The sequence below is a fragment of the Streptococcus sp. Marseille-Q6504 genome, assembly GCF_965111625.1.
The window spans coordinates 1-57,671 of record NZ_CBCOON010000008.1 but is presented as its reverse complement, the minus strand read 5'-3'; the positions used below and the strand labels follow the sequence as shown (position 1 = coordinate 57,671).

At 40.8% G+C, this 57,671-nt stretch carries 53 protein-coding genes and 2 pseudogenes; 15 read left to right on the top strand and 40 right to left on the bottom strand.

Annotated features, from left to right (window positions below; all coding sequences use genetic code 11):
* Positions 1-85 precede the first annotated feature (85 nt).
* Both ACWPUA_RS07655 and ACWPUA_RS07650 read right to left on the bottom strand, forming a co-directional pair.
* Positions 86-359 (bottom strand): annotated as a pseudogene (locus tag ACWPUA_RS07655) (diacylglycerol/lipid kinase family protein); the annotation flags it as partial.
* 3 nt (positions 360-362) lie between these two features.
* Positions 363-506 (bottom strand): annotated as a pseudogene (locus tag ACWPUA_RS07650) (IS982 family transposase); the annotation flags it as partial.
* A 351-nt stretch (positions 507-857) separates the two neighbouring features.
* Between ACWPUA_RS07650 and ACWPUA_RS07645 the strand changes: the two are divergent.
* The gene (locus ACWPUA_RS07645; RefSeq protein WP_320693602.1) at positions 858-1,466 is read left to right on the top strand and encodes a DUF1269 domain-containing protein; all 609 of its coding nucleotides are present in this window, start codon (positions 858-860) and stop codon (positions 1,464-1,466) included.
* A gap of 244 nt (positions 1,467-1,710) precedes the next feature.
* Positions 1,711-1,932, top strand: a complete 222-nt coding sequence (locus tag ACWPUA_RS07640) for a tyrosine-type recombinase/integrase (protein ID WP_002893762.1) — start codon at positions 1,711-1,713, stop codon at positions 1,930-1,932.
* A gap of 109 nt (positions 1,933-2,041) precedes the next feature.
* Here the strand turns inward: ACWPUA_RS07640 and rpsI are convergent, their stop codons facing one another.
* The 8 genes from rpsI to pbp2b form a co-directional block, all read right to left on the bottom strand.
* Positions 2,042-2,434 (bottom strand): 30S ribosomal protein S9, encoded by a 393-nt coding sequence (rpsI, locus tag ACWPUA_RS07635; RefSeq protein WP_002893764.1) that lies wholly within the window; start codon positions 2,432-2,434, stop codon positions 2,042-2,044.
* 18 nt (positions 2,435-2,452) lie between these two features.
* A complete protein-coding gene (rplM, locus tag ACWPUA_RS07630; RefSeq protein ID WP_002876943.1) occupies positions 2,453-2,899 on the bottom strand; it encodes a 50S ribosomal protein L13 in 447 nt (148 codons plus the stop codon).
* A gap of 159 nt (positions 2,900-3,058) precedes the next feature.
* Positions 3,059-3,766 carry a YwaF family protein gene (locus ACWPUA_RS07625; protein ID WP_368910762.1) on the bottom strand — a complete coding sequence of 236 codons (708 nt, stop codon included), beginning with the start codon at positions 3,764-3,766 and terminating at the stop codon, positions 3,059-3,061.
* A gap of 120 nt (positions 3,767-3,886) precedes the next feature.
* A complete protein-coding gene (locus ACWPUA_RS07620) occupies positions 3,887-4,498 on the bottom strand; it encodes an NUDIX hydrolase (protein WP_368910763.1) in 612 nt (203 codons plus the stop codon).
* Entirely contained in the window at positions 4,485-5,858 is a 1,374-nt protein-coding gene (locus ACWPUA_RS07615) for a UDP-N-acetylmuramoyl-tripeptide--D-alanyl-D-alanine ligase (RefSeq protein ID WP_414277254.1), read from the bottom strand. Before ACWPUA_RS07615 ends, ACWPUA_RS07620 begins: the two co-directional genes overlap by 14 nt.
* A gap of 53 nt (positions 5,859-5,911) precedes the next feature.
* Positions 5,912-6,955, bottom strand: coding sequence for a D-alanine--D-alanine ligase (locus ACWPUA_RS07610; protein WP_006152830.1), 1,044 nt, complete (start codon positions 6,953-6,955; stop codon positions 5,912-5,914).
* A gap of 165 nt (positions 6,956-7,120) precedes the next feature.
* Positions 7,121-7,717 (bottom strand): recombination mediator RecR, encoded by a 597-nt coding sequence (gene recR / locus ACWPUA_RS07605; RefSeq protein WP_006152788.1) that lies wholly within the window; start codon positions 7,715-7,717, stop codon positions 7,121-7,123.
* A 10-nt stretch (positions 7,718-7,727) separates the two neighbouring features.
* Positions 7,728-9,770 carry a penicillin-binding protein PBP2B gene (gene pbp2b, locus ACWPUA_RS07600; RefSeq protein WP_454380134.1) on the bottom strand — a complete coding sequence of 681 codons (2,043 nt, stop codon included), beginning with the start codon at positions 9,768-9,770 and terminating at the stop codon, positions 7,728-7,730.
* Between the two features lie 192 nt (positions 9,771-9,962).
* Here pbp2b and ACWPUA_RS07595 point away from each other — a divergent pair, with 192 nt between their 5' ends.
* Positions 9,963-10,814 carry a MurR/RpiR family transcriptional regulator gene (locus ACWPUA_RS07595; protein ID WP_314944969.1) on the top strand — a complete coding sequence of 284 codons (852 nt, stop codon included), beginning with the start codon at positions 9,963-9,965 and terminating at the stop codon, positions 10,812-10,814.
* A gap of 113 nt (positions 10,815-10,927) precedes the next feature.
* Here ACWPUA_RS07595 and ACWPUA_RS07590 read toward each other — a convergent pair whose 3' ends face one another.
* The 24 genes from ACWPUA_RS07590 to nrdR form a co-directional block, all read right to left on the bottom strand.
* On the bottom strand, positions 10,928-17,596 hold the full coding sequence (locus tag ACWPUA_RS07590) for an alpha-L-fucosidase (RefSeq protein ID WP_454380132.1): 6,669 nt from the start codon (positions 17,594-17,596) through the stop codon (positions 10,928-10,930).
* Positions 17,597-17,907: 311 nt separating this feature from the next.
* A complete protein-coding gene (locus ACWPUA_RS07585; RefSeq protein WP_454380130.1) occupies positions 17,908-18,792 on the bottom strand; it encodes an ROK family protein in 885 nt (294 codons plus the stop codon).
* Between the two features lie 15 nt (positions 18,793-18,807).
* Entirely contained in the window at positions 18,808-19,725 is a 918-nt protein-coding gene (locus tag ACWPUA_RS07580) for a dihydrodipicolinate synthase family protein (protein ID WP_414277257.1), read from the bottom strand.
* 163 nt (positions 19,726-19,888) lie between these two features.
* Positions 19,889-20,539 (bottom strand): YesL family protein, encoded by a 651-nt coding sequence (locus tag ACWPUA_RS07575; RefSeq protein WP_254724827.1) that lies wholly within the window; start codon positions 20,537-20,539, stop codon positions 19,889-19,891.
* 19 nt (positions 20,540-20,558) lie between these two features.
* Positions 20,559-21,011, bottom strand: a complete 453-nt coding sequence (locus ACWPUA_RS07570; protein WP_454380127.1) for a YhcH/YjgK/YiaL family protein — start codon at positions 21,009-21,011, stop codon at positions 20,559-20,561.
* 200 nt (positions 21,012-21,211) lie between these two features.
* Positions 21,212-22,051, bottom strand: a complete 840-nt coding sequence (locus tag ACWPUA_RS07565; RefSeq protein ID WP_006153157.1) for a carbohydrate ABC transporter permease — start codon at positions 22,049-22,051, stop codon at positions 21,212-21,214.
* Positions 22,052-22,067: 16 nt separating this feature from the next.
* Positions 22,068-22,934: a carbohydrate ABC transporter permease gene (locus ACWPUA_RS07560; RefSeq protein ID WP_053092415.1), complete on the bottom strand. Its 867-nt coding sequence runs from the start codon at positions 22,932-22,934 to the stop codon at positions 22,068-22,070.
* 234 nt (positions 22,935-23,168) lie between these two features.
* Complete coding sequence (locus tag ACWPUA_RS07555) at positions 23,169-24,488, bottom strand: ABC transporter substrate-binding protein (RefSeq protein WP_006149425.1); 1,320 nt, start codon at positions 24,486-24,488, stop codon at positions 23,169-23,171.
* Between the two features lie 116 nt (positions 24,489-24,604).
* Positions 24,605-25,303, bottom strand: a complete 699-nt coding sequence (locus ACWPUA_RS07550) for an N-acetylmannosamine-6-phosphate 2-epimerase (RefSeq protein WP_006152943.1) — start codon at positions 25,301-25,303, stop codon at positions 24,605-24,607.
* Between the two features lie 291 nt (positions 25,304-25,594).
* Positions 25,595-29,191, bottom strand: a complete 3,597-nt coding sequence (locus ACWPUA_RS07545) for an SIALI-17 repeat-containing surface protein (protein WP_454380124.1) — start codon at positions 29,189-29,191, stop codon at positions 25,595-25,597.
* 345 nt (positions 29,192-29,536) lie between these two features.
* The gene (locus tag ACWPUA_RS07540) at positions 29,537-30,520 is read right to left on the bottom strand and encodes an acetylxylan esterase (RefSeq protein ID WP_454380122.1); all 984 of its coding nucleotides are present in this window, start codon (positions 30,518-30,520) and stop codon (positions 29,537-29,539) included.
* A 308-nt stretch (positions 30,521-30,828) separates the two neighbouring features.
* Positions 30,829-32,844 (bottom strand): ATP-dependent DNA helicase RecG, encoded by a 2,016-nt coding sequence (recG, locus tag ACWPUA_RS07535; RefSeq protein WP_454380120.1) that lies wholly within the window; start codon positions 32,842-32,844, stop codon positions 30,829-30,831.
* Positions 32,845-32,868: 24 nt separating this feature from the next.
* Positions 32,869-33,972, bottom strand: a complete 1,104-nt coding sequence (alr, locus tag ACWPUA_RS07530; protein WP_454380118.1) for an alanine racemase — start codon at positions 33,970-33,972, stop codon at positions 32,869-32,871.
* Complete coding sequence (gene acpS / locus ACWPUA_RS07525) at positions 33,962-34,324, bottom strand: holo-ACP synthase (RefSeq protein WP_036759080.1); 363 nt, start codon at positions 34,322-34,324, stop codon at positions 33,962-33,964. The genes alr and acpS overlap by 11 nt, the downstream gene beginning before the upstream one ends.
* 45 nt (positions 34,325-34,369) lie before the next feature.
* Complete coding sequence (locus ACWPUA_RS07520; protein ID WP_454380116.1) at positions 34,370-35,401, bottom strand: 3-deoxy-7-phosphoheptulonate synthase; 1,032 nt, start codon at positions 35,399-35,401, stop codon at positions 34,370-34,372.
* A gap of 1 nt (position 35,402) precedes the next feature.
* Positions 35,403-36,434, bottom strand: a complete 1,032-nt coding sequence (locus tag ACWPUA_RS07515; protein WP_454380114.1) for a 3-deoxy-7-phosphoheptulonate synthase — start codon at positions 36,432-36,434, stop codon at positions 35,403-35,405.
* Positions 36,435-36,514: 80 nt separating this feature from the next.
* Entirely contained in the window at positions 36,515-39,028 is a 2,514-nt protein-coding gene (gene secA / locus ACWPUA_RS07510; RefSeq protein ID WP_006152797.1) for a preprotein translocase subunit SecA, read from the bottom strand.
* Between the two features lie 179 nt (positions 39,029-39,207).
* The gene (locus tag ACWPUA_RS07505) at positions 39,208-39,801 is read right to left on the bottom strand and encodes a LemA family protein (RefSeq protein WP_006152901.1); all 594 of its coding nucleotides are present in this window, start codon (positions 39,799-39,801) and stop codon (positions 39,208-39,210) included.
* A 38-nt stretch (positions 39,802-39,839) separates the two neighbouring features.
* The gene (locus tag ACWPUA_RS07500; RefSeq protein ID WP_254724834.1) at positions 39,840-40,679 is read right to left on the bottom strand and encodes a TPM domain-containing protein; all 840 of its coding nucleotides are present in this window, start codon (positions 40,677-40,679) and stop codon (positions 39,840-39,842) included.
* A gap of 192 nt (positions 40,680-40,871) precedes the next feature.
* On the bottom strand, positions 40,872-42,182 hold the full coding sequence (gene der, locus ACWPUA_RS07495; RefSeq protein WP_004250788.1) for a ribosome biogenesis GTPase Der: 1,311 nt from the start codon (positions 42,180-42,182) through the stop codon (positions 40,872-40,874).
* Between the two features lie 13 nt (positions 42,183-42,195).
* Entirely contained in the window at positions 42,196-42,909 is a 714-nt protein-coding gene (locus ACWPUA_RS07490) for an NADPH-dependent oxidoreductase (protein WP_195183580.1), read from the bottom strand.
* A complete protein-coding gene (gene dnaI / locus ACWPUA_RS07485) occupies positions 42,906-43,802 on the bottom strand; it encodes a primosomal protein DnaI (protein WP_006153038.1) in 897 nt (298 codons plus the stop codon). Before dnaI ends, ACWPUA_RS07490 begins: the two co-directional genes overlap by 4 nt.
* Positions 43,803-44,972 (bottom strand): replication initiation and membrane attachment family protein, encoded by a 1,170-nt coding sequence (locus ACWPUA_RS07480; RefSeq protein WP_254724835.1) that lies wholly within the window; start codon positions 44,970-44,972, stop codon positions 43,803-43,805. It abuts the gene before it with no gap.
* The gene (nrdR, locus tag ACWPUA_RS07475) at positions 44,973-45,446 is read right to left on the bottom strand and encodes a transcriptional regulator NrdR (RefSeq protein ID WP_004250782.1); all 474 of its coding nucleotides are present in this window, start codon (positions 45,444-45,446) and stop codon (positions 44,973-44,975) included. It abuts the gene before it with no gap.
* Positions 45,447-45,586: 140 nt separating this feature from the next.
* Here nrdR and ACWPUA_RS07470 point away from each other — a divergent pair, with 140 nt between their 5' ends.
* Genes ACWPUA_RS07470 through ACWPUA_RS07460 form a run of 3 tightly spaced genes read left to right on the top strand, consistent with a single transcriptional unit; the run spans position 45,587 to position 47,398 of the window.
* The gene (locus tag ACWPUA_RS07470; protein WP_006150869.1) at positions 45,587-45,952 is read left to right on the top strand and encodes a GntR family transcriptional regulator; all 366 of its coding nucleotides are present in this window, start codon (positions 45,587-45,589) and stop codon (positions 45,950-45,952) included.
* Between the two features lie 3 nt (positions 45,953-45,955).
* A complete protein-coding gene (locus ACWPUA_RS07465) occupies positions 45,956-46,651 on the top strand; it encodes an ABC transporter ATP-binding protein (RefSeq protein WP_006150834.1) in 696 nt (231 codons plus the stop codon).
* Positions 46,652-46,666: 15 nt separating this feature from the next.
* On the top strand, positions 46,667-47,398 hold the full coding sequence (locus ACWPUA_RS07460; RefSeq protein ID WP_016466231.1) for a hypothetical protein: 732 nt from the start codon (positions 46,667-46,669) through the stop codon (positions 47,396-47,398).
* A gap of 79 nt (positions 47,399-47,477) precedes the next feature.
* Here ACWPUA_RS07460 and ACWPUA_RS07455 read toward each other — a convergent pair whose 3' ends face one another.
* Positions 47,478-48,173, bottom strand: coding sequence for an LrgB family protein (locus tag ACWPUA_RS07455; RefSeq protein ID WP_036759043.1), 696 nt, complete (start codon positions 48,171-48,173; stop codon positions 47,478-47,480).
* Complete coding sequence (locus ACWPUA_RS07450) at positions 48,170-48,544, bottom strand: CidA/LrgA family protein (RefSeq protein WP_036759040.1); 375 nt, start codon at positions 48,542-48,544, stop codon at positions 48,170-48,172. Before ACWPUA_RS07450 ends, ACWPUA_RS07455 begins: the two co-directional genes overlap by 4 nt.
* A 180-nt stretch (positions 48,545-48,724) precedes the next feature.
* On the opposite strand from ACWPUA_RS07450, the gene ACWPUA_RS07445 reads away from it, so the two are divergent.
* From ACWPUA_RS07445 to queF, 7 genes are all read left to right on the top strand, one after another.
* Positions 48,725-49,105, top strand: coding sequence for a MarR family winged helix-turn-helix transcriptional regulator (locus ACWPUA_RS07445; protein WP_004250773.1), 381 nt, complete (start codon positions 48,725-48,727; stop codon positions 49,103-49,105).
* A 95-nt stretch (positions 49,106-49,200) separates the two neighbouring features.
* Positions 49,201-49,422 (top strand): DUF4649 family protein, encoded by a 222-nt coding sequence (locus ACWPUA_RS07440; protein WP_223333888.1) that lies wholly within the window; start codon positions 49,201-49,203, stop codon positions 49,420-49,422.
* 14 nt (positions 49,423-49,436) lie between these two features.
* On the top strand, positions 49,437-49,751 hold the full coding sequence (gene trxA / locus ACWPUA_RS07435; protein ID WP_414277265.1) for a thioredoxin: 315 nt from the start codon (positions 49,437-49,439) through the stop codon (positions 49,749-49,751).
* Between the two features lie 202 nt (positions 49,752-49,953).
* Positions 49,954-50,607, top strand: coding sequence for a 7-cyano-7-deazaguanine synthase QueC (gene queC, locus ACWPUA_RS07430; protein ID WP_414277266.1), 654 nt, complete (start codon positions 49,954-49,956; stop codon positions 50,605-50,607).
* Entirely contained in the window at positions 50,607-51,050 is a 444-nt protein-coding gene (queD, locus tag ACWPUA_RS07425) for a 6-carboxytetrahydropterin synthase QueD (RefSeq protein WP_254731174.1), read from the top strand. The genes queC and queD overlap by 1 nt, the downstream gene beginning before the upstream one ends.
* The gene (gene queE, locus ACWPUA_RS07420; RefSeq protein ID WP_223140529.1) at positions 51,043-51,759 is read left to right on the top strand and encodes a 7-carboxy-7-deazaguanine synthase QueE; all 717 of its coding nucleotides are present in this window, start codon (positions 51,043-51,045) and stop codon (positions 51,757-51,759) included. Before queD ends, queE begins: the two co-directional genes overlap by 8 nt.
* An 18-nt stretch (positions 51,760-51,777) precedes the next feature.
* Positions 51,778-52,269: a preQ(1) synthase gene (queF, locus tag ACWPUA_RS07415; protein WP_000082589.1), complete on the top strand. Its 492-nt coding sequence runs from the start codon at positions 51,778-51,780 to the stop codon at positions 52,267-52,269.
* A gap of 216 nt (positions 52,270-52,485) precedes the next feature.
* Here the strand turns inward: queF and ACWPUA_RS07410 are convergent, their stop codons facing one another.
* Entirely contained in the window at positions 52,486-53,154 is a 669-nt protein-coding gene (locus ACWPUA_RS07410; RefSeq protein WP_004250764.1) for an MIP/aquaporin family protein, read from the bottom strand.
* Between the two features lie 145 nt (positions 53,155-53,299).
* Positions 53,300-53,647: a winged helix-turn-helix transcriptional regulator gene (locus ACWPUA_RS07405; protein ID WP_414268785.1), complete on the bottom strand. Its 348-nt coding sequence runs from the start codon at positions 53,645-53,647 to the stop codon at positions 53,300-53,302.
* Between the two features lie 152 nt (positions 53,648-53,799).
* Between ACWPUA_RS07405 and ACWPUA_RS07400 the strand changes: the two genes are divergently transcribed.
* Positions 53,800-54,189 (top strand): nuclear transport factor 2 family protein, encoded by a 390-nt coding sequence (locus ACWPUA_RS07400; protein ID WP_281137490.1) that lies wholly within the window; start codon positions 53,800-53,802, stop codon positions 54,187-54,189.
* Positions 54,190-54,233: 44 nt separating this feature from the next.
* Here ACWPUA_RS07400 and ACWPUA_RS07395 read toward each other — a convergent pair whose 3' ends face one another.
* The gene (locus ACWPUA_RS07395) at positions 54,234-54,335 is read right to left on the bottom strand and encodes an oligoendopeptidase F (protein WP_454380198.1); all 102 of its coding nucleotides are present in this window, start codon (positions 54,333-54,335) and stop codon (positions 54,234-54,236) included.
* A gap of 247 nt (positions 54,336-54,582) precedes the next feature.
* On the opposite strand from ACWPUA_RS07395, the gene ACWPUA_RS07390 reads away from it, so the two are divergent.
* Positions 54,583-55,347: a (S)-acetoin forming diacetyl reductase gene (locus ACWPUA_RS07390; protein ID WP_004250763.1), complete on the top strand. Its 765-nt coding sequence runs from the start codon at positions 54,583-54,585 to the stop codon at positions 55,345-55,347.
* Positions 55,348-55,656: 309 nt separating this feature from the next.
* Here ACWPUA_RS07390 and ACWPUA_RS07385 read toward each other — a convergent pair.
* On the bottom strand, positions 55,657-57,671 hold a 2,015-nt coding region (locus ACWPUA_RS07385; RefSeq protein WP_454380104.1), incomplete at its 5' end, for an AAA domain-containing protein.

Here is a 57,671-nt window from a genome sequence, read left to right as displayed (position 1 = left end):
TTAACGTTTAGAGAACTGGCTAGCTTTACGAGCCTTTTTCAAGCCTGTTTTCTAGTATTTTTATATCTACTGGCAGATTATCCTACTTATCCCCATCAATATCTGACTCTAACTCAACCTCTGAAGAAATCCAAATATTGCGTGCTTTGATATATTCGATATTATTGTTACCTACTAGATCCCCTTTTTAATAAATCTGGGATAACCGATAATTTAGAAATGATGGATGAATCCTTTAAAATCAAGATATTTCCATATCCATCTGTATTTTCATCAAATAGTTTTTTGTCTGCATAGTAATTAGATAGAAGAACTAAGACCTGAGTAGCTTCACCTTCATAATTGCCATTTTCGCTTTCAAAAGGTAATAATTGCTTATTCATAGCTTGGCGAATCAGTTGCACCAGCCAAATTAATTGTCTTGACCGACGAATAAAGCGACTTCTTTCAAGGATTCGACCATAAGGAAACAGTTGGCAGATTCTATAAAAGTGTCGTTGTGATTCGGCACGCTCATCAGACTCGCTACACAGAGCTGGTACATAATATCTGCTATAATTTTCTGGAAGATTTGGTCAAGCGGTCTTTTAGCCGTGTGACAGGCATACAGGAAAAACACTATTTATTTACTTTTTGCACGGGAGGCTTTAAGAATCTAATGGACATCTTTCTTGATAGTCACTCAGAGTCTCCAGAGTGTCTGGGCTGGGATATGGCAAAGATATACCGCTGCCTGAAACTGTTCTTTAACGCTGATAAACGCGACATATCAAATAAAATGTCGCACTAAAATGATTGAAAAGTAATTGAAACTGTGTTATAATGTATATGTAATTTTTAGAAAAGAGGTACTAACTATGGAAAACCTAGTAGTTTCAATCTTTAACACTGAAAGCGAAGCTTATCAGTCCTTTGCGGATTTGAAGGCTTTCCGCCAAACTCAGACGACCAAGGTTGCTCAAATCGCCTTGGTCAAAAATGAAAACGGTCATATCGTTGAAAAAGAACGCTATGACTTTGAAGATTCAACGACGGATGCAGCCCTAAAAGGTGGCTTGTTCGGTGCAGTTATCGGGCTTTTGGGTGGTCCTATCGGCGTCTTGTTTGGTTATGGTATGGGTAGCCTCTATGGTTTGGCTGCTGGTGATACCATTGATACGGCAGAAACTGGCCTGATTGACGTTGTTTCTCAGAAATTGACTAACGGTGAAACAGCCGTTGTTGCCTTGGTGCAAGAAGACAACGAAGCAGTCATCGATGCTTACTTCACCAAGTACGACACCCAAATCATGCGTTGGGATGTAGCAACCGTCGTAGCTGAAGTTGAAGCAGCCCTGCAAGTCCAAGAAGACCTCTACAACCAAGCGCGTGCGCAAATGAAGGCTGAACGTAAAGCAGATCGCAAGGCCAAACTTGAAGAGTTCAAGGCAAACATCAAATCAAAATTTGATAAATTGAAAGCCTAACGTCTAAGCGTCTCATAAATTTAAATGTGACTGAGACACCATTTAAAATTTATGTGCGTCGGATTCTCACAGTTAAATAATTGCGTTGACAAATCCGTTACAGCCGTTCTTCCATTCTTTGAAAAGAATGTTTAATAGACAAGAAATCTGGACTAGTATTGGTCTGGATTTTTTTGTGAATATAGAGGTCATAGCTTTTTGACTATGCTTTGTTATAATTAGAAAGATTTTAAGTTTTATCAAGATGAAATCAGTCAGACGCAGGCACCCTGAACTAGCACCAGCTTCCCCACACAAACTAAGACATACTGGTGCGACACTCGCAAAACAAGCTGGGGTTTCTCTTGAAGCCTTCTCAGAAGCTCTTACTCATAGTGATAAAGAGATTACAAAAACTTACGTTAATATCAAAGATAAAGTCAATCAGACTGTAGGTGATATTGCTTTTCGTAGTTTAAAAAATTGATGGGGTGAATATGGGGTGAATTTTGGGGTGAACTTTGATTTTTTGAAACAAAAAAGACATCCAAGAAATAATTCTTGAATGTCTGTAAACGTTGATATAATCGTATTGATTAACGTTTTGAGAATTGTGATGCTTTACGAGCTTTCTTAAGACCTGGTTTCTTACGCTCAACTTTACGTGAGTCACGTGTAAGAAGTCCTGCGCGTTTCAATGAATCGCGGAAGTCTGGGTCTACTTGAAGAAGGGCACGAGCGATACCGTGACGGATAGCTCCTGCTTGACCAGCGTATCCACCACCTACAACGTTAACGAAAACGTCGTATGAACCTGCAGTTGAAGTAACTGCAAATGGTTGGTTGATGACAAGACGAAGGTCAGCGTGTGGGATGTACTCTTCAACATCTTTTTTGTTAACAGTGATTTTACCAGTTCCTGGAACAAGGCGAACGCGTGCAACAGCGTTTTTACGACGTCCAGTACCTGCATATTGTGCTTGTGACATACTTTATTGTTCCTTTCCTTAGATAAGTCCTGAAATATCAAGAACTTCTGGTTGTTGTGCAGCGTGAGTGTGCTCAGCTCCAACGAATACTTTCAATTTCATACCTTGAGCGCGGCCAAGAGTATTGTGTGGAAGCATACCTTTAACTGATTTCTCGATCAAACGTACTGCATTTTTAGAACGAAGTTCACCAGCAGAGATTGATTTCAATCCACCTGGGTGGTTTGAGTGAGTGTAGTAGATCTTATCAGTTGCTTTTTTACCAGTCAATTTAACTTTTTCAGCATTGATAACGATTACGAAGTCACCTGTATCAGTGTGAGGTGTGAATGTTGGTTTGTTTTTTCCGCGAAGCACGCTAGCAACAACTGCTGAAAGGCGTCCAAGAGGTACATCAGTTGCGTCAACAACGTACCATTTGCGTTCTACTTGGCCTGGTTTAGCCATGAATGTAGTTTTGTTCATGATTTCTCCTATATGAATGTCGTTTTTGTTTACAGGGCGGATGTTCCGGTCCGCAAGTTATTTGAAAGGTTCCGGGGCCTTACAAATGGGGTAAACAATACCGCCTACTATTGTATCAAAATTCTCAGATAAAAGTCAAGCGGTTGGGAAAATATTTTTTTATTTCTGCCAGATTCGTAATCTTCTTTCACCCTTCTCCTCAAGCATGGTCTGAAAAGCTTTAGAGACTATGTAAATGGCGAAAGTCAAGAATAGGGTAACGACTAAATAATTGATCAAAGGACCGTGGTCTCCAACCAATGGTGGTTTTGTCAAAAAGCCATAATCTCCACCCGTCATTAGATTAACCACAAAGATCAGCGCATTAAGCGAAGATGTGATGATTAGGATTCGTTTGAAGTCCAATAAGCTAGCATCATAGTCCTTCAAAAGATAAATCAAGGAATTTCCAAAGAGGGCTAAGTGCCCGAAAATAAAGGACAGGATAGCGATGTGGGGGAAGGGATAGGGATCTGGCACTGGATAAACAAAGGCCGCCAAAGTCCCAAAGGTTCCGAGAACAGCAAAATACTGTTTGACTCTAGAGACACCCGGGGTCAAAAGCACTACAAACATTGCTAAACGGCAATGATAAAAGGGCAGACTTTCTGTTAGAGGCATCTGGTTGACCAAATACCAACCGTAGAGCAGGATTAACTGCAGAGCCTGTAAAATCTGGAAAAATCGTTGGCAAACTTTTTTATCACCATAGCGATAGGCAAGAAATACAGTCAATGCCAATAAACTAAATAGACTTCCATACCAAAGAAGATCAAATCGGGGTGGCTCCGTCGGCTGCGTGCTAAATAAAGCATCCCAAACATTCATGTAACTTTCCTCATTTTCATATAAGCAGGCCTCTTACTCATCTCTATAGAGCCTAGCTTACATTTATTTCTTATAATTTTGTGTAAAAGAAACTGTCGATCTTAATATAAAGCAAAGCTTCTAATCGACATATTGTTCCCGCTCACCCTGATAAACCTGCCATAGAATTTCCATTTGTTCTTGGGTTATCCGTTTTTCAGATAGGGGTGGGAGATTCTTGATATCAAAAAATTCAAGTTCTGCAATTTCTTGATTTTCTTGAAATTGTCCATCCAATAACTGACAGTCAAAAACGAACTTGGCATACTGTTTGTTCTGAAGTTGAAAGCGGTTGGTATCAAAAACCGCCAATAAAGAACCTACTTCTGCCGAAAATCCTGTTTCTTCCTGAACTTCTTTTCGGATATTTTCCTTGGGAGAATATCCTACCTCGCCAAAGCCACCAGGTAATGCCCAAGTATCCTCTCCTTGTCCTCTAACCAGGCAAATCTTCTGATTTTGAACAATCCATGCCCGCACATCCATCAAGGGAGTTGCATAGCTACCTGTTGGTTTTAAAATTGCAGTCAATTCCTCTTGATCGAGCTCTGTTTGATCCTGCAAGATACTTGATAAAATCTGCCGTAAATCCTCATAACGTTCACGCTCAAAAGGATCCTTGGTATAGGTCAGTCCAGTGTCAGTAATGGCCAACATTCTCTGAATAGCTTTAGCGAAATCAGTTGCACTCATTTTCTAAACTTTCTACTAGCTTGGCTAGATTCATAGAGTTCGAACCTTTAAGCAAAATCTGGTCATGTGCACCAAGACTTTCCTTGACCTGCTTAACCATAGCTTCAAACTGGTCTTCCTCAGCTGTTTTCTTGAAGTAGTAAACATGACCAATTGGGAACATTTGACTAGCTAACTGAGCCAAGTCAGCAATGTCTTCACCGTAGAAAATAACGGTATCAAGTACATCAGGTGAAATGCTCAAAATCATCTGATTATGGAGTTGAACAGACTGGTCTCCAAGTTCTTTCATATCTGCCAGAACTGCGAGTTTCTTGCCACCTTCATTGGCTGGAATGGCAGAGAAAGTTTCTAAAATCAACTTCATAGCTGTTGGGTTAGCATTGTAGACATCTGACAAGATATCTGCTCCATTGGCAGCTTTTTTCCACTCGGTACGATTGCGGGTCAATTCAAGATTTTGGAAGGCTTGACCAATTTGCTCCTCAGTCACTCCTTCTTGAAGAGCTACATAAGATGCAATCATGGCATTGGTCGCATTGTATTTACCAGTTACTGGCAAATCAAGGGCTTGCTTCAAGAAATTAGCCTTGAAGGTTAAGCTATCCTTACACTCAATCAATTCTGTAATTTCGAGTTCTGCACCTGGACCAAAACGGACTACTTTTTGGCCAGTAGGTAGATAATCCTCTACAATAGGATCAGCTGGTGCTAAAAGCAAGGCACCCTTTCCCATCCCATCAGCGATTTGCAATTTCCCTTTGGCAATTTCAGAACGGTCTTTAAAGAAGGCCAAATGAGCTTCTCCTACCAAGGTCACAATAGCTGTCTTTGGATGAGCTAGTTCAGACAAGAGATGGATATCTCCTAAGTGATCCTGTCCCATTTCCAAGACCAGCTTTTCAGTATCATCTGGCATATGGAGAACCGTATAAGGGAGGCCAATCTCGTTATTGTAGTTCCCTTGCGTTTTGTAGGTTTTGTAGCTTGTAGAAAGCAAATGAGCCAACATATCCTTGGTCGTTGTCTTCCCATTTGAACCTGTAACAGCAAAGACATCGACACCTGTCTTTTGAAGGTAATAGGCCGCAAGTGCTTGGAAGGCTGTCAAGACATCATCTACTAAAATGTAAGGATGACCTTCTACTTCCTTTTCTGACAGGGTTACAACAGCGCCATTTTCAAAAGCTGTCTCTATAAAGTCATGACCATCACGCGCCCCCTTTAGTGGCACAAATAGATCACCAGGTCCAATCAAACGACTATCAAACTCAGCCTTGACTAGCAGGCTATCCGCATAGCCTGTCACATCATTTTTTGCATCGACGGCACGCGCAACTTCGTGAATCGTAAGTTTCATGTTTACTCCTTTAAAAAGGGGCAAGGAGTCCTTCCCCGCCCTTATGTCTGTCTTTACAATAGGTGCGCTTCACGCTTGTCAAAACTTTCCTTAGCAAGATCAACCAAACGCTCGATTAGTTCTGGGTAAGGAAGGCCCATATTGTCCCAAAGCAAGGGATACATAGACCATTGGGTAAATCCTGGCATAGTGTTGAGCTCATTTAGGAAAACTTCTCCCTTATCTGTATAGAAGAAATCGCAACGTGAGAGACCAAGTCCGCCAATAGCACGGAAGGCAGCTTCTGCATTTTTACGCATGACCGCTACTACATCATCACTAATCTTGGCTGGAATATCCATAGTAATCTTGTTATCGATGTATTTTGCTTCGTAGTCATAGAAGGCTACGTCTTTGACAACTTCACCAGGTAGAGTGCTCTTGACATCATAGTTTCCTAAAAGCCCAACTTCGATTTCACGCGCATTGACGCCTTGCTCTACCAAGACACGGCTATCATATTTAAAGGCAAGTTCGAGAGCTTGATGGAGTTCCTCTTTATTTTCAGACTTAGAAATACCAACACTAGAACCCATATTAGATGGTTTGGTAAAGACTGGATACCTTAATTTTTCTTCAACTTCTGCGATCTTAGAAGCTAAGTCATCCCCTTCAACAATGGCTACGTAAGGGACTTGGGCAATCCCAGCAGATTCCAAGACACGTTTAGTCGTGATTTTGTCCATAGCAAGGCTTGAAGACAAGATGTTGCAACCGACATAAGGCATTTTCAAGACTTCTAGGAAACCTTGAACGGAACCGTCTTCTCCCATAGGTCCATGAAGAACTGGAAAAACAACTGCGCCTTCTTCGTAGATGGCACTTGGAGCAATTTTCTTGTCCCAATCAATCGTTTCATTGGTCATGAGACGTTCATCTTGGCTAGGAGTTTGGGTAAATTCTTGGGTTTTGATAAAATCACCAGACTGGCTGATAAAGAAAGTTTTGACTTCAAAACGGTCATAGTTAACCGCACGCATGACACTCTCAGCTGACAATACAGATACTTCACGCTCTGCACTGCGCCCACCATATAATAGAATAATTGTTTGTTTCATATGATTGTCCTATTTCTACTAGAATACTCGCTTTTTAGTATATCACATTTGTTTATTTTTTTAAACTTGAATAGCAAAAAAGAGACTGGATTAAAAATAAATCCAGCCTCTTAGTTTCTTAAAATCTTATCTACTAGCTAATTGCCTGTTCTATATCCTCACAGACTAGAGTTCTGTACGATTTTCGATGGCTCTTAAGAGCGTTACTTCATCTGCATATTCGATATCTGCTCCTACTGCTAGACCTCTTGCTAGACGAGTAACCTTAATCCCTGCAGGTTTAAGTAGTCGAGAGATATACATAGAGGTCGCCTCACCATCAGCTGTTGCATTGGTGGCTACGATGACCTCTGAAACTTCGCTATCCATGAGACGAGTCATGAGACTTTTGAGGTTGATGTCATCTGGGCTAATTCCATTCATAGGGGAAATCAAGCCGTGTAAAACATGGTAAAGTCCGTGGTATTCCTGGATGTTTTCCATAGCAGCAACATCTCGGCTATCCTCAAGGACCAGAATCGTAGACTGATCACGGCTAGGATCGGTACAGATAGAGCACGGGTCTTCATCTGTCAAGCGTCCACAAATAGAACAATAGGTCAATTCTCGCTTAGCTGCAAGGAGATTTTTTGCAAATTCATTGACGTCATCATCCGACATCCCAATGGTATAAAAGGCCAGTCGGGTTGCTGTCTTAATCCCGATACCCGGAAGTTTAGAATAACTGTCAATCAGCTTAGCTATAGGTGTTGGGTAAAGCATGGCTTCCTTTCTAGTTCATTGGATGGTGTTGGTTGTATAGATTGATAATGTCGCGAGCAATCGAAGGTCCGACTCCGTTAGTTAGGTTGGTGTTATGCGGGAATACTACCGCAACTGCAATCTGCGGATTATCGGTTGGAGCATAGGCTACTGCGTTGGTATTATCAGCATTCTGACCACCATTGACATAACTTTCGGCTGTACCGGTTTTTCCACTGATAGAGACTGCTGCCCCATTTGAAAAGGCACGACCTGTCGTAAGTGCACTTGTTCCGTGCGATACCTGATAAAATCCTTGTTGTAGGATAGACATGTCAGACTCAGAAATATTGATTTTATTCATTTCTGTGCTATCCGTTTGCTTAATGAGTTCTCCCAAACCACCTTGTTCATTGTTGTCGTAGACTCCTTCCACGATATGAGGAGCTAAGCGGACACCATTATTAGCAATCGTTGCTACATACTGAGCTAACTGCATCGGTGTGTAGTTATCAAACTGCCCAAAGGCATTATTTAGATAGTTGGCCAAATCGTAGTCTTTAGGAATAAAGCCTGTTGACTCATCCGGTAGGTCGATTCCTGTAGAAACTCCTAAACCATACTCACCGAAGGTTGAACGAAGTTTTCCCATGGCAGATTCGAGACTGTTGGTTCCTACTGTCATATTCGGCTGATAAGTTTGCCCCATGATTCCAAGAGCAGTTTGGACCATGTAGGTATTGGATGAATACTCCAAGGCCTCAACTGCTGTAATCGGGAAAGAACCATAATAAGGGGTATACCAGGAATTGATCGGCGCAGAACCTTGGAAGACGATTGGTTGATCTGTCAAGGTTTGATTTCCTGACAAGACCCCATTTTCCCAACCTGAACTGATGGTAGCTGCCTTAACGACAGATCCTGGAACGAAGACATTGGTGACAGTTCCGAGTGAGTCTGTGGTCAGTTCTCCAGTTTCTACATTGTGCTTCATCCCTGACATGGCTAATACAGCACCTGTCTTAGGATTGAGGGCTACTGCATAGACGCCTTCTGAATATCTGGCTCCACCATTTGCAAGTTCTGAGTTGAAATAACTCTTCAAGAGACTGTCTACGCTATCTTGGAAGGCTAAATCAATGGTCAATTTGATATTTTTACCCTTGCTTCCTTCTTCGATATTTTCTACACTCTCCATGTCTCCGTGCTTGTCCAAATGGATTTCCTTGACAGTACGTTTTCCTTGCAAGACTTCTTCGTATTGCTTTTCAAGATAGGAAGTCCCAACACGGTCATTGAGTGAGTAACCTTTTTTCAAATAAGCATCCACTTCTTCTGCTGGAAGACCAGATTTTTCACTAGAAACACTTCCAACTATTGATGAAAGAGAGGTTTCTAAGACTTTTCGGTCCCATGAAGTAGAGATGGAAATACCTGGCAATTCCTTAGATGCAGAAGCAATCACAGCTACCTGTGTATCGCTCAAAGGATCCGTTTGAATATTTCCTGTCGCAAAATTTTCTACTGCATTGAGCTGACTAAAGATATAGATTGCCTTCTTTTCATCCTCTGAGTAGTTTAATTGACTGGAAGTAATACTCTCAGCAGCGTTGTTATAGAGTTCAGATTCGGAAAGTTGATTGCCATCTGAATCATATCGTTTATCTTTTGGAAGAGCTTCAACTGTCTTCTTATAAACTTCAGCATCAGCCAAGTAGTAATCAGCCATTTGACGGTCCGTCAACTCTGGAGAGGTGACTGTGACATAGGTCAACAATTTCTTAGAAATATCCTTTAAATCAGCCGCAGTCATCTTATTGCTTCGTGTAAAGGAAACAACTTGCTTAACGGTGTTTTGGACTAAAGGTTTTCCTGTTGCATCATAAATTTCTCCACGAGCGGAACCCATGGTTACTCGAGTTTGGCTAGCAGAAGCGAGTTTGTTTTCATAAAAATCCTTGTGAAGAACTTGCATATAAAGTAAACGACCAATAATTGCTAAAAAGAGCAAGATAACGATTGCAAATAACAAATTAAGCCGTGTCGGTATCGAGTGGCTATTGAATTTTCTCATACACATCAATCTCATTTCTAATCAAAATCACACTCTTCATTGTACCATAATTTAATCCGAAAATTATGGAAAAAGAAAAGACTTTTCCTTTTTGGTCCAAAAAGTATTTTCTATGATATAATGGAGGTAAGCGCTATTTTATTTGTTAGATTTGTCAAAGTAATTTTGGCAAATAGCTATAAAAGGAGTTCCATGAATAAGCAAGATATCTCTACGATTATCGACCTTCACTTTGAAGAAATGACCGATTTAGAGCAAGAAATTGCCCGCTATTTTCTGCAGGCAGATACCATAAATGATGACTTATCCTCTCAACAAGTCACGCAAAAACTTCATATTTCCCAGGCAGCGCTCACTCGTTTTGCCAAGAAGTGTGGTTTTAAGGGCTATCGAGAATTCATCTTCAAATATCAACAACAAAAAGACACTCTTTCTGCTCCTCAACAGGATATGAATCCTTTGACTCAACGAGTTCTCAGAAGTTATGCAAATGTGCGAGAAATTTCTCAAGGATTGATTGACGATGAGCAGTTGGAACGTGTAGCTCAGATGATTGAGCAATCAGAACGCGTGTATTTTTTCGGAACTGGGAGTTCTGGTCTAGTCGCACGTGAGATGAAGCTACGTTTTATGAGATTGGGTGTCGTCTGTGAAGCCTTAACAGATCCAGACGGTTTTGCCTGGACGACTAGTATCATTGATGAAAAATGTTTGGTCTTTGGTTTTTCCCTCTCAGGAACAACACCGTCCATCATCGATAGTTTATTAGATGCCCAGGATATGGGAGCTAAGACAGTTCTATTTACAAGTTCACCGAATAAGGATACTCAAGCATTTACAGAAACTGTTTTGGTCGCAAGCCAAAACCAAGCATCTTATATTCAACGAATTTCTGCTCAGATTCCAATGCTGATTATCATTGATTTACTCTACGCTTATTTCCTAGAGATTGATCGCGAAAGTAAAGAAAAAATCTTTAATAGCTATTGGGAGAATAATAGACTGAATGGTTATCGTAGAAACACAAGACATAGAAAGCCCTGAAATTGAAAACTATTCAGGGTTTTCTGTTTGGAACAACTTCATCAATAAAAGGGAGTCCACTATGGGACTCCCTTTTTTTAGTGTTTAAAACACTTTCTTTGATTTAGTCTCTGCTAATCCTTCATCTCTTTTTTGAAGAAGAATAGCATTATTCCTGAAACAAGAGTGAGGGCAGGCAAGAGAGCTGAACTTACTTCTTCTCCTGTTGCCGGCAACTGTTTGCTTGTAGAATCTGCTACAGTTCCCTTGACCTCTGCTAAAGGCTTATCTTCTCCCATAGGTTGTGGAGCAGGAGTTTCTGCATTTGTTGGTGCACTTGGTTGAGCTGCATCCTTGTACACTACCGCATAGACACCTAGGTGTGGAGCTACAAATTCAAGTGCTGAACCTTTCTGTTCAAACTTCACTTCCTGCAATTCTTGATTTGCATTCATGGCATAGACATTGGCTACATCAGACGCCACAGCAACTTGAACAAGGGCTGCACCTTTCAATTGAACAAGTTCACCTTTCTCATTCTTCAATTGAATTTGATAAGCATCGAAACGGCGACCTTCCAAGACCTGATCAGCAACCTTATCGACCTCTAGAACAGAACCACCATTGAGGTCCCCTTCTCGAGCAATCAGTTTCAAGTTTGTTGATGAATCTTTCAAGACCTTCAATGTGCTATCAGTTGATGGACTTTCTTCCTTAGTTCCAACTTCGACGATGCGATCTTGGGCTTCCTCACGTTCAACCTTAAGAACCTTACGGTTGTCACCATCGACTTCTACATAAGTCGTTACTTGTCCGTCTTTTCCTTCAGAAACAACTTGTTCCTTACCTTTAGCTAAATCAGCATTCTCACGGCGAACAGTCTTGAAGGCTATTGGTTCTTTCTCTACTTTTAGATTTGGTAGGTTAAAGTCCAAATTCATAACGCCTTCTGTCGGCATAGCAGTTCCTTCTTGAGTACCTACTTCAACGATGCGGTCTTGAGCTTCCTCACGTTCAACCTTAACAACCTTACGGTTGTCACCATCAACTTCTACATAAGTCGTTACTTGTCCGTCTTTTCCTTCAGAAACGACTTGTTCCTTACCTTTAGCTAAGAGAGAATTTTCACGACGAATAGTGTTGAAGGCAATCGGATCTGTCGTCACTTCAAGGCTTGGTTGAGTTACACTCAATTCTTTAACACCTTCAGTTGGAAGATTTGAATGTTTCACTTCCTCTTCTGGTTTACTTGGCTCTTCTGGTCTTGCAGGCTCTTCTGGCTTACTTGGCTCCTCTGGTCTCGCAGGCTCTTCTGGCTTACTTGGCTCCTCTGGTCTCGCAGGCTCTTCTGGCTTACTTGGTTCCTCTGGTCTTGCAGGCTCTTCTGGCTTACTTGGTTCCTCTGGTCTTGCAGGCTCTTCTGGCTTACTTGGCTCCTCTGGTCTTACAGGCTCTTCTGGTCTCGCAGGCTCTTCTGGAGCTGGTTCCTCTTTTGGTGTCGCCTGAAGATTGTTGATAGATGTCAAAGCGTCTTGCAAGGCCTTATCTACTGCATCCTGAGTTTTGGCTTCTTCAATAGCCGCTAAGGCTTGTTCTGCTAGTTCAACTAGTTTCTTCTTAGCTTCCTTGTCATCACCCAACTTAGCTGTTTTACTTTTAATGGCTTCGGACAAGCTTGCCATAGCTTTATCGTAGTCAAGCTTAGGCTCTACTGGTTTGCTTGGTTCTTCTGGCTGTTTTGGTTCTTCTGGCTTGCTTGGCTCCTCTGGTGCTGGCTCCTCTTTTGGAGTCGCTTGAAGGCTGTTGATAGATGCCAAAGCTGCTTGCAAGGCCTTATCTACTGCATCCTGAGTCTTAGCTTCTTGGATGGCTGTCAAGGCTTGCTCTGTTAATGCAACTAGCTTCTTCTTAGCTTCCTTGTCATCACCGAGTTCAGCTGTTTTTCTTTCAATCGCTTCGGTCAGACTTGCCATAGCCTTGTCATAGTTTGGTTCTTCTGGCTGTTCTGGTGTTGGCGTATCATCTGTGCCATAATTTTCTTCCTTATCAAGGATCGTTTGCAAAGCGGCTACTGTCTTCAGAACTTCTTGTGCATTGGCATCACTTGCTGAAAGTTGCTCAGATAATTTATCCAAGTTTGACTTGAAGGCTTGACGTGCCTCTGGAGTATTCTTCAAGCTTGTCTGGTCAAACTTAACCAACTCATCCTTCCAGTTCTTCATGGCTTGGATTAACTCTGCTTTGGTATAAAGAGCACTACCTTCACCATGAGTGATGAACTGGTCAACTTGGATACCAATATTTCTCGTAGTATCATTACGTTTTGGATCTAGTTGCAAGGTTACAGCATGCCAACCTTCTTCGAGTCCAGTCAAACGAACAAGAGTCTGACCACCTTGACGAGTAGTGGCTGTACCACTGAAGTACTTCTTACCGTTGTACTCAGAAGCATTACCTAGGCCATCTTGATACTCGACTTTTTTACCGTCTAACGTTACTTTGTAGATACCATGTCCTGGATCTACATATCCTTTGATCTCAAGACCTGTTCCGTAGAAGTAGGCTGTTACGCTGGCATTTTTCTTCTGTTCTTCTGTCAAACGTCCAAACGACGCCCATGATTCTGTATTTTGATATTTATCCGCTGAGTTCGTTTCATGGTTCCAACCTGGACTATAGTCAAGCTGAGGTGCCTGATCGTCATAGCTTGTTTGGTCTTTTAGGAGCAATTCTGCCTTCATCACTCGAATAGTAGCTTCTGAAGCAAATCCAAGAAGGGCATTGTCAGAAACGCTAGTCATTTTCACTTTGAAGTCAAAGATTGAATCAGCCTGCTCTGTAAAGTCGATAGTTGGAATCGTGATTGTTTTCTCAGTTTCACCATCTTGGAAGGTTAAGTCAGCTGTTGTGTCCTTGTACACTTTACCATGAACCCCTGTTCCTGGTTCAGTCACGACATGGACTGTTGCTGTTCCTTTGCTACCACCAACACGCTTAATGGTTACAGTAACCGGTTGACCTTTTTGAACTTCATAGGTCGTTTCTTTCATCTCAAACATACCTTTACCAGCATTGTTGAGCGTGTAGATACCTTCCGTTGCAATAGGCTCGCCAGTCTTATTGACAAGCTTGATAGTATGTTCACCTGGAGCCAAGTCATCTGTTTCATAGACCATCTGACTACGCTTACGAGCTGCATTTTTGGTTTGGACATCTGCAACCTTTTGACCATCTACGTAAACGGACATTTCACCGTGGTTTGGATCAACTGTAGACACTACATATGCTTTTGTCCCAGTGAATCGGTAGGTTACGCTAGCATCTTTTTGGTTAGTCCACATAGATGTTCCGCGGACGCCTTCAGATTCATCATACCAAGTTGTATTCTCTTTATCAGCAGTTGTATTTGAATGGTAATCTAGTCCTAGAGGGTAACCATCTGTCTTCTCGATACTGCTTGGTGTCTTATAAACAGAGAAGTTTGTCAAAATTGGAGTCGCTTGTGCACCAGTAATGGTTACACGAATCTTTTGCGCCTCTACTGGTTGACCTTGGATAAGACGACGATAGCCAACAGTCGAACCTTCACCGTATGGTACCCAACGTCCATTAAGTTCAACTTCAACCTTGAAGCCAGAGATACGTTGACCCTTAGCGATATCTTCTTTGAGTTCGACTACGTCAAAACGTCTCTTTTGTCCAAGATCGACAGTAAATTCACCTGTCTTAGCATCATTTGCCAGTGCCCAGCTCGTATCATCCTTACCATCTGTCAAATGACTTGCTTGATACAAGTGATTCTTACGAGTAGAGCTTGCAGTTACAGTTGCACCCTTAGCGAAGTCAGTTGCATACATTTGATCCAAGGTTGCTCGGAATTCTTGCAAGCGAGCGACATCTGCTTCTGCGAATTTACCTTCTTTATTTGGTGGAATATTGAGGAGAAGTGGCGTTCCACGACCAACAGACTTGAAGTAGATATCCATCAAATCTTTGATTGATTTTGGCTGTTGATTGTCATGGTAGAACCAACCTGAACGGATAGAAACGTCTGCTTCACCAACTGAGTACATATCTCCTTCTGGATCCCCATGGTTGAGATATTCATTCTTCACATCGTCAGTGATTTTAGCTTTCTTGACCTTATGCCAAACTGGATCACCGGCAATCCCACGTTCATTACCAATCCAACGTACACTTGTTGGTTGAGCAGAGAAGATAGCGATATCTCCTTCAGCTTTCTTGATGTACTCGAACCACTTGTCAAAGGTATAGGTTACTTTTTGAGCCCCGCTACCACGCGCACCGTCCATCCAAACTTCGATAAACTTACCATTGTTTCCGTATTTAGGATTGCCAAGGATTTCCTTGAGTTGGTTGAGGTAGTATTCGTTGTACTCTTTCTCAGTTGCAACATGATATTTAGGATGGTTGGCATCCCATGGTGATAGGTAAACACCCATATTCATGTCATACTTAGTCGCTGATTTAGAGATTTCTTCGAGAAGGTCACCCTTACCATCTTTCCATGGACTTGCAGCCACCGTATGGTCTGTATATTTAGATGGATAAATCACAAATCCGTCATGGTGTTTTACAACCATGATTGTTCGTTTGAATCCAGCATCCTTCAAAGTCTTAATCCACTGATCTGTATCAAGATTTGTTGGATTGAAGTACTGAGGATTTTCTCTACCGTTCCCCCACTCAGAGTTGGTATAAGTATTCATACCATAGTGGATGAAGGCAGCCAATTCTTCCTTGTGGTAGTCCAATTGAGCCTTGCTTGGAAGTGGACCGTAAGCAGCAATTTCTGTTTCTTCATCTTTTGGATCAACTACTGGAGTTACAGGAGTTGCTGGTTTTGGATCTTCAATCTTTTCGTATTCAAAAATAACTTCATTCACCCCTTTATGCTTGATAGTTGCTTCTTGACTTGCATTTACTGCACGATAACCTGCAATTTCTTTGGCTTGGAAATTATGAACAAAGGAAACATCGTATTCCTTACCTTCGTTATTATCCACATCTGCAGTTGTCAACTCTTTATCAGAGTCTTTTAAGCGATAGTGAACCTCAAAGGAACCTTTGTTCACTTTATAAACCACCTTGATGACGCGAGTTCCTGCAGGAGCCTTGCTCACAACACTATAATCATCTTCCCAAGCGTCTTTCAATTGTTTATTGACAGCTTTGCCATCAATCGACACAATCTCATATTTTTCTTTATTCTTCTTGAAGAAGTCAGTCTTTTCAATTTCTGTTTTATAGTTATAGTTGAATTGAGCGCCAACTTCTGCCTTATCTACAAAAGTATCGTTTTCTTTGACTGGGTTATCATTTTGGTCCACATGCTCGATAACTACACGGCCATAGTCAACGCCTTCAAGGAGAGTTGCTACACCACTTTCATCGAATGAATATTTGTTTTCACCGATAACTGCTGTCTTATTTCGAAGCATTTCTCCCTCTGGAGTGAAATAATAACGGCTACCGTTATCGCCTTGATACCAGCCTTTAACACCGTATTTATCAATGACGCCTTTAGCCCATGCTAATTGTTCTGGAGACAAGACTAGACCTCCACCGAAGCGGTCTTTTTCAGCAATGTTCGCATTATCAACAGTACCACGTTGGTGGATCCCAATGACCTTACCATCACCGTTGATGATCCCACCACCAGAAAGACCTGATACAGAAGTCAAACGATAGGTAACACCTACTGTTCCCTTATCATCATACTTTTCAGTATCTCTAACGACACCGTCTGCCTTATACAATTGACCTGGCACAATCGGCTCCTTCAATTCTGGAGAAGTTGAATCTGTAGGATAGCCAATTGTGCTCACAGGTTCTCCAGCTTTGTATTCCCGATGCTCTGCTAACGGAGTAAAGGTTGCTGCCTTATTGGGACTTGCAATCTGTACTGGAACTGGAGCTACGACCAAGGCTAGGTCATTTTTGTACCCTTCGCCAAACTTTTCTTTATTCCAGAAATGAATATCCTTTTCTTGGAACAAAACAGTTTTTCCTGAAGTTGGCAAAGATCTTTCTTTTGGAGTATTAGAACCGACATTGTAGTAGAACTTAGCAGTATCACCACCTAAGATATTACCAGCATTGGTTTCGGCATCCTTCTTCAAGAAATTGTGAGCGACTGTCAGCATGATATTTGGAGCCACAAAGATACCTGAACCTGAATTGAGGTAACGCTGAGTTCCACCGTCTGCTAGAGGTGAACTGAAGATTGTGTAAATCATGGTAGCCGATGTAGCTGGTTGCCCCTCATAATTGATATGCTTAAGGTCTTGACCACCATTGATAATGGCTCTATTTTCTTTTTCACCTTCAGTTGTACTTGCTTCTTCAGCTTTTAAAATACTTTTAGTTTCAACTTTCGGGCTATCTTTTTCTGATACAATAGCTGAGGTATCCAGTTTTTTCACTGGTGTATCAGGATAGGCACGGTCAGGAATTTCTTCTGGAAGTAAATCTCCAGCCTCTTCAGTAGTTTTAGTTTCTTCTGTTACTTTTTCTGAAGCAGGAGCTGCTTGTTTAGCAACTTCTTCTTTAACAGGACTCACTACTTCTTTAGTTTCCTTAACTGCTTCCGCTTTTTCTTTATCGACATCGATTACTTCTTTGACTTGACCTTCTACTTCCAGTTTTGGCTCTGTCACAACTTCGTTAGCGGCAACATTTCCAGATGCAAAAAAAGCCAGTCCAACTGCCACAGAGGCTACACCAACCGTTAGTTTACGAATACTGAATATACGACTTCTTTCAAAAAAATACTGTTTCATCAAATTCTCCTAATGAACAAAAGCAGTCAGCTACTGCAAGAGCCCAGTTTCTGCTGGCGACAATTTTATTTCTCAGTACCTACTATAAAACTCTTCTTCCTCCCACTCTTATCTTCTGTTAAATTCATTTTTAGAAATCGCTTACATTTTTCTAAATAAAAAAATGACTTGATTTTACAAATGCTTTTTCGAGATTTCTCAGCATAATAAATATACTATATTATTTCAAGAAATGCAAGGGCTTCCAAAGTTTTATTAAAATTTTACCTAGCTTTTTTCCTGCCAAAAAAACCTAAATTGGCAAAGCCAATTTAGGACTGTTTGGTTTTGAAATGATAATAAGCACCGAGCATGCCAGCAGTATTCTGATGGTGGGCAAATTCAAGTCGAGTCTTGTCTGCCAAGCTTGGAACAAGCGAATCTTTCAAAGCCTTACGGATCTTTGGTTTCAAAATTGCTTCTTGCCCCATGATACCACCACCAAGGATGACAACCTCTGGATTGGCAACATAACAAATATTTGCGATACCCTTACCAAGGTAATCCACCATACGGTCAATCCCCTCCATACAGAGTTTATTGCCTTCGGTAGCTTCTTTGAAAATTCTGCGACCGTTCCACTGTTCCACTTCATCTCCATGCGCATCTGCTACATACTTAACAAGAGCAGTCGTAGATGCTAAATCCTGGAAAGCTCCATCCTGCATATGCAGATAACCAACCTCACAGGCAGAATTACTAAAGCCATGAAAAATTTGGCCATCAATGATTAAGCAACCACCGATACCAGTTCCAATCGTCAAGCAAAGGGTAATACTTGCACCCTTTCCTGAACCAGAGACAGCTTCAGCAAGCCCTGCACAGTTAACATCATTTTCAATTTCACAAGGAATGTTAAAGCTTTCTTCAATTTCCTTTTTAAATTGGGTTCCGGCATAATTTGGAATCTGTGGACCAGCGTAGAAAATCTCACCCTTATCAGGATCAACCATTCCCGCAGAGGAAATGGCTACACCTGACACTGGTCCTTTTTCTAGATAGCTAGCTACGATATCTTTTGTTTTCTGTAAGATGTGTGGACCACCCTTGTGAGCCTCAGTCGCTACTTCGTTAGACTCTACAAGTTGTCCATCCTGATCAATTAAACCATATTTGATATTAGTTCCACCAATATCAATTGCAACGTAATTAGTCATAAAGCCTCCTATTGATTAGAGGAAACGCTCCTTAGTTTCACGAATCAATTGAGCAGCTGCTTCTACAACTGGACGATCTTCTTCGGTCACTGGTGTAAGTGGAGAACGAACTGATCCGATGTTAAGTCCTTCATTGATTTTCAAGACTTCTTTAATCACACAGTACATATTCCCATGAGCTGCAGTCAATTTACCGATGATAGCGTTGATAGCGTATTGCAATTCACGCGCTATTTCTAGGTCTTTATCTGCAATCAATTGGTTGAGTTTCAAGAAGAGTTCTGGCATAGCACCATAAGTACCACCGATACCAGCTTTTGCTCCCATGAGACGTCCGCCTAGGAATTGTTCGTCTGGACCGTTAAAGACGATATGGTCATCGCCACCAAGGCTGACAAAAGTTTGGATATCTTGAACTGGCATTGAAGAGTTCTTAACACCAATAACACGTGGGTTTTTCAACATTTCTGTGTAAAGACTTGGAGTCAAAGCAACACCTGCCAATTGAGGAATGTTGTAGATGACATAGTCTGTATTTGGTGCTGCCGCACTGATGTCGTTCCAGTATTTAGCAACTGAGTACTCAGGCAAACGGAAGTAAATTGGTGGGATTGTTGCGATAGCATCTACTCCCAAACTTTCTGCATGACGAGCCAGTTCAATACTATCTTTTGTATTGTTACAAGCTACGTGAGCAATGATGGTCAATTTACCTTTGGCAACTGCCATAACTTCTTCTAAGATCAATTTACGGTCTTCTACACTTTGGTAGATACACTCACCTGAAGAACCATTAACGTAAAGTCCTTGAACACCTTTATCAATAAAGTATTGTACCAAGGCACGAGTACGTTCTGGGCTAACTTCACCCGCATCATCATAACATGCGTAGAAGGCAGGAATGACACCTTCATATTTTTTTAAATCTGACATAGATTTCTCCTAAGATTTCTTTTTTCTGCTTTGAGCAGATGATTTTTTACTATTTTAGTATACACCTTGTAAAAAGCGCTTTCAATACATCTCAGCCACTTAGATTTTAATTTCTATTCATCTCCCATAGCTTTTCTTGTTTGAAAGTAGTTTCATGTCGTTTTCAATCTGCCTGATATTTAGCAAACAATTTTTCCATTAATCCAGCTTGGCAAAAGGCAAGAAGACCGAAGCCAAAGAGTAGAAATGCTGAACCACCAAGCACTAGAGTGAAGCCTGATAGATAGAGAAGCATCATGATTAACAAAATAATTGCAAGCATCAAGAAGAACCAAACGAAATTAAAACTTACCAAAAGTAAGCCCTTTTGGAGCACTTCTTTCCAAGTTAATTCATAGCGTGCAGCAATTGGATAGCTAGCCAACATAACTAGTGTTAAAAATATCAGAATTCCCAAGCAAATAGCTTTAATGAGCTGAAAGGCAACACCAGTTTGACTCCAAAATAGTGATAAGTCAACCACACTGATCAAAAAGATTCCTAATTCCAGCAAACCTAACTGAAAACCTAATTTCAAATTTTGCTTGAAGGCTCTAATATAGATTTTGAAAACAGGAATACGACGGCTGCGCTTCACTTCAAAGATTGTCTGATAAAGACTGATTTTAGCTACTCCAATAGTCACAATAGGCAAACAAGACACAACAAAGAGTAGGTTAACCGTCACGATATCTAAAACTTTCTCGCAAAAACGCATCAGAAAGTTATCCGTATCGAATGCCGCTTTTATCAATCCAGATCCTTTATGTGCCATTGTTTCTCCTCCTAACTGACTAATCGATTAAAATTTTAAATAAATATTTGCGAACTGTATCTTCCATACCTGCATAACCGTTAGGCTGATGAGGTTCTCCTGGGAAGAAAACTGCAAAATTGTGATATCCCAACAAGAGTGGGTATTGTTCGTGACAATGAACAAAGCCAATATCTCTAGTTTCATCAAAGGCTACAGCCTCATCTTTGATGCGAGAACCGTAGCTAGAATACTCATGTCCTTCAACTAACAAATGCAAGTCTGCATAGTTTTTATGATGCTCAAAGCGATCATTTTCTTCTTTGTTGAGAACATTTTCTTGTACAACTAGGAAAACTTTATCCCCATCAATCTCGTATTTCCCTAATTCAAAGTTATCTTTACGATGCTCATAGAGATAATCGATGGCCTTATCGAGATTTGGATGAATTCCCTTGTAAAAGCTAATGTTTTTTAAATCATCAAAAATCATAGTAATTTCCTTTACCTGATTGTTATCTTCAGACACAAAATGTCTAGCCAGTAAGTTTATAAGTGTCAAACAAAACTTCATGAAGTAACCAACTCCTCTCCATTTTGTCGACACTTATATATCCTGTATTCTCTTAGTCTATCAACTATACTTCTGCATTCTGATAAACAGATTGTACTATATTCAATTTTCGCAGAGTATTAACCTTTAACGGCTCCCATAGTAATCCCTTGAGTGAAGGATTTTTGGAAGACAAGGAAGACTGTTACGATTGGCACCGCTGCAAGAGCAGCCCCTGCCATGATTAATCCATAGTTGGTTGCCATTTCAGCCTGCATGGTTGCAACCCCTAGTGAGATAGTCAAGTTTTGACGTGAAGTCAACATTACCAATTGCATGAAGTAGTCATTCCATGTATTGATGAAGGTAAAGATTGCAAGAGCTGCAAATCCTGGTTTCACAATAGGGAAGGCTACGCTCCAGAAGGTACGAATCTCACCACATCCATCGATTTTAGCAGATTCCAGCAATTCTGTAGGAATGTTCTCACTAAATTGTTTCATGAGGAAGACCCCAAATGGCCATCCAATCAAAGGCAAGATAACTGCCCAAAGAGTGTCATGGATTCCCATGAAGTTGACAATACGTACCAATGGCACAAGAACAACTTGTTTTGGAAGAGCCATGGCAGCGATAAAAATTGCAAAGAGAATGCGTTGTCCATAGAAACGTTTCTTAGCCAATACATAACCTGCTAGTGAAGAGGTTGCACAAACCAAGAACATAGTTACCAATGAAATGAAGACTGAGTTCCACATCCATTGCAAGGCTGGGTTTTGCACCATCAATTGTTGGAAGTTCTCCATAGTTGGAGCTTTAGGGAACCATTGTGGTGGAATCATAATGGTATCTGGCTGTGATTTGAATGCACCTGTCAAAATCCAGTAGAATGGAAAGATAAACAGTACAGTCAATAAAAGCAAGAAGATGGTTGAAATAACAGTGAAGGCTGTTAAAGGTTTCTTTTGTGTAGATTGCATAGCTGTCTCCTTTCTATTAATATTCTACGTCGTTTCCAAGTACTTTAAATTGAACAAAGCTGACAATTGCGATCATAACTGCCAAGAATACACCAATAGTATTGGCATAACCATACTCAGTCAATTGGAAGGCTTTTTCGTAAAGGTAGTACATAAGTGTACTTGTTGAGTAGTTGGGACCACCGGAAGTCAAAAGCTGAATCAAAGCGAAACACTGGAATGAGTTGATTGTTGTAATGATTGCGATATAAAGAGTTGTTGGAAGGAGGCTTGGCCATTTAATCTTCCAGAAAACTTGTAACTCAGTTGCTCCGTCGACACGTGCCGCTTCAACAAGAGAGTTGTCAATATTACCCATTGCAGCGATGTAGAGGATGATTGGTTGACCAACTGATGTTGTCAAAAGAATAATCATAATCGCCATCAAAGCCCAGTTTTTGTCACCCAACCAAGAAATGTTTTGGCTAATGATATGGCTTGACTTAAGCACGAAATTCAAAATACCTGATAGAGGATCATAAATCCATTTCCATACAACCGTTACGGCAACACTACCTGTTACAACAGGAAGGAAGAATACGAAACGATAGAAGGATCTAGCAACTGCATTTTGTTGGTAAGTTTGTGATGCCACAAATAGTGAGAAGAGTACAACGACTGGTACAGATCCGATAACTAAGATTACGGTATTAATCAAAGATTTTGTAAAGACAGGGTCTTTAAACATGCGGATGTAGTTGTCAAGTCCCACAAACTCAAAGCTAGTCATCGAGTAGTTAAAGAAACTAGTGATGAATCCCATGATCATTGGAGCTAGGACAAAGACAGTAAAGAAGATTAATACTGGTGCTAAGAAAGCATAAGAAACAATTGTTTCTCTCATGCGAATTTTATTGACTTTCACAGTCGGCACCTCACTTTCAAATAGTTTTTGTTTTTTTATTTGTTATCTGACATTGATGTAAAATCAAAATGAAATTTTTTCCAAGAAAAGCCTATGTAAGAACTTCATTTTAATTTTGACCTGTCAGTTCCTTACATTTTTTAAATAAAACTCCCCCTTTTCGTACACAGATGTGCACAGGGAAAAGGGGGGATTTTACTTTTTATTTAGGGCTTATTGTTTAGCTGCTTTTTTGATTGTTTCATTCGCTTTTTCAGTGAATGTCTTCAAAGCTGCAGCAGGTTGTTCGTCACCGTTAGACACTGATTGCAACATTGGGAACCATAGAGTTCTCATTTCAGCAAATCCGTCGATTGTGTTGTAGTATGGAGAGTAGTATTGAGTCCAACCACTGATTGTTTCCATACGTTTGTCGTCGTAAAGTTTTCCAAATGAAGTACGAACTGGGAAGGCACCTGTACGAACTACGTCTTTAGGACCCCATTCTTTATCATCAGCGATGAATTGGATGAATTTCTTAGCAGCAGCAACTTTCTTTTCATCTTTGTTGTTAAATACTGCAAATCCGTTTACAAGGTACTCAAGAGCTGGTTTGCCTGAATCAGATGGGAATGGAACTTCTACCACTTCAACTTTACTTGCTTCCAAGAGTTTAGCTTGAATACCGTTTTGAGCTGGTGCCCAAAGGATTGTGTATGATGTTTGACCGTTTGCAAAGTTTTGGATGTCTGCTCCACCGTCAAATTGTGAACCGTTGTTCAACAAACCATCTTTGATCCAGCTAGTTGCTTTTTCAAGACCTTTGACGAACTTAGGATCATCAGTTGTGTATTTAGTAACTTCTTTGTCTGTTACAGAACCACCGTATAGGTTAGCGATGAAGGCACGTGTTCCTTGGTCTCCCCCTTGACCAGAACTGAACAATGAACCTGGAGTGTATCCTTTGTCTTTAAGTGCTTTCAAGACTTTTTCAAAATCATCTGTTGTCCAACCTTCTTTAACAAGGTTAGCTACACCAGCATCTTCCAACATTTTCTTGTTCATAGCCATGTAGAATGGTGCAGAACTGATTGGATACATGTATGCTTTATCGCCGGCTTTACTTGCTTGAATGATGTTTTCATTGTTAACATCTTTAACAAATTCATCTGTAAAGAGGTCATTCAACTCAGCTAATTTACCATTTTTACCGTAATTAATGATACGACCTGGTGCATCGAAAAGTACATCTGGCGCAGTTCCAGCTTCAATAGCTGTCGTGATTTTTTCTGGACCAGATTTGAAGTCGATTGTTTCTAGTTTAACTTTGATATCTGGGTTTGCTTTTTCGAAAGCTTCGATGATAGATTTTTCATAAGTTCCTACACCGTCACCAGATTTTTCTTGAGTGAAGACTGGGAAAGCCCACCAAGTGATTTCAGTTTTTCCTGCATCACTTGCAGCGTCTTTTTTAGCGTCTGATTTGCCACAAGCAGCAAGAGATAGAACAGCAGCACCCGCAAGTACTGTACAAGCTAGTTTTCTAAATTTCATTAGTATTCTCCTAAATGATGATATGCGTATCCGAAACGGATAATGAGTATTGACAACTTTGTATACGTTTACATTTTGTTTTACGAATCAACCACTCTCCTCGTGTTTTAATTATCTTATTTGAGACCTGCAACAAATCGTTCCGTGATCTCTTTTGGTCTAGTAATAGCGCCACCAACTACGATGCCTCGCACTCCGTAACCTAGGATTTGCTTAGCCTGTTCTGGTGTATGAATTTTTCCTTCTGCGATGACGTCTACACCTGCATCGCATAGTTTCTTGATGAGTTCAAAATCTGGACCATCCACTTTTGGACTATAAGATGTGTAGCCTGACAAGGTTGTTCCGACAAAGTCAATTCCCGCCTCAACTGCTGTTAGTCCTTCTTCAAAGGTACTTGTGTCAGCCATCAAGAGTTGGTTTGGATATTTTTCTTTGATTTGACGGATAAATTCTTGAATCTCTAGGCCATCATGGCGTTCTCTCTTGGTACAATCTAGAGCGATTACCTCAATATCTAGAGCTGCTAGTTCATCAACTTCTTTCATAGTAGCTGTGATGAATGGTTCCTGTGGTGGATAATCACGTTTGATAATTCCGATAATCGGAAGATTTGTGACCTCTTTGATTTCCTTAATATCCCGAACACTATTTGCTCGGATACCGACTGCTCCACCTTGCTCAGCCGCTTTGACTAGCAAGGGCATTACACCTCCCGCTTCTGTATAAAGCGGTTCGTGAGGAAGTGCCTGACAAGAAACGATGATTCCATCTTTAATCTGCTCAATCAAAGCTTCTTTACTGATCTGTGGCATCCACTTTCCTCCTTTTCTTTTTTCTTATGAGCCTATTATATATCATTTTTAAAGCGCTTTCAATATCTTGTACTAGAATAGATTGAAGTTTCAAAACAATTTTATGAAACAGAATCTCCTGAAAGTAGTTTCAGGGAGAAATACCCGAGTTTGAATCGTCTTCCATCCGCTTATTTCCACTAAAATCTTCGCTTTCTGCAAATAAAGAGCCTGTAACGAATAAACGTTACAGACCCTTCTAATATAAGTCTAAACCTTTTTTATAGAGACTCTTTAGATTCAATGTTGCCATTAATCTTCTTTTTTCTTAGCCATTCCAAACAAGCCGAGAAGCATTCCAACCATTCCCACAGATACTAGAGGAGTTGAAACCTCACTTCCTGTTGCAGGGAGGGTTGGTTGTTGTGGTTGAGCTGCTGGAGCTTGATATGTCTTGTCTTGTTGTGCTACTAAAGTGACAAGCGGTTTTTCTTCAACCTTATATTCCGGAAGTTCGTTTTTGGCTGCTTCGACTGCATTTACTCCGCCTGTGAATTCTGGAAGTTCATGCTTAAGGGCTTGAACGGCATTTGCTCCACCTGTGAATTCTGGAAGCTCATTCTTGAGCGCTTCAACTGCGTTTACTCCGCCTGTGAATTCTGGAAGCTCGTTCTTGAGCGCTTCAACCGCGTTTACTCCGCCTGTGAATTCTGGAAGCTCATTCTTGAGCGCTTCAACTGCGTTTACTCCGCCTGTGAATTCTGGAAGCTCATGAACTGCAGCTTCGACTGCATTGACACCACCTTCGAATTCTGGAACTTCCACTGTTGGTGCCGCCTCATCACCTACTGTTGCACTAGGAACAGAGTGTTCAGGAAGCTCAGATTCAGATGATGCTTCACCATTTACGTCACCTTCGAATTCTGGGACTTCTACTGTTGGTGCTGCTTCATCGCCTACTGTTCCAATAGCTTCAGTGTACTCAGGGAGCTCTGTTACAGCCGCTTCGTCGCCATTGACGCCACCTGTGAATTCTGGAATTTCTACTGTTGGTGCTGCTTCATCACCTGCAGTTCCAATAGCTTCAGTGTACTCAGGAAGTTCTGTTACAGCCGCTTCGTCACCATTGACACCACCTGTAAATTCTGGGACTTCATGGATTGCCGGTTCGTCACCATTAAAACCATTCGTAAATTTAGTACCTACCACAGATACTGGCAAGTTATGCATACTTTCAATTGCACCCGCTTCAATAGCTGTAACTTTTTGACCGATATCTTCAGGAGCTATTGTAAATAGGAGGGTCTTCGTATCATACTGAGTCATGAAGGTTGCAGTCTTACCATTAGCTAATTTGAGAGTTGGAGCTTGATTTACCAAGACTTCTGAATCAAATTCCATAGCAATAATGCCTGGCCATTTTTCCATAGCCGCTGTAACTTTCACTTCTTTAGAAGCAAGTCTCTCTTTAGTTAGATAATCCCAGTTGAATTTCTTGAAGGATAGAGTATATGGATTGCCACCCGCTTCATGATGTTCGTACAAGAGACCAAATTCTTTTGGACCGATTTGTTGAAGTGAGTTATAAGCATACTCACCTTCTTGAATCAAATGATGATGCAACCAAGTCAACTCGCCATCTTCTTCTACGCGAGCCACTCGAATATGACCATTCTTACGACCTGGTCCATTAGCATTGGCTAGAAGGATATACTCTTTACCATCTTGAACTGTGTGAGTTGCCGCCATTTGAACATAAACATCTGTGACATCAGAATAGCGTTTCACATCTTTTTCCCAAGTTGCTCCACCATCTTTACTTGTCGCAACTTGCAAATCACCAGTCAAACCACGCATAAAGAGTTTTAACTGACCATTATTCAACTGAACAACAGAAGCTTCTGTATTTTGAGCGTAGTAATTCTTCATGTTGCTTGAATCAACTACTGTGCCATCATGAAGTGTACGGTTGTCATTGACACCGCCACCCATATGCCAAGTCTTACCATGGTCATCTGAATAGATGATGCGAGATGATTGAGAACCGTCGAGGTGGTGGGTTCTGTTTGTCGTATAGACAGGCACGACAATCCGACCTTTATGAGGTCCATTCTGGAGGGTAATTCCCACACCAGGTCCCACACCTAAGAATTTCATCCAATCAGCTTTAACCATTGGAGTAATATCTTGTGGTGCAGACCAAGTCTTCCCATCATCATCACTGTAAGACATCCATAGGTAGCTGTCTTTAGCAATTCTAAATGGAGAAGTTTTATTGCTTGTAAAGTAGATATTTCCTAGTAGCTGCTCACCTTGATAAAGATCGCCTTTATCACTATAAGCAGGTTTGACAGGATTTACAACAACACGGTAATCCGTTGCCTGACCATCTGGTGTGTAGACAACACCATTTTCACGAATCGTATAGGCTCCATTTTCTCCTTCACGGTATAGAATTTGATAAGTTTTTCCATCGATTTCCTTATAGGCAACTTCTCTTTCAGAAGACATTCCGAAGATTCCTTTACCTTCTGGGAACATATCGTAAACTGAGAAGATTCGTTTAGTTTCCGTATCTTGGACCAGAACCATATCGATGTTTACTGGTGAACCAATGTTTGGATCCTTGGCTTTTGGATTGTCACGTAGATTCGTAAGAGTGATGCGATCGCTCCATGTTTGGCCCTTGTCTTCACTTCGTTTAACGACCATACCGATATCACCCCAGTCATAGTGGTGTAAGCGCCGTTCGTCAGCACCAGCAATCAAAGTTCCCTTGTCAGTCTTAAGGAGGGCTGGAATACGATAGCTATTAATACCATCTGGATTTGACTGCCCATTTGTACCCGCTGTAAAGACATCTGTTTTTTTAGAAATTTCAGCCCCTTCTGGAAGTTCTTGCTTCAAGTCTCCTCTTTCAAATAATTGACTTCGTGTTCGAACTTCATCTTGTGTTAAGGCACGGTCGTAGACTGTTAGATTACGAACTTGTAGATTTGAGCCCCAAACTGTCTTGCTTCCTCGTTTGGTTGCTCCGATTTGAACGTGGTTAACATCTGGCATATCTTTGATGAATTTCCCAGATTTTAGACTTGTTCTAGACAAGACACCATTTACATATAGACGAACTCTTCCAGTAGGGACTTCAGTTGTTGGTTTTTCCACAGTAAAGGTAACTGAATTCCACTGACCTGGGCGAATCTTTAATGGCGCATCGGTGTATTTATCATAGAATTGCGCACCATTTGCATCACGACCTTCGATAAGGGCTGTATTATCAAAGACTGACATGGTGAAGTACTCATTTTCCTTGGTATCACTTGATACAGAGAAAAGATTGTAAAAACGTGGTGCCGATGCATCTGGTTTGAACTCCATATGCACTGTTGCATCTTGAAGTTTCTTTAGTTTCTCTAAGTCACTTGTAAGATCATCTCTCTGATTATTTTCTGCATTGGTTGTAACGTCATTTTTTTCTACGACAGTGTTGACATTTTCCAATTCTCTTGAGTAATAATCACGAGCGATAGCTTCTTGTTTCTCAGTTTCTTCTGTCTTATCAGTTTCAGCTACTGGAGTTTCAGTTTCTGTTGGTTTTTCAGTTTCTGTTGGTTTTTCAGAACCTGGATTTGCTTGTAGCTCCTCACGGTTAACTTCTGTTCCTTTGTCCGTCGCCGCTGCCAACTTATCAGCAAGTTCCTTATCTATGTTAGCCAGATTTCCTGATTCTACTTCTTTTGGCAATTCTGGCAAAGCTTGTCCAGCTGTTTCACCACTGGTTGCTGGAGCTTCTTGAGCTAAAACTGGTGACGCACCAAAAACAACTGCCCCAATGACTACTGATGCAGCTCCTACTGTAAACTTTCTAATTCCAAAACGTTGTTTCCGTTCAAAATCTCTCTGTGTCATATATTTCCTTCCATTATCCACGAAAATAAAGCGCTTTCTTTTTTGCTTAAAAATTTTAGCCCCTAGGACTTTGAGCAAGAAAGAAACTGTATTGTTGATGGGTTTTTCCCATTCTTTTCATCTGAAATGTGGCTGCCTTTATTTACTTCCTTCCAGTAAGCAACCATTTTACTCCTTTCGACTTGATGTTACACCTATTATATAATAAATATTCTAAATAATAGCCTTAATAAACTATAATAGAATTTACTTTCAGATATATTTTTATGTTTCAAGTTTTTTGAAACTACTTTCTGTACTCCTCAACAAAGAGAGCCCTGTTTTAGCAGGGCTCTTTTTCATTTTTTAATGACCTACATAGGTAAAGGGAATCTCACTACCACACAACCAATTGTAGACCTGGTCGTTAACATGGACATTCATAGCTTCATGTGCATATTCTGGCATGAGACGATAGCTCTTTTCACAATTCAAACGATTGTAAATAGCGAACTGGGTGATTGGATAGCAGACATCGTCATCAAGCCCTGTAATCATTCTCACCTCACCTTTAATGCGATGGGCAAGGTTTTTCACATCGATATAACCAAGCGTCTCCATGATTTGTTCTTCTGTCTCATGGAAAGGATCATGAAACTTAAAGTAACGAAAAAGCTCATCATAAGCTTCGCTGGTATTCCCAATTTCTAGCACTCGTCTAAAGTCTGACAAGAATGGATAGATAGCCACTGTTCGCTTGATACGTGGATTGAGACCAGCAGCCACTAGAGCCAAGGCTCCTCCTTGCGAAGCTCCATAACTAGCCAATTGCCCCTCATCTACTTGAGGGAGACTGGCTACAATCTCAATCAATTGATAAATATCAAGATAAACATCCTTATAGAAGAGTTGCTCTTTTCCTTCTACTGCACCACGGATGATTTGACCCTTAACTGTATTTCCGAGAGGCGAACGCAAGCCGTCTTGTGAGTAACCAGATTGCCCACGAACATCCATAGATACAACCCCATAACCAGCGACGGTAAAGGCTAGCATATCTGTCCAATCCCAGCAACGTCCCATATAACCATGGAAATGGAAAATGACTGGTACTTTCTCTTCTGATTTTGGTAAGACCACACGCGCATAGACAAGGCCATCACGTGTACCTTTAAAGGTTAACTCATAGCACTTAACATTTGGAATATGAAAGTCACGTTCCTCTAGTTGGTAGTCTGGCAAGACCGAAACCTTGTCAATCTCCCCATTCCAAAAAGCATCAAAATCCTGAGGTACTTCATCTCTTCCTTTATATGTTTTCATTTCTTCTACTAATGCTGGATTTCTCATAGAATTCTCCTTTCTTGTAACCGTTATCATAACTGTAGCACATATGGGAAAGCAATGCAAGAAAGAAAGGGAAACGGAAAGTGGATTTAATGTCCGACCCCAGCAAGAATCCCTCTGAAAGTAGTTTTAAAAAAATAAAAAAGAGCGATTTCGCTCTTTTCTTAGTATTTAGGAGAAGGTTGAGTTTCCTTTTGAAATATCTTTTGGTAATTTACTTTAATAGTCATGAGAGAGTCCTCGTTTCTTTTTGATGACTCTAGTATAGATACTCACCCTAAAAGCAAACTTAACAATATCTTAGAAAAAGCTTAATCCAAATATTCTTTCTTCTCGAGATTTAAGGCAATCATGTGCCACTCTGGGTCCTCTCTCCAATTTGGGAGGGAGCTGATATAGCTGGCTACCTTTCTAGCTTCCTCAAGGATTGGAAAGTCTTCGATGATATCAGCTACATGGAACTCTGGTAAACCTGACTGTTTGGTCCCAAAAATTTCACCAGAACCGCGCATTTTCAAATCTTCTTCTGCAAGGACAAAACCATTGGTCGTTTCCGTCATGATACGCATGCGGTCTTTCCCAGAGTCAGTTTTTGGATTGGCCACTAGAACTGCATAGGACTGCTTGTCTCCACGACCGACACGACCTCTGAGCTGATGGAGCTGACTAAGACCAAAGCGATCAGCATCCATGATAATCATGACTGTTGCATTTGGCACATTGACCCCGACCTCGATAACCGTTGTAGAAACCAAGATATCTGTCTTTCTCTCTTTGAATTCCTGCATAATCTGGTCTTTTTCATCACTCTTCATCTTCCCATGTAAGAGAGCAACTTTTGCTTTTCCTTCAAAATGAGCCGTTAACTCTTCTGATAAAGCAATAGCGTTTTTCAGATCAAGAGCTTCAGACTCTTCAATCAAGGGCGAAATGACATAGGCTTGAGAACCTTTCTGAATTTCTCCCTCGAGCCAAGTCAGGACCTGGGGTAACTGTTCATGTTTAATCCAGCGTGTTACGATTGGTTTGCGCCCTGCTGGCATCTGGTCAATAATAGAAACATCCATATCTCCAAAGGCTGTGATGGCTAAGGTTCGTGGAATCGGAGTTGCCGTCATCATGAGGACATCTGGATTTTCACCTTTTTCACGTAAAATACGCCTTTGCCCTACACCAAAGCGGTGTTGCTCATCGATGATAATCAAGCCGAGTTTAGCATAGTCCACCCCATCCTGTATAAGAGCATGGGTACCAATGATTACATCAACTTGACCCTTAGCAATGCTTTCCAAGACCTTGCGTTTTTCTGCAGCTTTCAATGAACCTGTCAGGAGAGCTAATTTCAAATCAGGAAAGAGACTCTCTAGACTTTCAAAATGTTGCTCTGCTAGGATCTCTGTCGGAACCATGAGAGCAGCCTGATACCCTGCCGTTACGGCTGCGTACATCGCTAAACCTGCAACCACTGTCTTCCCACTTCCTACATCCCCTTGTAAGAGTCGATTCATGTGATGGTCCGACTTCATATCTGTTAGAATTTCTTGTAGGCTTTTTTCTTGGGCTTGGGTCAAGGCAAAAGGCAATTTCTCTTTCACTTCAGTTAGTTTTTCCTGAGACCAATTTAGGACCAGACCACTTCCATGAACCTTATTTTCAGACTTGAGGGTCTGTAATTGCATTTGGAAATAAAAGAGTTCCTCAAATTTGATTCGACGGAGAGCCTGTTTGTATTCTGCCAAATCCTTAGGAAAATGCATGGCACGAACAGCCTGACTACGGGACATGAGTTTGTATTTATCGAGCAAGGACTGGGGGATGTTTTCTTCTATCAAGAGGTCCAGTCCTTGATCAAAGGCGGTCTTGATGACTTTAACAAGTCCCGCTTGACTGATACCTTGCGCTAGGCGATAGACAGGCTGGAGGTCATCCTCGACTTGGGCTAAAACCTTCATGCCTATGAGGCTTGCCTTGGCACGATCCCACTTGCCAAAGACAGCCAAGGTTGCTCCTAGTTCAATCTTGTCAGCTAGGTAGGGTTGGTTGAAGAAATTAACTGCAAAAACAACCTCTCCCTGCTTAAGGCTAAAGCGTAGGCGATTGCGCTTAAAACCATAATACTGAACACTGGCTGGTGTCACTACCTGACCAGACAAAACAGCCTTTTCACCGTCTTCTAGCTCTAGCACCTGCTTAGTCTTAAAATCTTCATAACGGAAAGGGAAGTAGAGCAAGAGATCTTGCAAGTTTTCAATTCCTAGTTTTGCATATTTCTCTGCTGATTTAGGTCCTACTCCTGGTAAGACATGCAAGGGTTGATGTAAATTCATGCTCTACTCCTTTCTTTCTGTTTCTTAATAATATTCTCTTGGAATTCGATCACTGAGGAGACAAACCACCTCATAATTGATGGTTCCTCGGTAAACTGCTACATCTGTTGCAGTAATTTCTTTGTTACCGTCTGAGCCAATTAAAGTTACCTTGGTACCCAATGGGTAAAGCTTAGGTAAGCGAATGGTGATTTGGTCCATGGATACACGCCCTACAATGGGACACAATTGGCCATCCACCAGAACTGAGAAATTCTGCATGTCTCGTGTCCAACCATCTGCATAACCGATTGGCAAAGTAGCAATGACTTGCTCACTGTCTGCCTGATAAGTCGCTCCGTAGCCCATACAAGTTCCAACCTCTACTGTTTTGACATGAACGATGGCTGACTCCAAAGTTAAGGCTGGTTTTAGTTCATAAGGCAAGTCCAATACTTGTCCACTTGGATTGAGACCATACATGGAATCCCCCATGCGAACAGCATTAAAAATCGTTTCCGCATGCCATAAAGTAGTTGCGGAGTTACTAGCATGAACGAATCTTGGCACTTCTTGCAAATCATCTAGGATTCCCTTGAAATACTCTAGCTGTTGCTTAAAGTAGGTATCTGACTCTTCATCTGCAGTAGCAAAGTGCGTAAAGATTCCCTCAACATTAGCACCATGGTTTTTGAGCATAGCTTGGGCTTGTTCGGCCTCACTAGCGCTTCTAAAACCAATTCGTCCCATGCCTGAGTCAATCTTAAGGTGAACGGTTAAACCAGCTAAGTCTGACTGAGCAGCAAGGAGATTCTCAATCCATTCCAATCCTGCCACTGTCAAGGTAATATCAAAATCCTTAGCCAATGAAAAAGATTCAACCTCAGATACTCCCAAAATAAGAATTTTCTTAGCGATACCTGCCTGACGGAGTTCGATGGCTTCATCAATATTTGACACACAAAAGCCATCTACATCATCCTGGATAGCTCTTGCAACAGCTATCGCTCCATGTCCATAGGCATTGGCTTTCACAACTGCCCATTTGAGGGTATCTTTGGGAATATGCGCTCCCATTTGTTGGATATTGTAGCGGATTGCTTCTAGATTAATAAGGGCCTTGGTTGGTCTATGTGGACTAGTTTTCATGATTTTCCTCCAAAATAACACTAGCTGTCACAAACTGTTCTGTATGGCTAATCGATAACCAAACATTTCCTGAAAATGGGGATTTGCTGAAGTAGGGAGCTCCCTTTTCATCGTTCAAGACTTCCAAATCCTGAAAGCCTAGCTTCCCAATTCCCGTTCCCATAGCCTTTGAGAAAGCTTCTTTAGCTGACCAACGACCAGCCAAATACTCAATCTGTCTGCGACCTTTGAGACTGGCAAAGCGCTCCATTTCCTTGTCTGTCAAGACACGCTGCGCAAAGCCTTCTCTTTTTTCAACTGCATTTTGTATAGAAGCTAATTCTTCAATATCGATTCCGTGTCCAACTATCATTTTCATCAAAAGGAGTTGAGATTCCCCCAACTCCATCCTTTTCACTTATTTTGTTAAGGTAGAATAGATTTCTTCTACTAAAGCTACTGTGTTTTCCCAGCCCAAACATGGGTCTGTAATAGAACGTCCAAAGATTTCTGGCTGGTTTTGGCGCCCATCTGCTAAGTAAGACTCGATCATGAAGCCTCGAGCCGCCTTCTTAATCTTCTCATTCCAGTCACGGTTGAGAAGAGTTTGGCGAACAATGCGAACTTGCTCCATATACTGTTTCCCTGAATTATCATGGTTGGTATCAATCATGATAAAGGGATTTTCGAGCCCCATAGACTCGTAACGCCCAATAGCATCTAGAAGAGTTTCATAGTAGAAGTTAGGTTCATTTTTCCCGTATTCATTCAAAGCACCGCGAAGGATGACGTGAGCCAAGGGATTTCCTGAAGTTTCAACTTCTTGACCATGAAAGAGAAAGGTTTGTTTGTTTTGTGCAGCATAGATGGCATTAAACATCACAGATAGGTTTCCAGATGTTGGGTTCTTCATTCCCACTGGTGCATCAATTCCTGAAGCTACAAAACGGTGTTCTTGGTCTTCGACTGAACGCGCACCCACTGCATGATAGCTCACCAAGTCATCAACCAAGACGAGATTGGCTGGATAAAGCATTTCATCTGCTGTAGTCAATCCAGTTTCTGTAATCACTCGATAATGAAGCTGACGAACAGCCTGTAAACCATTGATTAAGCTTGGAGCTTTAGAAGTATCTGGCTGATGAACCAAACCCTTATATCCATCACCATTGGTACGTGGTTTGGCCGTGTAAACACGCATAACCATGAAAATCTTATCTGCCACTTTTTTCTGCAAGTCTGCTAAACGACGGGCATACTCTAGGACTGCTTCTTCATTATCAGACGAACAAGGCCCAATGACCAAAAGGATACGATCATCCTTACCTGAAAGGATATCTGCTAATTCTTGATCACGATTTTCCTTATGTTGCAAGGTTTCTGCAGATAGCCGTGTTTCCGCCTTAATCGCTTCAATATCGATTTCTTGACCTTTCTCGATAAATGCCATATTATTCTCCTAGTCTTTGGTAGATTTCGCGAACAAGAGCTTTCGTATTTTCCCATCCTAGACATGGATCCGTGATAGATTTGCCAAAGACCTCTGGTTCATTTTGACGACCGTCTTCTAGATAAGACTCAATCATGAAACCACGAACATATTTTTTAATCTTTTCATTCCAATCACGGTTAATTAAAGTCTGGCGAACGATACGAATCTGCTCCATATACTGTTTACCTGAGTTATCATGGTTGGTATCAATAATGATGAATGGATTTTCAAGTCCCATCTTTTCATACTGAGCAATAGTATCCATCAAATTATCGTAGTAGTAGTTAGGAATGTTTTTCCCGTACTCGTTAAGAGCTCCACGGAGAATAGCATGCGATAGAGGATTTCCAGTAGTTTCGACTTCTTTCCCTAGGAAAAGGAAACTTTGCTTGTTTTGAGCTGCATAAATACCGTTGAACATGACATTGAGATTTCCTGAGGTTGGATTTTTAAAACCTGTCGCAAAATCTGCTCCGCTGGCTACAAAACGGTGTTGTTGGTCTTCTACCGAACGGGCTCCAACTGCCATATAAGAAATCAAATCATCTACCAAGGGAAGGTTCTCTGGGTACAACATTTCATCTGCTGTTGTCATTCCTGTTTCAGAAATAACACGGTAGTGCAGATGGCGAACCGCCTTGATTCCATTGATGAGGCTAGGCGCTTCTTTGGCATTTGGTTGGTGAATCAATCCCTTATATCCATCACCATTAGTACGTGGTTTAGCAGTATAGACACGCATGACCATAAAGACGCGGTCTTTGACTTCTTCCTGAAGTTTTGACAAACGCTTAGCGTACTCTAGGACTGCTTCTTCATTGTCAGACGAACACGGACCAATCACCAACAAGATGCGTTGGTCTTCCCCACGAATAATTGCTTCAAGCTCTTGATCACGTTGGAGTTTGTTCGCAAGTACTTGTCCTTCCAGTTTAGACAAACTACGAACTTCATCAATATTAATTTTAGGGCTTTTTGCTGTAAATACCATTATCCATCTCCTTATAAAGCAAACGGACGCCAAGCGAAAATTCACTTTTCACTAGGCATCCGCCTGAAAATTAATCATTCTTAACGTCGTTTACCGTGACAGTTTTTAAATTTCTTACCAGATCCACATGGGCATAAGTCATTACGTTTTACTTGACTGAGGTCCAAATCAGCTGGGAGATTTGTCTGTTGAGCAGCAATATTTCGAGTTGCTGTCGTACTGATATGATGTTCGGTCTGTGGTCGTTCTTGTTCATGAATTTGTGCTTTCATCATCAAGCGAGTCACATCAAACTCAATCGAACCAATCATATCATTAAACATACGGAAGCCTTCCGCTTGATATTCCACGACAGGGTTGTTTTGGGCATAACCACGAAGACCAACAGCATTTCTCAACTGATCAAGGGCATCGATATGGTCAGTCCACTTGTTATCTACAACACGTAGAATCAAGACTTTCTGGAATTCTTTCACTGCTTCTTCGTCACGAAGTTTAGCAACTTGGCTATCGTAGACTTTCAATGCACGTTGGTATAATTCATCCTTGATAGCTTGGTCTGATAAACCTTCTAGGTCTGAAAGTGAAATTGAATCTTCTGGAAGCAAATTGTACTTCGCAAAGTTCAAGATTGCTTCAAGCTTTTCATCTTGTTTAGAACGAGCATGGCCATCGACAATTCGTCCAATCGTACGGCGAATCATAGCATGAATTTCAGGAGCCAAGTCACGTTCTGCAGTGATAACTTCATAACGTTGTGCGTAGATAATCTCACGTTGTTCACGCATAACGTCATCATATTGGAGGACTTGTTTACGAGTATCGTAGTTATTTCCTTCAACACGTTTTTGCGCTGCTTCGACCTGACGTGTCAACATACGAGATTCGATGGCTTCGTCAGACATATTAAGACGTTCAAAGACACCTTTCAAACGTTCTGAACCAAAACGTTTCATCAAATCATCTTCGAGCGACAAGTAGAATTGTGACTCACCTGGGTCACCTTGACGGCCTGAACGTCCACGAAGCTGGTTATCTATACGACGGCTCTCATGACGCTCTGTACCGATAACACAAAGTCCACCAAGCTCACGAACACCTTCACCAAGCTTAATATCGGTACCACGACCGGCCATGTTTGTTGCGATAGTCACCGCACCACGTTGACCAGCATTCATAATGATTTGTGCTTCTCTGTAGTGGTTTTTAGCATTCAATACTTCGTGAGGCACGCCTGCTTCAACCAATTTCTTAGAAAGAAAATCACTGGTTTCAACGGCAACAGTACCTACCAAGACTGGTTGACCTTTTTGGTAACGAGCCTTAACATCTTCAACGACAGCCTTGAATTTTGCATCGAGGCTAGCGTAAAGAAGGTCTGAATGGTCGATACGTTGGATCGGACGGTTTGTAGGAATTGGAATAACACGGATGTTGTAGATTTCGCGGAATTCTTCTTCTTCTGTTTTACCAGTACCTGTCATACCTGCCAATTTTTTATACATACGGAAAAGGTTTTGGTAGGTAATCGATGCTGATGTCTTAGTTTCATCTTGGATTGGCACACCTTCTTTAGCTTCAATCGCTTGGTGCAATCCGTCAGAGTATCGACGACCTTCCATAGTACGACCTGTAAATTGGTCGACAATCAAAATTTCTTGTTCTTCGCTGACCACATAGTCAATATCAAGAATCATGATGTAGTTGGCACGAAGGGCGTTGTCGATAAAGTGAGTCAAAGCCACATTTTCGATATCATAAAGGTTTTCTAGTTTGAAGTAGCTTTCAGCCTTGTCAATACCTGAGTCAGACAAACCGATTGTCTTAGACTGAATATCAATGATGTAGTCATCTTTATCCAAAGACTTCACAAAATGGTCAGCCATGTGGTAGAGTTGACTTGTTTCAACTGCATTAGCTCCTGAAACGATCAATGGTGTACGAGCTTCGTCGATCAAGATAGAGTCAACCTCATCGACCAAGGCATAGTTAAGTGGGCGTTGAACCATGTTCTCCGCACGAACCACCATGTTATCACGAAGATAGTCGAAACCAATTTCTGAGTTTGTTGAGTAAGTAATATCACAGAGATAAGCTTCTTTTTTCTCCATTGGAGATTTCGCAGCCAAGTTGATCCCTACTGACAAACCAAGCCATGAGTACAACTCACCCATCTCAGTCGCGTCACGTTCTGTAAGGTATTCGTTGACGGTAACTACGTGTACACCTTTACCTGAAAGAGCGTTTAGGTAAACAGGCATTGTCGCTGTCAAGGTTTTCCCTTCCCCTGTACGCATTTCTGGAACGTCACCGTGGTGAAGAACGATACCACCCATAACCTGAACCTTGTATGGGAAAAGTCCAAGAACACGCTTAGCTCCCTCACGTACAACCGCAAAGGCTTCGTACAAGAGTTGATCAAGCGTTTCACCATTTTGATAACGTTGCTTAAATTCTTCTGTCTTAGCTTGCAACTGCTCGTCTGTCAAAGCAGCCATTTCATCTTCGTATTTGAGGACTTTATCAGCCATCTTTTCTAAGCGGCGAAGTTCCCCTTTATCATTTTCGATGATTGTTTTTAATAAATTTGCCATTTTTTTCCTTACTTTAAATTCTGAATATTTTAGAATGTTCTTTTTATTGTAGCATATTTGCCCAGCTTTTTCAAGAAAGAATCCGTGTTTATACAAGCTAAAAAAGGCTCATTTAGAGCCTTTTTTTGTAAATGTTCAAACTATTGCTAATCATTGATTTTCTTTTAGAAATTTCAAGCCTATTCTTTAGTTGTAGAAGTACTAAAATCAACCTTTGGAGCTGTCTTGGCTTCTTCGCTTTCTTTAAAGGTTTCTGCCTCTTTAAAGTTCATCATGTTAGCAAAAAGAACTGTTGGGAAGCTTCTTAATTTTTGATTGTATTCTGTTGCAGCTTGGTTATAATCCTTACGGGCTACAAAAATACGGTTTTCACTTCCAGCCAACTCCGTCATGAGTTGTTCCACATTTTGATTGCTCTTGAGCTCTGGATAATTTTCTGTTAGCGAGATCAATCGTGAAATAGCGGAACTCAACTCTCCTTGAGCCTCTTGATTTTCTTTTGAAGTTACGGAGCCATTCCCAATTTTAGCACGAGCTTCTGCAATTTGGGTAAAGACTTCTGTCTCATGGTTCATCTGACCTTTTACAGACTCTACCAAATTTCCAATCAAGTCAGAACGACGTTGAAGAGCTGTTGCTACATCTGCTTGCGCTTGTTCGACCTTGGTTTGTTCGGAGACAAGTCCGTTATAAGTGCCTACTACTGAGCAACCGCCAAGCAAGATAATAGCCAGCAAAATGCTCAACACATAAATAATTCCTTTATTTTTCATATCTAAACCTACTTAATTCCTTAATTTTTACACGATCATTACCAATCATCGGATGAACCACCGCCATCGAAGCCGCCACCGTCCCAGCTACTAGAGGAGTCTGATCCTGAGTCGGACCAAGATGAACCTGAGTCAGATGAGTCACTAAACCACCATCCTCCGTCAGAGGAATCTCCTCCTCGGCCACCGCCGCCTCCTCTAATAATGGCTATAAATACGACAATGAAATAAATGATTATCCCGACTCCGAACACATTGTCCATAGGGTCACTGTTCTTACGATGACTAGACGAGCTACTATTGCGACTCGATTTCTTCCCACTGATGCTATCAGAATAACGTTTTATTTCAGAGGAATCATCAGATGGAAATGTTCCACTTCCTCTATAAAACTGATTGTCCAAGCCTTTGGCAATCGCTAGAATTCCTTTACTATAGTCACCAGTTTTAAAATCTGTACGACTGGCTGCCAAGATCTGCTTGGTTTGATAGTCCGTTATTCTAATGGCGGTGTTATTACTGGTTTCAATTCTTGATTTACGGTCTTGAACGGCTACTACAATGAGACTTCCAAAATTATCTCCTGAATAGCCAATCTTCCAAGCCCTGGCAGTTTCATTAGCCACCGTTTCAATGCTTTCTCCTTCCAGACTGTCTACGATATAGACCCCTATTTGAAGCTTTTCTGCCTTTTGACTATTGGCTTCATTCAAATCACGAATCTGAGTAACTACTTCCTCTGTCAAATAATGATTTGGATCATAGATACCATAGTCTGGTTTTTCAGGTGCTGTGAATGCTGACAAGAAGAGAAATACCATCAGCAATCCAAGTAAATGCACCACGAATCGATTCTTTAACAATCTATCTTTTTTCATAATAACCTCCTTATGCAAGGAAAATTGTTTAGAGCATTATAGCATTTTGAACCTTACAAAGAAAGTACGTTTTCATTACAAATCCATGACAAGGACCAGGAAAATGATGTTAATTTGATGACAAATTTAGTTCTAGTCTCTTGATGTTGTTCCCAAAAAAGAAGGTCCGAGAACCTTCTTCTTTTTATTTTTTTATTTCCGTTTTCTTGCGATCAGATGGATTGGCGTTCCTTCAAAGACGAAGGCCTTGCGGATTTGATTTTCCAAGAAACGCAAGTAAGAGAAGTGCATCAGTTCTTCTTCGTTGACAAAAATCACAAAGGTCGGTGGTTTAGTTGCCACTTGAGTCGCATAGAAGATCTTAAGACGTTTCCCTTTGTCTGTCGGTGTTGGGTTGATGGCGATAGCATCCATAATGACATCATTCAAGACTGCTGATGGGATACGGGTATTTTGACTCTCGCTGATTTGTTTAATCATCTCTGGAAGTTTGTGAAGACGTTGCTTGGTCAAAGCCGAAACAAAGATAATCGGTGCGTAAGGCAGGTATTGGAACTGCTCACGGATATCTTCCTCCCAGTTTTTCATAGTATGGTTATCTTTTTCAAGAGTATCCCACTTATTGACCACGATAATCATCCCTTTACCAGCTTCATGGGCAAATCCAGCGATACGCTTGTCATACTCACGGATGCCTTCTTCGGCATTGAGGACCATCAAAACTACATCTGAACGGTCAATAGCACGCATAGCACGCATGACAGAGTATTTCTCAGTATTTTCATAGACTTTACCAGACTTACGCATACCAGCAGTATCAATCATAGTAAACTCTTGGCCGTCAGCATCTGTAAAATGCGTATCAATAGCATCACGAGTTGTACCAGCAACAGGACTGGCAATTACGCGATCTTCTCCCAAAATGGCATTGATCAAGCTAGATTTTCCGACATTGGGGCGACCAATCAAACTGAATTTAATGACATCTGGATTTTCATCTTCGACTTCATGTGGAAGATTTTCAACGATGGCATCTAATACATCCCCTGTACCAATCCCGTGCACAGATGAAATTGGCAATGGTTCTCCCAAGCCAAGAGCATAGAAATCATAGATATCATTTCGCATTTCGGGATTATCGACCTTGTTAACTGCAAGGATAACAGGTTTATGAGTTTTATAGAGTTTACGGGCTACGTATTCGTCAGCATCTGTGATGCCTTCTTTTCCGGAAACTACAAAAACGATGACATCAGCTTCTTCCATGGCAATCTCTGCCTGGTGCTTGATTTGTTCCATAAATGGAGCATCAACATCATCAATCCCTCCAGTATCAATCATACTGAAAGAACGGTTAAGCCATTCACCAGTAGCATAGATACGGTCCCGTGTCACTCCTTCGACATCTTCTACGATTGAGATGCGTTCCCCTGCAATACGGTTAAACAGGGTTGATTTCCCAACATTGGGACGTCCTACGATGGCAACAGTTGGTAAGGCCATGTTTTCTCACTTTCTACAATAAGTTCTTTTGTTCAAGATTTTCTCTAGTTGAGCTTGGTTCAGGCTGACCGAATTGCTCTGCAAGACGTTGACTCCAAGTGGTAGTCGCACGAGCTCCTGCATATTCGGTCTGCACACGGTCATAGGCTTCAATAGCCTCAGCTGTTTGTTCTTGGTATTCTTCCTCAAAAACAACATTCTCTAGTGGTAATCTTGGTTTTACATCATGTTTTTGGTTCGGCACACCGAGTGCAATCCCAAAAACTGGGTAGGTATAATCAGGAAGCTTGAACAATTCTGCTATTTCAACAGATTTGTAACGCACCAAACCGATGATTACTCCACCATAGCCAAGGCTTTCTGCCGCAAGCAAGGTATTCTGTCCAGCCAAGGCTGCATCTACTGAAGTAATGAGGAGTCCTTCCACCCCTTGAGGTTGGAAAGTATCGGTATGGAGACGAGCCCCTTTTTCTGCACGGTTTAAATCTCCTACAAAGAGGAGGAAGGCGGCAGACTGACGAATCGCTTCCTGAGGAACCAGCTCAAAAAGAGCATCTTTCTTTTCTTGACTTCTGACTAGAATCACAGAATAAGATTGGAAATTTTTCCAAGAAGAAGCCATTTGGGCAGCTGATAAAATCTCATTCAAGTCCTCTTGAGGGATCGCTTCTTCTTTAAATCTGCGAACCGAGGTATGAGATTTCATTAAGGTGATTGTTTCACTCATCGGCGATTCTCTCCTTCTAGTCGTGTTTCTTCTGCTAAATAACGGATACGCTCCATAACGCGTCTAGCTTCCCATGTTTCATCGTTTCCGTTCTTGCCTTTAGCAAAATGTTTTTCCAAATCTTCAAAATTGAAATTTGAGGTAAAGAAGGTTGGCAAATCTTCCTGCATACGATATTGAAGAATGACTTGCAAGACTTCATCACGAACCCAAGGCGTTGATTGCTCTGCACCAATATCATCCAAAATCAAGACTTCAGCTTGCTTGATTTCATCCACCAAATTCTTAACATTCCCATCACCGATAGCATTTTTGACATCAATGACAAAGCTAGGATAGTGAAGAAGAGTTGATGAAACCCCACGTTTTTCTGACAAATCATGGGCTAGGGCAGCCACCATAAAGCTCTTTCCAACTCCAAAGTCTCCATAGAGATAGAGACCTTTACGGACTTCTGGATATTGCTCAACAAAGGTAAAGAGCTTTTCAAAAACTGGCAAACGTCCCAAATCATCCAAATCAACTTGAGCCAAACTAGCTTTTTTAAGACTGGCTGGAAGATTAATCAGTTTGAGACGGTTCTTGATAGCTGCTTCTTTCTCAGCCGCAATCAGTTCCGGAGTTTCCTCATAGGATACATCTGCGTAACCATGATTCATAACTAGAATTGGCTTATAGCCACGCGCGATATAGTCGGTATCTCCACGAAGGAACTTATCTCGCTCGGTGATGTATTGGTTAAACTTAGAGATACTACGATTCAATTCCTCTTGACTGAGAGATTCCTTCTGGATAAAAGCCGCAACATCCGGATCTTTTACAATCTGCTGGACCAGGTCCTGGTATTGAAAACGGCTGGGATGATCTTTAAGCACATCTCCTACACTTTCCATCTAGTCTCCTCCTTTTCCTAATCGGTCTAACATTTCTTTTTTCTTACGTTCTAACTCCAAGCGAGTTTCTTTGCTGGTTTCATTTTTATATTCTGGATTACTCCATTTTGGGACATTGCTTTTGGCTTGGCTTGGCTTCGCTGATTTTTGTTCTTGCCCCTTTTGATTCTTCTCTCTGATTCGAAGCACAGCTTCTTCAGCAGAACGAATCTTGTTATAAGAGTAATCATTAGCCACTTTCATGGCATATTTTTCATTGAGATTGGCCGAATCAACCTTATTGAAGGTCAAGAGTATAACGACATTGATGACTTCATCAAGCAGTCCCAAATCCGCCATCTGTTTTAGCAAATCGCGTTCGGCTTGGATAATTCCAGCATTTCGGGTTTGTTTGATACCCGCTAAAAATTGCAGGGCCGTTTTACTTTTAGCTTCTCGGATAATGGTCGCTTCTTGGGGACTAAAGTCCGATGCAACAGACTCTTGTGCTAATTTTTCACGCATACGCTTGACAGAAATAACTTGTGAAACTGCTGTCACCTTAGCCAATTGATAGGTTTCAAACCAGGTCCATTTTTTCTCATCAGCAATTTTAAATAACTCTAAAACATCTGACTGTTCATCTTGGAAACGGAGATTATCTCTCGCCATGAGCTGACGAAAATGCTCCAAATCAAAATCATTTTTAAAATCAGCTTTTACTGACATCTCGTCATGACTAGCCAATTCTTCTATCTCTGGAAAGGCTTGACTCAAAGAAACAGTCAAAGGCTCTCCGCCTGCCTGCTCTTGGCGTAAATCAGAAACTGCTGGCTCACCGATTTTTTTCTCCAATAAGGTACGATAAACCGTATGACGCAAGAAATCTGAGCTAGAAAGCGTTGGATGAATAGCAAGTTCATAGCAGTCACCCTTTTGATAGAGGGTAACTAAATTGAAGGCTGATAAGATTTTAAAAGCCTTTAACAGCCTGTCCATTCCAAAATTGAGATGATTGAGGATAGCTGCAAACAGGTGTTCTTTTTGTCCACCATCCCAAAAAGCTAAGGTATAAAGGTAAAGACTCAGCGCATCCTGACCGATAATCGGGAGGTAGCACTGCACCAAAGTTGTGGGATCTTGCGACACCCGATTATTCTTTAGAAAAGAAAAACGATCATTAGGCTTCATTTATTTTTCCTTTTTCTTCTTTGAAGATTGCGTAATTTGTTTGAGAAGATTTTCGAGCTCACTCACATCTTTAAAGCTACGATAGACGCTGGCGAAACGAACGTAAGTGATTTCATCCAGTTCAGCCAATTCTTCCATGACAAGAGAACCAATATCTTCACTTTGAATTTCATTATCATTGCGACTGAGGAGTTTTTGTTCGATACGATTGACCACCATGCCAATCTCATCACTAGACACCGGACGTTTTTGAGCCGAACGAATAATCCCGTTAAAGATTTTATCCCTTGAGAACTGCTCCCGTGTACCATCTTTTTTGACCACAACCAGCGTTCTTTCTTCTACACGTTCATAGGTCGTAAAACGATGCTGGCATTCTTCACACTCACGTCTTCTTCTAATCGTATTTCCTTCTTCAGCCTGACGGCTATCGATAACACTTGATTTTGTAGCGCCACATTTTGGACAACGCATGCCTTCCCCTCCTTGTCGTTTTCTTTTCATTATACCATTTTTTGAGCAATTCCCAAAATAATTCTCCTTTTGGCTTGACAAGTTTTTTGTTTAGTTGTACTATTTAATTAACACAAGAGAAAAATAGAAAGGAGACCGTGATGTCCTGGACATTTGATAACAACAAACCCATTTATTTGCAGATTATGGATAAAATCAAACTGCAAATTATTTCCCACAAACTTGAGCCTAGTCAACAACTACCAACTGTTAGAGAATTGGCAAGTGAAGCTGGTGTCAATCCAAACACCATCCAACGCGCCCTATCAGACCTGGAAAGAGAAGGCTTTGTATACAGCAAGCGGACTGCTGGCCGCTTTGTCACAGAGGACTTGGACTTGATCTTCCAATCCCGCAAACAACTATCCGAAGAACAACTGCAACAGTTTGTCACAGCCATGGTAGAATTTGGCTATGAAAAAGAAGAACTACCTACTGTTTTGAGAGATTATATTGAAGGAGTTTAGACTATGACCTTATTAGAATTTGAAAATGTTTCAAAATCCTATGGACCAAATCCTGCCCTAAAAAATGTTTCCTTTGAAATCCCAGCTGGTAAGATTGTTGGTCTCCTTGGCCCAAATGGTTCTGGAAAGACAACCTTGATTAAGTTGATTAATGGCTTGCTCCAACCTGATGAAGGACGTATTCTTATCAACAATACAGAGCCTAGTCCCGAAACAAAAGCCATTGTGTCTTATCTACCTGACACGACCTACCTTAACGAGCAAATGAAAGTCAAAGAAGCTCTTACCTTCTTCAAAACCTTCTACAAGGATTTCAATCTTGATCGCGCTCAACACTTACTTCGTGATCTGGGTATCGACGAAAACAGTCGCCTTAAAAAACTCTCAAAAGGGAACAAAGAAAAGGTCCAATTGATTCTTGTCATGAGTCGTGATGCTCGCTTATATGTTCTTGACGAGCCCATCGGAGGAGTCGACCCTGCAGCTCGTGACTATATCTTGAACACCATCATCAACAGCTACTCTCCAACTTCGACTGTCTTGATTTCAACTCACTTGATTTCAGACATCGAGCCAATTTTGGATGAGATTATTTTCCTCAAGGATGGAAAAATCGTCCGTCAAGGAAATGTGGATGATATTCGCTACGAATCAGGAGAGTCTATCGACCAGCTCTTCCGTCACGAATTCAAAGCTTAGGTAAAGGAGATTCTTATGTTTTGGAATTTAGTTCGTTATGAATTTAAAAATGTCAACAAATGGTTTTTTGCCCTCTATGCAGCTGTACTATCCCTATCTGTCATCATAGGAATTCATGGTAGTGCCTTATCAAACACCTATTACCAAGACAAGGGTGTTGTCATGTTATTCTTTCTAGCTCTGGTTTTTGGGGGCCTCGTTATTACTCTGAGTATTTCAACCTTAATTTTGATCATTCAACGATTTAAGGGGAGCGTTTACGACCGTCGTGGCTATCTGACTCTCACCCTTCCAGTATCTGAACACCAGATTCTCTCTGCTAAAATCCTTGGAGCCTTTGTCTGGTCTTTGACAAGTACAGTGGTCTTTCTTTTGAGTCTTTACATCATCATTGCCATGATTAGCCCAGATGTTTTCATATCGTCCTTATTCAAAGATGTTTTCGACTACTATCTAGGCAATTTATGGTTAACCCTGACAACCTATATCTTAAATACCCTTGCCAGCATCCTTTGTATCTACTTGTCTATTTCTATCGGTCAACTATTTGATGAATACCGTACAGCTCTAGCTGTTGTAGCCTATATTGTCATTCAAACTCTCATTGGATTTAGCGATCTTTTCTTAAATATTAGTGTAAATTACACCTCTTTGCTCACTTATGAAATCGTTAAAGATATCATTTTGATTGTTGTCTACTATATCGGTACCTACTACATCTTGAAGAATAAAGTCAACCTTCAATAATCAATAACCCCTAGCAGATAAAGTTTTGCTAGGGGATTTTTATTGTTAAACAGATAAAAGGCCAAGAGATACTTGACCTTTAACTTAATATTAAACCAGCTACGATGGGACTGATAAAGACATAAAGCAAACCTGTGACACCGATTGCCAAGCCGGCCATGGCACCAGCCACTGATCCATAACGGAAGGCTGTCCCAGTTCCAACTGCGTGACCTGTTCCTCCTAGAGCCAAACCGGCAGCTACTGGGTCATCTATTTTCAGCCATTTCAAAAGTGTCGGTCCGATAACGCTAGTCAAAATACCAGTCGCTACTACTACGACCAAGGTAATTGTTGTGATCCCTTGTAGCTTTTCCGTGATTCCAACCGCCATCGCAGTCGTTACTGACTTTGGAAAAAGTGAAATCGCCAAGAAGAAATCCATGCCGAAAAATTTGGCGACTAGTGCTGTAAAAGTGGTATTCACAATGACTGCTAGAAGACTGCCTAGCAGAATACTTCTAACATGGTGCTTCATGAGGTGAAAACTCTTATAGAGTGGAATACCGAGTGCTACTGTTGAGGGTACAATCAGGTTATTCAGATAAACCCCACCTTGATAATAGGCAGCGTAAGAAATACCAGTCAATTTCAGAAACGCTATGATAAACAAGGTCGCTAGTAGCAAAGGAGTTGTCAGAGGATGAGGGTAGTGTCTAAAGATAATCATGCCTCCGAGATAGGCTAGGATAGACAGAGCTATCCCAAAAAGTGGATTGGATACAAATTCGCTCATTTGGCACCTCTTTCTTCGTAATCACCTTCATAACGCTTTTTGATAAACTGAACGACCAACGCAATCAAAATGATATTGATGACTGCCGCAAAAAAGACAATCAAGATAATTGGTAATAAATAAGGAGCAATCACATCAAATTTCTCCATAATCCCAACTGCAGGAGGTAGAAAGAGAATGGTCATATTAGCTAGGAGAAAATTCCCAACCATGTTGACATGACGTACCCGCAACCACTTGAACTGTAGGGCTAAAAATAAAATAATCAAACCGATAATGCTTCCAGGAATAGGCAAATGGAAAAAGCTAGAGATTCCCTCACCAATCAGTGAAATGACAAAGAGAATCATTAACTGGACATATAATTTCATCGTTTACTCCACAAATAGACTTTCTGCATACCAGTTTACTCTTTTTTCAGAAAATTTCAAGGAAATACACAAGAAACATCCTTCTTGCTATCTATTCCAAAAAGTTGTATACTAATTGCGTGCGCAAGCATCTCAGATAGGCAAATCTGTTTATAACTACCATATAGAAAGGAGATTGATATGACTTACTTAGAAAAATGGTTTGACTTCAACCGCCGACAAGTAGAGCTAGAAGCTCTTTTAGAGCAAACGATTGCTGAGCAGAGTGACCAAAGCCTAACGCTCAAAGAATTCTATCTCTTGCACTTTTTAAATCAGGCTCAAGAAAAATCTTTGAGACAGATTGACCTGCCGGACAAACTCCATCTGAGTCCAAGTGCTGTATCACGAATGGTGGCACGCCTAGAAGCCAAAAACTGCGGTTTACTTAGTCGGAGATGTTGTGACCAGGATAAGCGAGCTAGTTTTATCTGCCTCACTAAGGAGGGTCAGACCACTCTTGCCTATCTACAAAAGGCTGTAGAAGAAAGCCTTGAAACAAAAGCAAGTTGGCTTTCCTAAAATTTTTACAAAAAACTTGCGTGCGCAAGCAATTTTCTTGACATTCCTTTTTCCAAGGAGTAAAATGAAGACATGATTTAGCAAAGGAGAATCCTATGATTGAAATCACTTATTTAGATGCCAGCAAGCAAGAGAGAACAATGACCTTCGATTCATACGAAGAATTTGAACGTTCTCAACATGCCTGCCTGATTGGTGTCGCCGACTATTACCCTGTCCAAAAACTAACCTACAATGGTCATGTTCTGGACTACCATGGGACTTATGGAGATGTTTTCTTCTATCTCATGAAACAAGATTTAAGCCAATATAATTAAAAAGGAGAAATACTATGGCAAAAGCAATTACAGATGCAACATTCGAACAAGAAACTACAGACGGATTGGTCTTGGTAGACTTCTGGGCTACTTGGTGTGGTCCATGTCGTATGCAAGGTCCAATCTTGGACAAATTGTCTGAAGAACTTTCAGAAGATGTCTTGAAGATCGTTAAAATGGACGTTGACGAAAATCCAAACACAGCTCGTGCATTTGGTATCATGTCTATCCCTACTCTTCTCTTCAAGAAAGATGGACAAGTTGTTAAACAAGTGGCAGGTGTCCACACCGCAGAACAAATCAAAGCCATCGTTGCTGAATTGAGCTAATCAAAAGAGAGACCAAGTGCATTCATTTGGTCTCTTTTTTCTTGCCCTTTGCCATTTTTCAAAAAATATGCTAGACTGTAACTAGAATATCACGATGTTTGGGACATGCCATCGCTAAAAAAAACCTCTACTTGGTATTTTTTAGCTCCCTCTAGGGAGCTTTTTGCGTGCTCTGAACATTTCCCGTTTTGGAAGGAGTACTATGAAACGTCAATCAGCCTTGGTCGTCTTTAGTGGCGGTCAAGATTCAACAACCTGCCTTTTCTGGGCTAAGCAACACTATGAAAGGGTCGAAGCCGTTACCTTTGCCTACGGTCAACGCCACCATTTAGAAATTCAAGTGGCCAAAGAAATCGCTGAGGAACAAGGAATTCGTCATCATATCCTAGATATGTCTCTGCTAGGACAAATTACTGAAAATGCCTTGACTTCAGATCTAGAAATTGAGCAAAAAGAAGGAGAGATTCCTAATACCTTCGTTGACGGTCGCAATCATCTCTTTCTGTCCTTTGCGGCAGTCCTTGCCAAGCAGCGTGGAATTGCGGATATCGTGACAGGAGTGTGCGAAACAGACTTCTCAGGTTATCCTGACTGTCGGGATGTCTTTGTCAAATCACTCAATGTCACGCTCAACCTTGCTATGGATTACGACTTTGTGATCCAAACGCCTCTCATGTGGCTAGACAAGGCTGAAACTTGGGAATTAGCTGACCAACTTGGTGCCTTTGACTACGTTCGTGAGAAGACCTTGACCTGCTACAATGGGATTATCGGTACTGGTTGTGGAGATTGTCCTGCCTGCCATCTACGCCAACATGGTTTAGAGGTTTATCTCTCTCAGAAAGGAGAGGACTGATGTTTTTTGCCCCCAAAGAAATCAAACAAGAAACTGGGGAATCTCTTGTCTATAATCCTCACAGAACCTTAGTCTCAAAAGAATTTACCTTCGATGCTGCCCACCACCTCTTTCACTATGAAGGAAAATGCAAATCCCTACACGGTCACACCTATCATCTACAAATCGCTGTCAGTGGATTTTTAGATGATAGAGGTATGACCCACGATTTCGGAGACATCAAAGCTATCTACAAGGACTACTTAGAGCCCCACTTGGATCATCGCTATCTCAATGAAACCCTGCCCTACATGAATACGACTGCTGAAAATATGGTTTACTGGATTTTCCAAACCATGAGCCAAGAGTTGCCAGACGAGCGCGGTCTCCGTTTGGAATATGTTCGCCTCTATGAAACTCCGACTGCCTTTGCAGAGTTTAGACGGGAGTGGTTAGATGACTAAGGAACGTGTCCTCAAACTACCAGTTCTAGAAATTTTTGGGCCTACCTTTCAAGGTGAAGGTCGTGCTATTGGCCAGAAAACCATGTTTGTCCGCACTGCTGGTTGCGATTACCACTGCGACTGGTGCGATTCCGCCTTTACTTGGGACGGTTCTGAAAAACCAACTCGTATGACAGCCGATGAAGTAATCGCTGAGTTAGACAAACTAGGAAGCTACGATTATGTCACCCTATCTGGGGGAAATCCTGCTATCCTAGCAGCCAACATGGCTCAACTTGTCACCAAGCTCAAGGAACGTGGTATCACTCTTGCTGTTGAGACCCAAGGCTCGCGCTGGCAAAATTGGTTAAAAGATATCGACCAAGTCACTCTGAGTCCTAAGCCTCCTTCCTCCAAGATGGAAGTCAACTTTGAGACCTTGGACTTTATCGTTTCCCAACTAGACCCAGACAAAGTAACCTTTAAAATCCCTGTCTTTGATGATGCAGATCTAGCCTTTGCCAAAGGTATTCAAGAACGCTACCAACCAGATGTCCTCTTCTTATCGGCGGGAAATCCTGAGCCCAAGGCTACAGGCAATATTGTCCAAGACCAACTGGACCGCCTCAAAGAACTCTGGGAACGTGTCGCTGCCGACGATAGCTGGGGCAATGTCCGCGTCCTTCCTCAACTCCATACCCTCCTCTACGACAACCAACGTGGTGTTTAAGATTAGAAAGAAAAAATCATGTCACAACAAGAAGAAATGAAAAACCTCAGCCTCCTCGGCAACAAAGAAACCAACTACATTTTCGAATATCAACCCGAAGTCCTCGAATCCTTTGACAATCGTCATGTGGAAAATGACTATTTCATCAAGTTCAACTGCCCTGAATTTACCTCACTTTGTCCCATCACTGCTCAGCCAGACTTTGCAACTATTTATATTTCCTACATTCCTGACAAGCTCTGTGTCGAGTCAAAATCCCTCAAACTCTACCTCTTTAGCTACCGAAACCATGGAGATTTTCATGAAAACTGTATCAACACTATCGGGAAAGACTTGGTCAACTTGCTAGACCCTCGCTATTTAGAAGTCTGGGGAAAATTTACACCTCGCGGTGGCATTTCAATCGACCCCTACTACAACTACGGTAGACCTGGAACCAAGTATGAAGGATTGGCAGAACAACGCCTCTTCCAACATGACCTCTATCCAGAGAAAATTGACAACCGCTAAACTCATACTCAATGAAAATCAAAAAGCAAACTAGGAAACTAGCCGCAGGCTGCTCAAATCACTGCTTTGAGGTTGTGGATAAGACTGACGAAGTCAGCTCAAAACACTGTTTTGAGGTTGCAGATAGTGCTGACGTGGTTTGAAGAGATTTTCGAAGAGTATCATACGAAAAAGCCCTGTTCCTCAAGATGAGAAGCAAGGCTTTTTAAGTTTCAATTATTCTTCAGTTCCAAGGAAGTTTTTAGCAACAAGGGCTGCAAGAACTCCACCAACGATTGGTGCAAGGATGAAAATCCAAACTTGTTGAAGAGCTGCGCCACCTACCAATACAGCAGGAGCCAAGCTACGAGCCGGGTTTACTGAAAGTCCAGTGATATTCAAGCCAGCTAGAATCAAAGCTGTCAATGATAAACCGATCACCAAACCAGCGATTGCGCCATTTCCTTTGCTTGCTGAAGTTACAGTCATAATCACCAAAACAAACAAGAAAGTTGCGATTGTTTCAAACAAGAAACCACCAAAGACAGTTACACCATTTGCCAAGGCATTTTCACCAAGACTTGCAGTTGACATACCTGAATTTGCCAAGAGGAAGAACACAGATCCTGACGCAAGGAAAGCACCGACTACTTGACCAAGGATGTAGTTTACAAGCTCTGAAGATGACAAACGTTTGTTAACAAACATAGCGATAGAAACAGCTGGGTTCAAGTGAGCACCTGAAACAGTTCCGATTGAGAAAGCTGCAACTACGATTGCCAAACCAAAGGCAAGAGCAATTCCAAGGTGTCCAAGTCCTTCAACACCATTTCCAAAAACAACAGCTCCTGTTCCGATGAACACAAGCATAAAAGTACCGATTAATTCAGCAACAAATTTTTTCATGTTAAGTCTCCTTTTTTCAAACTATGTATTAGTCTATCAGAAGAAGGAAAGGGTTTCAAGAAATGTGCTTGGAAAATAATGGTTTGCCTTACTATCTTTTAATTGAGGAATTAAACAGAAAAATACATTTCCTCTATAGAGCTTATCAGTCGCTTATCTCACTAGCATTTAGCAACTTGATATAATCCAGACCCCATTTCTCGACAGCATCTAAAACAACTCTGAATTCCTGTCCCATTTCGGTTAAGCTGTACTCAACTCGTGGGGGAACTTCCGCATAGACCTTTCGTTGAATAATCTTATCCTTTTCTAATTGACGGAGATGACGTGTCAAAATAGTTTGAGTAATCCCAGGCAATAATCTCTGCAATTCTTTAAATCGTTTAGTACCCGTACTCAACTGATAAATGATTACCAGTGCCCATTTCCCCGTTAAAACCCTCTGCGTTGTCGCGAATGGACAAATACCATACTCGCTCACTTTATTTGGCATAAAATATCTTCTTTCTATTTTTTTTTTAAAAAATTTATCTTTTAGTATCAACAATAGTACCATTTTTGATACCAACTATCAAAAAAGTGTCTACTTGTTTTTTTGATTGTAACTGTTACAATTATATCATAAAAAAGAAATGGAGAATAGATATGTCAACAAACTTAGAAATTTTCAATACTTATAACCAAGCTTTAATTGCTGGTGACTTTCCTGGTGTCTTTGAAACAATGGCAGACGATATTGTCTGGCATCAACCTGGTACTCATAGTATATCTGGTACAGTTGTTGGTAAGGACAAGCTAGGAACTCACCTAGCTACATTTGCTGAGAAAACTAATGGAACCTTTAAGGTGATAACAAATTGGGTTTCTGACAATAAGGATTTAATCGCAGCTAATGTTACTTTTCTTGGAACACGGGCTGATGGTACTGAACTCAATATGAACGGGATTGACCTCTTCCGTATTGAAGACGGGAAAATCAAAGAAGTTTGGCTCTTCTCTTCAGATCAAGCTGAAGAAGATAGCTTTTGGGGATAAGCAAAAAAGATTGGAAAAATCCAATCTGTTTTTGCTTATACTCATTACTCAGCACTGTAGGCGATAATCTTATCAACCGTATCAGACAAGAACTGAATGGTATCGCGGAGAGGTTTATCCGTTGAGATATCTGCTCCGATAATCATAGCAGACTCAAGTGGCACCTGATTTGAGGAGATTGAGCCAGTCTTCAGCTCCAGTCTCAGATAGTTTTTTCACTCTTAGAGTGTTAATTTTTTCCAAAAACCAGTCTTTGTTTGACACAAATTTCACAAAGTTGTATACTAAAACGTGATAGGACTTCTTTTAGAATCTATCACAACTCACTTATAACCCTTTGCTGTTCTTTTATGAACGTTTGAATGGTATCACGGATACCGAAGGAGGAATCATATGTCTAAAGTAGCTATTGTTACAGGTGCAGGTCAAGGAATCGGTTTTGCAATCGCAAAACGCTTGGTCCAAGATGGTTTTAAGGTTGGGGTATTAGACTACAATGCTGAAACAGCTGAAAAAGCAGTTGCTGAATTGTCAGCAGAGAATGCTTTAGCTGTTGTAGCAGATGTGTCTAAACAAGCAGAGGTTGCTGCAGCTTTCCAAAAAGTTGTAGACCATTTTGGAGACTTGAACGTTGTGGTAAACAATGCTGGTGTCGCTCCGACTACACCTCTAGATACGATTACAGAAGAACAGTTCAATCGTACCTTTGCTATTAACGTCGGTGGGGTAATCTGGGGAGCACAAGCTGCTCAAGCTCAATTCAAAGCACTTGGTCACGGTGGTAAAATCATCAACGCTACTTCTCAAGCAGGTGTTGTTGGAAATCCAAACTTGACTGTTTATGGTGGTACAAAATTCGCTGTTCGTGGTATTACTCAAACATTGGCACGTGATTTAGCTGACTCAGGTATCACTGTCAATGCGTATGCTCCAGGTATCGTTAAGACTCCAATGATGTATGATATCGCTCACGAAGTTGGGAAAAATGCAGGAAAAGACGACGAATGGGGTATGCAAACATTCGCAAAAGATATTACATTGAAACGCCTATCTGAACCAGAAGATGTCGCTGCAGCGGTTAGCTTCCTTGCTGGACCAGATTCAAACTACATTACAGGTCAAACCATTATCGTCGATGGTGGTATGCAATTCCATTAAGATCAAAAAATGAGGTTGGAAAATAATCCAACCTCTTTTATCATCTCTACGATTTCAATTTCCAGAGTCATTTTTTTGTTAGTGAAAATAATCTTTCTTCAAGACTAGAAATACTCTCCTGCTCTAAATAGTGTGATTTGCTCTGTTTTAATAGAACACAAGATTAGGAACAGTTTGGATATCCATTTTTTCTGCGAAATCATCAAAAAATTAAAGATTCCCATTGCCGCCGTAGATACGTTTATTGACTCTTTCTACACAATCTTCAATTTTATACTTTCCAGGTCACAGTTAAAAGTATCATGTTCATCATGTAACTGATTCTATTATTCCTTTTTTAATCACAATTCTATCATGGGCTATTAATAATCTAAAGGCAGAACTGTAAACATCTATATAACCTTGAGTAAGACGAAATTTCCCAAATACTTCTTTATTAATATAGCGCATCAAATCCTTTACATTATAACCAATGAATCGAGATGCAACTAACATAATAATATTCGATAATTCATATAAATTTTCTTCGAAGTCATAAACATCTCCATTATATCTTGGAAGATTATTTCCAATCTTAGAATCAGTGACGGTTATTAGATTTGAAGGTATTTCTTCTTCATTTTCTATCACAATATCATCTGACAACATAGAATAATTTTCTATTGATTTTTCAATGGCATTTATTAACTTATTCTTCTCATTGACATTATCATGAATCCAAGACGTTGACCATATCCTATAAAAATTCCAACCTTTAGACTCTAAAATTTCCTGACGTAAGCGATCACGATCCCTTGCAGTTCTAGAAGAATGGTAGGTTGCACCATCACATTCTATAGCTAACACATATCTCCCTGGTATATCAGGATGTATAACAGCCATATCTATTCTATATCCTGAAGCCCCCACTTGTGTATGAATTTTATACCCTTTAGTCACTAAAAAATTATATACATTTTCTTCAAAATCAGAATCAAATTCTGGAGATTTTTGTTCTCCATGCTCTTCATAACCAAGTAAGGCTGGAATCCCCTTCTCCGCAAATTCTAGAAAGTCTCTAAAAATAATTCTATTTTCATTCGTAGTTTCTTCTATCGGAATATCTACTCCTCTGATACTAGAAATAACATGCATGGTTTCCCTAGCTCTAGATACAGCAACGTTTAATCTTCGCTCCCCCCCAGACTTTGTTAAAGGTCCAAAATTCATTCTAAGTTTCCCATCTGGATTTTTACCATATCCAACACTTAAAACAACTATATCTCTTTCGTCTCCTTGAACATTCTCAAGGTTCTTAACAAAGAATGGTTCATTCTTTGATTCATCAAAAAATGCTTCTAATTCTGGATTTTCCTCTCTAAATTTGAATACCTTATCTTCTATAACTCGTGCTTGACTCATTCCAAATGCAACTACACCTACAGATTTATTTGGACAATTTATTGCAATATTTTTGATTACTTCAACAACTTTATCTGCTTCAATAGAATTTCCATATTTCGATTCCCATACCCCGTCTGGTGTATATGTGAATTGAACATTGCTATGAATATCAGAATTATCAGTTGGAAATGTATATAGTCTATTGTTATAAAACTTTTTATTAGAAAAAGCAATCAACGATTCATCTTTACTACGATAATGCCAATTTAAATATGTTTCAGGTATTTTTACACTAAGTTCATCTAATATAGATTCCATATCTTCTATATCAATTTCATCATCCTTCAATTCTTCTTCGTCGTTATAGGAATCAAAAAATGATGTTGGTGGCATTTGTTTACTATCTCCAGCTACAATAATCTGTTTTCCTCTACTTATAGCTGCAACTGCATATTCTGTTTTAACTTGAGACGCTTCGTCGAATATAACTAAATCAAATTGCCAATTTTCAGTTGAAGAAAAGTATGTGCTTACAGTCAACGGAGACATCATAATACACGGTTTTAACCTAGGTAATAAATTTGGTAAACATTGAATTAGTTTTCTAGTTGACATCAATCTAACTTTTTTAGCAATTTCTTTCTTTAAAACTGCAATTTCACCACCAGAAGTACGAATACTATCATTTACACTTGGTAATCTATCTACCAAATACTTAAATATTCTATCTCTAGCCATTGAAAAAGTAGATTTATCATGGGACTTAAAATTTTCAATACGTTCATCTATCTCTTTCGAGGACAACTGACTAATTTTCTTATAATTAGGATTTTTTTCAAGAACAAGCAGTAAGTATCTTTTTAAAAATATTGGATAAATCCTCTGTGATAGAATTGGTTGAGAAAAATTGGATTGAGGTGTATCTGGATACACTCCGATCA

What these genes read in the sequence shown, in the direction of transcription:
- ACWPUA_RS07505 (WP_006152901.1), bottom strand. Translation starts at nt 39,801, where the DNA reads ATGAAAAATAAAGGAATTATTTATGTGTTGAGCATTTTGCTGGCTATT.
- ACWPUA_RS07465 (WP_006150834.1), top strand. Translation starts at nt 45,956, where the DNA reads ATGACCTTATTAGAATTTGAAAATGTTTCAAAATCCTATGGACCAAAT.
- ACWPUA_RS07595 (WP_314944969.1), top strand. Translation starts at nt 9,963, where the DNA reads ATGAATAAGCAAGATATCTCTACGATTATCGACCTTCACTTTGAAGAA.
- ACWPUA_RS07590 (WP_454380132.1), bottom strand. Translation starts at nt 17,596, where the DNA reads ATGAAACAGTATTTTTTTGAAAGAAGTCGTATATTCAGTATTCGTAAA.
- rplM (WP_002876943.1), bottom strand. Translation starts at nt 2,899, where the DNA reads ATGAACAAAACTACATTCATGGCTAAACCAGGCCAAGTAGAACGCAAA.
- trxA (WP_414277265.1), top strand. Translation starts at nt 49,437, where the DNA reads ATGGCAAAAGCAATTACAGATGCAACATTCGAACAAGAAACTACAGAC.
- dnaI (WP_006153038.1), bottom strand. Translation starts at nt 43,802, where the DNA reads ATGGAAAGTGTAGGAGATGTGCTTAAAGATCATCCCAGCCGTTTTCAA.
- ACWPUA_RS07550 (WP_006152943.1), bottom strand. Translation starts at nt 25,303, where the DNA reads ATGCCACAGATCAGTAAAGAAGCTTTGATTGAGCAGATTAAAGATGGA.
- der (WP_004250788.1), bottom strand. Translation starts at nt 42,182, where the DNA reads ATGGCCTTACCAACTGTTGCCATCGTAGGACGTCCCAATGTTGGGAAA.
- acpS (WP_036759080.1), bottom strand. Translation starts at nt 34,324, where the DNA reads ATGATAGTTGGACACGGAATCGATATTGAAGAATTAGCTTCTATACAA.
- ACWPUA_RS07445 (WP_004250773.1), top strand. Translation starts at nt 48,725, where the DNA reads ATGACTTACTTAGAAAAATGGTTTGACTTCAACCGCCGACAAGTAGAG.
- ACWPUA_RS07405 (WP_414268785.1), bottom strand. Translation starts at nt 53,647, where the DNA reads ATGCCAAATAAAGTGAGCGAGTATGGTATTTGTCCATTCGCGACAACG.
- ACWPUA_RS07410 (WP_004250764.1), bottom strand. Translation starts at nt 53,154, where the DNA reads ATGAAAAAATTTGTTGCTGAATTAATCGGTACTTTTATGCTTGTGTTC.
- queC (WP_414277266.1), top strand. Translation starts at nt 49,954, where the DNA reads ATGAAACGTCAATCAGCCTTGGTCGTCTTTAGTGGCGGTCAAGATTCA.
- ACWPUA_RS07450 (WP_036759040.1), bottom strand. Translation starts at nt 48,544, where the DNA reads ATGAAATTATATGTCCAGTTAATGATTCTCTTTGTCATTTCACTGATT.
- ACWPUA_RS07390 (WP_004250763.1), top strand. Translation starts at nt 54,583, where the DNA reads ATGTCTAAAGTAGCTATTGTTACAGGTGCAGGTCAAGGAATCGGTTTT.
- ACWPUA_RS07640 (WP_002893762.1), top strand. Translation starts at nt 1,711, where the DNA reads ATGAAATCAGTCAGACGCAGGCACCCTGAACTAGCACCAGCTTCCCCA.
- alr (WP_454380118.1), bottom strand. Translation starts at nt 33,972, where the DNA reads ATGAAAACTAGTCCACATAGACCAACCAAGGCCCTTATTAATCTAGAA.
- recR (WP_006152788.1), bottom strand. Translation starts at nt 7,717, where the DNA reads ATGCTTTACCCAACACCTATAGCTAAGCTGATTGACAGTTATTCTAAA.
- ACWPUA_RS07580 (WP_414277257.1), bottom strand. Translation starts at nt 19,725, where the DNA reads ATGTCAGATTTAAAAAAATATGAAGGTGTCATTCCTGCCTTCTACGCA.
- ACWPUA_RS07440 (WP_223333888.1), top strand. Translation starts at nt 49,201, where the DNA reads ATGATTGAAATCACTTATTTAGATGCCAGCAAGCAAGAGAGAACAATG.
- recG (WP_454380120.1), bottom strand. Translation starts at nt 32,844, where the DNA reads ATGAATTTACATCAACCCTTGCATGTCTTACCAGGAGTAGGACCTAAA.
- ACWPUA_RS07545 (WP_454380124.1), bottom strand. Translation starts at nt 29,191, where the DNA reads ATGACACAGAGAGATTTTGAACGGAAACAACGTTTTGGAATTAGAAAG.
- ACWPUA_RS07555 (WP_006149425.1), bottom strand. Translation starts at nt 24,488, where the DNA reads ATGAAATTTAGAAAACTAGCTTGTACAGTACTTGCGGGTGCTGCTGTT.
- ACWPUA_RS07395 (WP_454380198.1), bottom strand. Translation starts at nt 54,335, where the DNA reads ATGATTATCGGAGCAGATATCTCAACGGATAAACCTCTCCGCGATACC.
- nrdR (WP_004250782.1), bottom strand. Translation starts at nt 45,446, where the DNA reads ATGCGTTGTCCAAAATGTGGCGCTACAAAATCAAGTGTTATCGATAGC.
- ACWPUA_RS07520 (WP_454380116.1), bottom strand. Translation starts at nt 35,401, where the DNA reads ATGGCATTTATCGAGAAAGGTCAAGAAATCGATATTGAAGCGATTAAG.
- secA (WP_006152797.1), bottom strand. Translation starts at nt 39,028, where the DNA reads ATGGCAAATTTATTAAAAACAATCATCGAAAATGATAAAGGGGAACTT.
- ACWPUA_RS07575 (WP_254724827.1), bottom strand. Translation starts at nt 20,539, where the DNA reads ATGGCACATAAAGGATCTGGATTGATAAAAGCGGCATTCGATACGGAT.
- queF (WP_000082589.1), top strand. Translation starts at nt 51,778, where the DNA reads ATGTCACAACAAGAAGAAATGAAAAACCTCAGCCTCCTCGGCAACAAA.
- ACWPUA_RS07570 (WP_454380127.1), bottom strand. Translation starts at nt 21,011, where the DNA reads ATGATTTTTGATGATTTAAAAAACATTAGCTTTTACAAGGGAATTCAT.
- ACWPUA_RS07645 (WP_320693602.1), top strand. Translation starts at nt 858, where the DNA reads ATGGAAAACCTAGTAGTTTCAATCTTTAACACTGAAAGCGAAGCTTAT.
- ACWPUA_RS07500 (WP_254724834.1), bottom strand. Translation starts at nt 40,679, where the DNA reads ATGAAAAAAGATAGATTGTTAAAGAATCGATTCGTGGTGCATTTACTT.
- ACWPUA_RS07490 (WP_195183580.1), bottom strand. Translation starts at nt 42,909, where the DNA reads ATGAGTGAAACAATCACCTTAATGAAATCTCATACCTCGGTTCGCAGA.
- ACWPUA_RS07585 (WP_454380130.1), bottom strand. Translation starts at nt 18,792, where the DNA reads ATGACTAATTACGTTGCAATTGATATTGGTGGAACTAATATCAAATAT.
- ACWPUA_RS07560 (WP_053092415.1), bottom strand. Translation starts at nt 22,934, where the DNA reads ATGAGAGAAACAATTGTTTCTTATGCTTTCTTAGCACCAGTATTAATC.
- rpsI (WP_002893764.1), bottom strand. Translation starts at nt 2,434, where the DNA reads ATGTCACAAGCACAATATGCAGGTACTGGACGTCGTAAAAACGCTGTT.
- ACWPUA_RS07610 (WP_006152830.1), bottom strand. Translation starts at nt 6,955, where the DNA reads ATGAAACAAACAATTATTCTATTATATGGTGGGCGCAGTGCAGAGCGT.
- ACWPUA_RS07565 (WP_006153157.1), bottom strand. Translation starts at nt 22,051, where the DNA reads ATGCAATCTACACAAAAGAAACCTTTAACAGCCTTCACTGTTATTTCA.
- pbp2b (WP_454380134.1), bottom strand. Translation starts at nt 9,770, where the DNA reads ATGAGAAAATTCAATAGCCACTCGATACCGACACGGCTTAATTTGTTA.
- ACWPUA_RS07620 (WP_368910763.1), bottom strand. Translation starts at nt 4,498, where the DNA reads ATGAGTGCAACTGATTTCGCTAAAGCTATTCAGAGAATGTTGGCCATT.
- ACWPUA_RS07615 (WP_414277254.1), bottom strand. Translation starts at nt 5,858, where the DNA reads ATGAAACTTACGATTCACGAAGTTGCGCGTGCCGTCGATGCAAAAAAT.
- ACWPUA_RS07515 (WP_454380114.1), bottom strand. Translation starts at nt 36,434, where the DNA reads ATGGTATTTACAGCAAAAAGCCCTAAAATTAATATTGATGAAGTTCGT.
- ACWPUA_RS07460 (WP_016466231.1), top strand. Translation starts at nt 46,667, where the DNA reads ATGTTTTGGAATTTAGTTCGTTATGAATTTAAAAATGTCAACAAATGG.
- ACWPUA_RS07540 (WP_454380122.1), bottom strand. Translation starts at nt 30,520, where the DNA reads ATGAGAAATCCAGCATTAGTAGAAGAAATGAAAACATATAAAGGAAGA.
- ACWPUA_RS07455 (WP_036759043.1), bottom strand. Translation starts at nt 48,173, where the DNA reads ATGAGCGAATTTGTATCCAATCCACTTTTTGGGATAGCTCTGTCTATC.
- queE (WP_223140529.1), top strand. Translation starts at nt 51,043, where the DNA reads ATGACTAAGGAACGTGTCCTCAAACTACCAGTTCTAGAAATTTTTGGG.
- ACWPUA_RS07625 (WP_368910762.1), bottom strand. Translation starts at nt 3,766, where the DNA reads ATGAATGTTTGGGATGCTTTATTTAGCACGCAGCCGACGGAGCCACCC.
- ACWPUA_RS07480 (WP_254724835.1), bottom strand. Translation starts at nt 44,972, where the DNA reads ATGAAGCCTAATGATCGTTTTTCTTTTCTAAAGAATAATCGGGTGTCG.
- ACWPUA_RS07400 (WP_281137490.1), top strand. Translation starts at nt 53,800, where the DNA reads ATGTCAACAAACTTAGAAATTTTCAATACTTATAACCAAGCTTTAATT.
- queD (WP_254731174.1), top strand. Translation starts at nt 50,607, where the DNA reads ATGTTTTTTGCCCCCAAAGAAATCAAACAAGAAACTGGGGAATCTCTT.
- ACWPUA_RS07470 (WP_006150869.1), top strand. Translation starts at nt 45,587, where the DNA reads ATGTCCTGGACATTTGATAACAACAAACCCATTTATTTGCAGATTATG.